At 72.4% G+C, this 57,506-nt stretch carries 44 protein-coding genes (1 of these 44 running past the window's edge); 21 read left to right on the forward strand and 23 right to left on the reverse strand.

The features are described 5' to 3' along the window. Window positions 1–177: 177 nt before the first annotated feature. Together ACWGN5_RS16375 and ACWGN5_RS16380 are read right to left on the reverse strand one after the other, a co-directional pair. Window positions 178–618, reverse strand: a complete 441-nt coding sequence (locus ACWGN5_RS16375) for an SRPBCC family protein (protein WP_453515420.1) — start codon at window positions 616–618, stop codon at window positions 178–180. After that, complete coding sequence (locus ACWGN5_RS16380; RefSeq protein ID WP_453515421.1) at window positions 615–1,442, reverse strand: DeoR/GlpR family DNA-binding transcription regulator; 828 nt, start codon at window positions 1,440–1,442, stop codon at window positions 615–617. The genes ACWGN5_RS16375 and ACWGN5_RS16380 overlap by 4 nt, the downstream gene beginning before the upstream one ends. Before the next feature lie 134 nt (window positions 1,443–1,576). On the opposite strand from ACWGN5_RS16380, the gene ACWGN5_RS16385 reads away from it, so the two are divergent. Then, on the forward strand, window positions 1,577–3,961 hold the full coding sequence (locus ACWGN5_RS16385) for a hypothetical protein (RefSeq protein WP_453515424.1): 2,385 nt from the start codon (window positions 1,577–1,579) through the stop codon (window positions 3,959–3,961). On the opposite strand, the gene ACWGN5_RS16390 is transcribed toward ACWGN5_RS16385, so the two are convergent. The 4 genes from ACWGN5_RS16390 to ACWGN5_RS16405 form a co-directional block, all read right to left on the reverse strand. Beyond that, a complete protein-coding gene (locus ACWGN5_RS16390) occupies window positions 3,931–6,336 on the reverse strand; it encodes a right-handed parallel beta-helix repeat-containing protein (protein WP_453515425.1) in 2,406 nt (801 codons plus the stop codon). The genes ACWGN5_RS16385 and ACWGN5_RS16390 overlap by 31 nt on opposite strands. A gap of 205 nt (window positions 6,337–6,541) precedes the next feature. Continuing rightward, on the reverse strand, window positions 6,542–7,150 hold the full coding sequence (locus tag ACWGN5_RS16395; protein WP_453515426.1) for an Rv1733c family protein: 609 nt from the start codon (window positions 7,148–7,150) through the stop codon (window positions 6,542–6,544). 109 nt (window positions 7,151–7,259) lie between these two features. Then, window positions 7,260–8,084 carry an MOSC domain-containing protein gene (locus ACWGN5_RS16400; protein ID WP_453515427.1) on the reverse strand — a complete coding sequence of 275 codons (825 nt, stop codon included), beginning with the start codon at window positions 8,082–8,084 and terminating at the stop codon, window positions 7,260–7,262. A 53-nt stretch (window positions 8,085–8,137) separates the two neighbouring features. Next, window positions 8,138–8,632 (reverse strand): DUF6643 family protein, encoded by a 495-nt coding sequence (locus ACWGN5_RS16405; RefSeq protein ID WP_369142772.1) that lies wholly within the window; start codon window positions 8,630–8,632, stop codon window positions 8,138–8,140. 460 nt (window positions 8,633–9,092) lie between these two features. Here ACWGN5_RS16405 and ACWGN5_RS16410 point away from each other — a divergent pair, with 460 nt between their 5' ends. Continuing rightward, window positions 9,093–10,760, forward strand: coding sequence for a M4 family metallopeptidase (locus ACWGN5_RS16410; protein WP_453515429.1), 1,668 nt, complete (start codon window positions 9,093–9,095; stop codon window positions 10,758–10,760). A 68-nt stretch (window positions 10,761–10,828) separates the two neighbouring features. On the opposite strand, the gene ACWGN5_RS16415 is transcribed toward ACWGN5_RS16410, so the two are convergent. Beyond that, a complete protein-coding gene (locus ACWGN5_RS16415; protein WP_453515431.1) occupies window positions 10,829–12,280 on the reverse strand; it encodes an MFS transporter in 1,452 nt (483 codons plus the stop codon). A 65-nt stretch (window positions 12,281–12,345) separates the two neighbouring features. Here ACWGN5_RS16415 and ACWGN5_RS16420 point away from each other — a divergent pair, with 65 nt between their 5' ends. Then, entirely contained in the window at window positions 12,346–13,128 is a 783-nt protein-coding gene (locus tag ACWGN5_RS16420) for an ArsR/SmtB family transcription factor (RefSeq protein WP_453515433.1), read from the forward strand. Window positions 13,129–13,143: 15 nt separating this feature from the next. Here ACWGN5_RS16420 and ACWGN5_RS16425 read toward each other — a convergent pair whose 3' ends face one another. The 5 genes from ACWGN5_RS16425 to ACWGN5_RS16445 form a co-directional block, all read right to left on the reverse strand. Next, the gene (locus tag ACWGN5_RS16425; RefSeq protein WP_453515435.1) at window positions 13,144–14,841 is read right to left on the reverse strand and encodes an ABC transporter family substrate-binding protein; all 1,698 of its coding nucleotides are present in this window, start codon (window positions 14,839–14,841) and stop codon (window positions 13,144–13,146) included. 121 nt (window positions 14,842–14,962) lie between these two features. Next, a complete protein-coding gene (locus ACWGN5_RS16430; RefSeq protein ID WP_453515437.1) occupies window positions 14,963–17,068 on the reverse strand; it encodes a dipeptide ABC transporter ATP-binding protein in 2,106 nt (701 codons plus the stop codon). Continuing rightward, window positions 17,065–17,916: an ABC transporter permease gene (locus ACWGN5_RS16435; protein WP_453515440.1), complete on the reverse strand. Its 852-nt coding sequence runs from the start codon at window positions 17,914–17,916 to the stop codon at window positions 17,065–17,067. Before ACWGN5_RS16435 ends, ACWGN5_RS16430 begins: the two co-directional genes overlap by 4 nt. Before the next feature lies 1 nt (window position 17,917). After that, entirely contained in the window at window positions 17,918–18,901 is a 984-nt protein-coding gene (locus ACWGN5_RS16440) for an ABC transporter permease (RefSeq protein WP_453515442.1), read from the reverse strand. A gap of 387 nt (window positions 18,902–19,288) precedes the next feature. Then, on the reverse strand, window positions 19,289–20,074 hold the full coding sequence (locus tag ACWGN5_RS16445) for an IclR family transcriptional regulator (RefSeq protein ID WP_453515445.1): 786 nt from the start codon (window positions 20,072–20,074) through the stop codon (window positions 19,289–19,291). A 150-nt stretch (window positions 20,075–20,224) separates the two neighbouring features. Here ACWGN5_RS16445 and hutH point away from each other — a divergent pair, with 150 nt between their 5' ends. From hutH to ACWGN5_RS16460, 3 genes are all read left to right on the forward strand, one after another. Continuing rightward, window positions 20,225–21,760 (forward strand): histidine ammonia-lyase, encoded by a 1,536-nt coding sequence (gene hutH / locus ACWGN5_RS16450; RefSeq protein WP_453515446.1) that lies wholly within the window; start codon window positions 20,225–20,227, stop codon window positions 21,758–21,760. Between the two features lie 138 nt (window positions 21,761–21,898). Then, window positions 21,899–24,610 carry an aminotransferase class I/II-fold pyridoxal phosphate-dependent enzyme gene (locus ACWGN5_RS16455; protein ID WP_453515448.1) on the forward strand — a complete coding sequence of 904 codons (2,712 nt, stop codon included), beginning with the start codon at window positions 21,899–21,901 and terminating at the stop codon, window positions 24,608–24,610. Window positions 24,611–24,723: 113 nt separating this feature from the next. After that, window positions 24,724–25,293, forward strand: a complete 570-nt coding sequence (locus ACWGN5_RS16460) for a HutD/Ves family protein (protein ID WP_453515451.1) — start codon at window positions 24,724–24,726, stop codon at window positions 25,291–25,293. Window positions 25,294–25,376: 83 nt separating this feature from the next. On the opposite strand, the gene hutG is transcribed toward ACWGN5_RS16460, so the two are convergent. Next, window positions 25,377–26,357, reverse strand: a complete 981-nt coding sequence (gene hutG, locus ACWGN5_RS16465; protein WP_453515454.1) for a formimidoylglutamase — start codon at window positions 26,355–26,357, stop codon at window positions 25,377–25,379. Then, complete coding sequence (hutU, locus tag ACWGN5_RS16470; protein ID WP_453515456.1) at window positions 26,354–28,039, reverse strand: urocanate hydratase; 1,686 nt, start codon at window positions 28,037–28,039, stop codon at window positions 26,354–26,356. Before hutU ends, hutG begins: the two co-directional genes overlap by 4 nt. Before the next feature lie 184 nt (window positions 28,040–28,223). Between hutU and hutC the strand changes: the two genes are divergently transcribed. Beyond that, window positions 28,224–29,000: a histidine utilization repressor gene (gene hutC, locus ACWGN5_RS16475; RefSeq protein ID WP_453515458.1), complete on the forward strand. Its 777-nt coding sequence runs from the start codon at window positions 28,224–28,226 to the stop codon at window positions 28,998–29,000. Window positions 29,001–29,028: 28 nt separating this feature from the next. Here the strand turns inward: hutC and ACWGN5_RS16480 are convergent, their stop codons facing one another. Beyond that, window positions 29,029–29,865, reverse strand: a complete 837-nt coding sequence (locus tag ACWGN5_RS16480; protein WP_453515461.1) for an IclR family transcriptional regulator — start codon at window positions 29,863–29,865, stop codon at window positions 29,029–29,031. A gap of 160 nt (window positions 29,866–30,025) precedes the next feature. On the opposite strand from ACWGN5_RS16480, the gene ACWGN5_RS16485 reads away from it, so the two are divergent. Further along, on the forward strand, window positions 30,026–31,453 hold the full coding sequence (locus ACWGN5_RS16485) for an amino acid permease (RefSeq protein ID WP_453515463.1): 1,428 nt from the start codon (window positions 30,026–30,028) through the stop codon (window positions 31,451–31,453). 31 nt (window positions 31,454–31,484) lie between these two features. Here ACWGN5_RS16485 and ACWGN5_RS16490 read toward each other — a convergent pair whose 3' ends face one another. Beyond that, window positions 31,485–32,663, reverse strand: a complete 1,179-nt coding sequence (locus ACWGN5_RS16490; protein WP_453515465.1) for a glycosyltransferase — start codon at window positions 32,661–32,663, stop codon at window positions 31,485–31,487. Between the two features lie 58 nt (window positions 32,664–32,721). Here ACWGN5_RS16490 and ACWGN5_RS16495 point away from each other — a divergent pair, with 58 nt between their 5' ends. The 7 genes from ACWGN5_RS16495 to ACWGN5_RS16525 all read left to right on the forward strand — a co-directional run bounded on the left by ACWGN5_RS16495 (window position 32,722) and on the right by ACWGN5_RS16525 (window position 39,867). After that, window positions 32,722–33,516: a glutamate racemase gene (locus tag ACWGN5_RS16495; protein WP_453515468.1), complete on the forward strand. Its 795-nt coding sequence runs from the start codon at window positions 32,722–32,724 to the stop codon at window positions 33,514–33,516. Window positions 33,517–33,699: 183 nt separating this feature from the next. After that, on the forward strand, window positions 33,700–34,272 hold the full coding sequence (locus ACWGN5_RS16500; protein WP_453515470.1) for a hypothetical protein: 573 nt from the start codon (window positions 33,700–33,702) through the stop codon (window positions 34,270–34,272). A gap of 100 nt (window positions 34,273–34,372) precedes the next feature. Then, window positions 34,373–35,971: an apolipoprotein N-acyltransferase gene (gene lnt, locus ACWGN5_RS16505; protein ID WP_453515472.1), complete on the forward strand. Its 1,599-nt coding sequence runs from the start codon at window positions 34,373–34,375 to the stop codon at window positions 35,969–35,971. Between the two features lie 57 nt (window positions 35,972–36,028). Then, window positions 36,029–36,511, forward strand: coding sequence for an NUDIX hydrolase (locus ACWGN5_RS16510; protein WP_453515474.1), 483 nt, complete (start codon window positions 36,029–36,031; stop codon window positions 36,509–36,511). A gap of 55 nt (window positions 36,512–36,566) precedes the next feature. Continuing rightward, window positions 36,567–37,406 carry a 3-hydroxybutyrate dehydrogenase gene (locus ACWGN5_RS16515; RefSeq protein ID WP_453515475.1) on the forward strand — a complete coding sequence of 280 codons (840 nt, stop codon included), beginning with the start codon at window positions 36,567–36,569 and terminating at the stop codon, window positions 37,404–37,406. 83 nt (window positions 37,407–37,489) lie between these two features. Continuing rightward, window positions 37,490–39,382 carry a helix-turn-helix domain-containing protein gene (locus ACWGN5_RS16520; RefSeq protein WP_453515477.1) on the forward strand — a complete coding sequence of 631 codons (1,893 nt, stop codon included), beginning with the start codon at window positions 37,490–37,492 and terminating at the stop codon, window positions 39,380–39,382. A gap of 266 nt (window positions 39,383–39,648) precedes the next feature. Further along, window positions 39,649–39,867: a hypothetical protein gene (locus tag ACWGN5_RS16525; protein ID WP_453515479.1), complete on the forward strand. Its 219-nt coding sequence runs from the start codon at window positions 39,649–39,651 to the stop codon at window positions 39,865–39,867. A 7-nt stretch (window positions 39,868–39,874) separates the two neighbouring features. Here the strand turns inward: ACWGN5_RS16525 and ACWGN5_RS16530 are convergent, their stop codons facing one another. The 3 genes from ACWGN5_RS16530 to ACWGN5_RS16540 form a co-directional block, all read right to left on the reverse strand. Beyond that, window positions 39,875–40,204 carry a hypothetical protein gene (locus tag ACWGN5_RS16530; RefSeq protein WP_453515482.1) on the reverse strand — a complete coding sequence of 110 codons (330 nt, stop codon included), beginning with the start codon at window positions 40,202–40,204 and terminating at the stop codon, window positions 39,875–39,877. Window positions 40,205–40,307: 103 nt separating this feature from the next. Next, the gene (locus tag ACWGN5_RS16535) at window positions 40,308–41,675 is read right to left on the reverse strand and encodes an MFS transporter (protein WP_453515485.1); all 1,368 of its coding nucleotides are present in this window, start codon (window positions 41,673–41,675) and stop codon (window positions 40,308–40,310) included. Window positions 41,676–41,846: 171 nt separating this feature from the next. After that, window positions 41,847–42,770 carry an SMP-30/gluconolactonase/LRE family protein gene (locus ACWGN5_RS16540; RefSeq protein WP_453515487.1) on the reverse strand — a complete coding sequence of 308 codons (924 nt, stop codon included), beginning with the start codon at window positions 42,768–42,770 and terminating at the stop codon, window positions 41,847–41,849. A 792-nt stretch (window positions 42,771–43,562) separates the two neighbouring features. Between ACWGN5_RS16540 and ACWGN5_RS16545 the strand changes: the two genes are divergently transcribed. From ACWGN5_RS16545 to ACWGN5_RS16555, 3 genes are all read left to right on the forward strand, one after another. Continuing rightward, the gene (locus ACWGN5_RS16545) at window positions 43,563–44,615 is read left to right on the forward strand and encodes a substrate-binding domain-containing protein (protein WP_453515489.1); all 1,053 of its coding nucleotides are present in this window, start codon (window positions 43,563–43,565) and stop codon (window positions 44,613–44,615) included. Between the two features lie 131 nt (window positions 44,616–44,746). Then, on the forward strand, window positions 44,747–46,351 hold the full coding sequence (locus ACWGN5_RS16550) for a sugar ABC transporter ATP-binding protein (RefSeq protein ID WP_453515491.1): 1,605 nt from the start codon (window positions 44,747–44,749) through the stop codon (window positions 46,349–46,351). Beyond that, window positions 46,348–47,376, forward strand: a complete 1,029-nt coding sequence (locus ACWGN5_RS16555; RefSeq protein ID WP_453515492.1) for an ABC transporter permease — start codon at window positions 46,348–46,350, stop codon at window positions 47,374–47,376. Before ACWGN5_RS16550 ends, ACWGN5_RS16555 begins: the two co-directional genes overlap by 4 nt. Window positions 47,377–47,713: 337 nt before the next feature. Here the strand turns inward: ACWGN5_RS16555 and ACWGN5_RS16560 are convergent, their stop codons facing one another. From ACWGN5_RS16560 to ACWGN5_RS16575, 4 genes are all read right to left on the reverse strand, one after another. Then, entirely contained in the window at window positions 47,714–49,465 is a 1,752-nt protein-coding gene (locus tag ACWGN5_RS16560) for a glycoside hydrolase family 35 protein (protein ID WP_453515495.1), read from the reverse strand. A 148-nt stretch (window positions 49,466–49,613) separates the two neighbouring features. Next, a complete protein-coding gene (locus ACWGN5_RS16565) occupies window positions 49,614–50,954 on the reverse strand; it encodes an ABC transporter substrate-binding protein (RefSeq protein WP_453515498.1) in 1,341 nt (446 codons plus the stop codon). A gap of 121 nt (window positions 50,955–51,075) precedes the next feature. Then, window positions 51,076–52,050 carry a carbohydrate ABC transporter permease gene (locus ACWGN5_RS16570; protein ID WP_453515500.1) on the reverse strand — a complete coding sequence of 325 codons (975 nt, stop codon included), beginning with the start codon at window positions 52,048–52,050 and terminating at the stop codon, window positions 51,076–51,078. Between the two features lie 4 nt (window positions 52,051–52,054). Next, entirely contained in the window at window positions 52,055–52,981 is a 927-nt protein-coding gene (locus ACWGN5_RS16575) for a carbohydrate ABC transporter permease (protein WP_453515502.1), read from the reverse strand. A 276-nt stretch (window positions 52,982–53,257) separates the two neighbouring features. On the opposite strand from ACWGN5_RS16575, the gene ACWGN5_RS16580 reads away from it, so the two are divergent. The 3 genes from ACWGN5_RS16580 to ACWGN5_RS16590 form a co-directional block, all read left to right on the forward strand. After that, window positions 53,258–54,256, forward strand: a complete 999-nt coding sequence (locus ACWGN5_RS16580) for a LacI family DNA-binding transcriptional regulator (protein WP_453515505.1) — start codon at window positions 53,258–53,260, stop codon at window positions 54,254–54,256. A gap of 825 nt (window positions 54,257–55,081) precedes the next feature. Beyond that, window positions 55,082–56,524, forward strand: coding sequence for an RICIN domain-containing protein (locus ACWGN5_RS16585; protein WP_453515508.1), 1,443 nt, complete (start codon window positions 55,082–55,084; stop codon window positions 56,522–56,524). Window positions 56,525–56,698: 174 nt separating this feature from the next. Further along, a protein-coding gene (locus ACWGN5_RS16590; RefSeq protein WP_453515510.1) for an RICIN domain-containing protein crosses the window boundary here: on the forward strand, window positions 56,699–57,506 show its start. It continues 1,574 nt past the right edge of the window; the window shows 808 of its 2,382 coding nt (coding positions 1–808); it begins with the start codon at window positions 56,699–56,701; its stop codon lies off the right edge, out of view.

Here is a 57,506-nt window from a genome sequence, read left to right on the forward strand (position 1 = left end):
GGCACACGGGACGGCGCCCTCTCGCGGCGCCTCCGCGTTCCGCGCCCTGACCCGCACCCCTGTGCGCGGCGCGCATCCGGTGCGGGTCCAGGCTCGGGAGCCTCTGGCGCCGGCAAGGGCGCCGTTCCGTTGTGCCCACCCGTTCCGCCCCAGCGGAACGCATGCCCACAACGGGGGTTACCGGGCTCGGAGTAGGCCCGTCAGGGCTCGGGTGAAGACCAGGCGGTACGCCGGGGCCAGGAGGGCGTCCAGGGTCGCCGGTACGCCCCGTACCGAGAGGTCCTCCGTCCACAGGACCCGGGTGCCGCCCGCCGGCGTCCCCGTCACCTCCACCCGCGCCCACCCCCGTACCACCCGGCCCGACTTCTCCAGCCGGCAGACGCCGGGCCGGTCGCCCGTCGGGGGCGACCACTGGACGACCTCCATCGGGTCGTCGAAGGCGAGGCGGCCGAGGCCCGTGCGGGCGGTGAAGCGCGTGCCCGTCGCGTTCGGCCCCGGCGTCAGGACGATCGTCCGGGTCAGCGGCACCTGGCGCCCGTGCGCCGGCCAGTCCGTGAGCCGGCGCCACACCTCCTCCGGAGGCAGCGGCACCGTCCGCTCGATCCGGAAGAGGGTCACGCGGGCTCCTCGCCCGGCAGCACCAGACCCGGCAGGTGTTCCGCCACCTCCGCCCGTACGCCCTCCGGCAGGCCCCGGTCCGTCACCCAGGTGTCGACCTCGTCGAGGGAGGCGAAGGAACTCAGGCCCACCGTCCCCCACTTGGTGTGGTCCGCGACCACGACGACCCGCCGCGCCGAGCGCATCAGGCAGCTGTTCGTCTCGGCCTCCGCCAGGTTCGGCGTCGACAGGCCCGCCTCCACGGAGATGCCGTGCACGCCGAGGAACAGCAGGTCGAAGTGGAGCGAGCGGATCGCCCGGTCCGCCACGGGGCCGACGAGCGCGTCGGAGGGCGTGCGCACCCCGCCGGTCAGGACGACGGTCGCCGCCCCGCGACGCGCCTCGCCCCCGCCGCCGGTCTGCTGCGCCTCGTGGAAGACGTCGGCGACCCGCACCGAGTTGGTGACGACCGTCAGGTCCGGTACGTCCAGGAGGTGGCGGGCGAGTGCGTAGGTCGTCGTCCCGCCCGAGAGGGCGATGGCCGTGCCCGGTGCGACGAGGGCGGCCGCCGTGCGGGCGATCTCGTCCTTGGCGCTCGGTTCGAGCACCGACTTGGCCTCGAAGCCCGGCTCGTGGGTGCTCGCCTCGACCACCGGAACGGCCCCGCCGTGCACCTTCGCGACCATGCCCTGCCGGGCCAGCGCGTCCAGGTCGCGGCGGATCGTCATGTCCGAGACGTTCAGACGCCGGGTGAGTTCGTTGACCCGTACGCCGCCACGCCGCCGTACCTCGTCGAGGATCAGGGCACGCCGCTGCTCCGCGAGGAGGTTCTGGTTGTCAGTCACCGCCGGGGCCGGTCCTTCCGCAGGAGACAAGGGGATGAGTGTCGGATTCGGTGAGAGTCCGTGCGCGGTCGCACGGCCTTCCGCGATCCTGTTGCCGACGTGGCATCTTCCCACTCCGACAGGAGGTCCCCTCAGTGTCCCCTGCCACACCCGCCCCGGAGAGCGGGGGCGCGGCGCTCGAACTCCTCGTCCACGGAGTCGGCGGAGCCACCCCCGAGTCGATGCTCGACGACCCGCGGACCGTCCGGGTGACCGGCGACCGGACCGCCGCCGTGTTCCGGCGGGGCGAGGACCTCGACGCCGAGGACCATCCCGAGCGGTACGCGGCGCGTCCCGTCCCGGAGGCGTACTGCTGGTCCAATCTGACCTCCGGCGACGGCGCCCGCGCGCTGTGGCTGCTGCTCCTGCCCTTCATGGTGGCCAACCTGGCGCACTGGATGCGGCCGCCCGCCGAGGGCAGGCCGGGCCTGGTGCGGCTCTACGGGGTCCTGGTCCGGCTGGTCGCCCTCACCCTGACCGTCCTCCTCACCGCCGCCGCCTGCGAGGTCGCGCTCGATCTGACGGCCTGGCAGTGCGCCGCCACGCCGGCCTGCACCGACGCGTACTCCTGGCTGGGTTTCCTCTCCGAGGGCCGCGGCGGCTGGTGGTCGCTGCCCGGTCGCCGTCTCGCCCTCGCCGCGCTCGTGCCGACGGCGCTCGTCGGTCTGCTCTGGTACCTCTCCAACCGGACGTGGAGCGCGTACGAGGCGCAGCGCCCGCCCACCGGGTACGACGTCCCCGGCCCCGAGGCCCCGGCCGACACGGAGGCCGCGGACGCCGCCGACCCGGCCGGTCCGGTCGAGCTCCGCCCCGCGCTCGGCCGCCCCGGCTTCTGGTACGGCCGCCGGCTCGTCGCCCGGCTCCGGGCCGCCCACACCGCCGCCGGTTTCCTCACGGTCGCCGCCGCCCTCGTCACGGCCACCGCCCGCGAGGACGCCGACGCCCCCGCCCTCCGCACCGTCCTCGGCTGGGTGCTCCGGGCGGCCGTCGCCGTCCTCGCCGTGGTCGTGGTCTGGGTCGTCTGCCGGCGCGGCCGCAGCGAGCGCCGCCTCGACCTGCGGGTCGAACGGGCCCTCGTCTCCTGGCTTCCCGCCGCCGCCCTCGTCCTCCTCGTGCTCGCCGCCGTGCACGCCGGCTGGTCCCGCCCCCTCCGCCCCTCCTCCGGCACCCTCCCCGGCAACGCCGTCTTCGGCGCCCTCACCCTCGTCCAGGGCGGTCTCGTCGTCGCCCTCGGCGTCGTCGCCCTGCTCCTCCAGCGGCTCCGCAGGGACCCCCGGACCGCCCTGCGCGGACTCGGCGGGCCCGCCGTCGCGATGCTCGCCTGCGCGCTCGCCGGGGTGATGTCCGGGGGAGTGGCCCAGCGCGTCGCCGACTGGCTCGACGGCCCGGCCGGCCACGGCGACGTGCGCATCGGCCCGCCCGTGCTCCTCAGCTGGCAGGCCTCCGTCATCCCCGTCCTGCTCCTGCTGCTCCTCGTCCCCGCCGCGCTGCTCGTCGTACGGACGCTCCTCGACGCCCGGCGCCTGCGCTCCGCCGTCGAGGCCGACTACGACGCCGCCGACGAACGCGACCCGGTCCGTACGGGACAGATCGCGGCCGGCCGGGCCCGCGCCTCGCTCACCGACTCCGCGCCCGTCCTCGTCGGCGTCGTCTCCGGCGCGACCCTGCTCCTCGGGGCCGCTTCCGTGGCCGGCGCCTGGGCCAGCGGCAACGTCCCGGGCAGGGCCTTCGACGGGGCCCACCCCGCGATCGCCTCGCTCGCCTCCGCCACCCAGGCCCTCGGCTCCTGGATGATCGGCCTCGGTTTCCTGCTCTTCGTCACCTGGGGCCGCCGCGCCTACCGGGACGCCTCGGCCCGCCGGACCATCGGCATCCTCTGGGACGTCGGCACCTTCTGGCCCCGCGCCGCCCACCCGTTCGCCCCGCCCTGCTATGCCGAGCGCGCGGTCCCCGACCTGACCTGGCGGATGAGCTCCTGGACCGGCGGCACGGGCGGCCGGCTCGTCATCTCCGGGCACTCCCAGGGCAGCGTCCTCGCCGCGGCCGCCGTCTGGCAGCTGCAGCCCGTCACCCGCCGCCGGGTCGCCCTGCTCACCTACGGCTCACCCCTGGAGCGGCTCTACGGCCGCTGGTTCCCCGCCTACTTCGGCCCCGAGGCGCTGCGCGCCCTGAACCGTACGGTGCACTGCTGGAGCAACCTCCACCGCGCCACCGACCCCATCGGCGGCCCGGTCCGGGTGCCCGCCGAGGACGGCCGGCCGGCCGTCGACAGTGAGGTGCTGCTCGACCCCGTCGCGTACGGCCGCACCCGCGCGCATCCGCTGCCCGAACCGATCCTGGGCCACTCCGACTACCAGGCCGACCCGGCGTTCGCCCGCCACCGCTCGGAACTCCTCGACCGGCTCCCGCCCGCCCTGCCGCACCAGCGCGTGGCGAACGAGGCCGCCGATCAGGGCAGTTCGGGCAGGTCCTCCGGGTAGAGCAGGGTCAGGTCGTCCGTGCTCGCCTCGGTGAGCGCGGCGACCCGGCCCGCGTGCCGCTCCACCATCGACTCGAAGGTCTGCCGCGCCGTCCGGCCGTTGCCGAACGCCGGGCCCTTGGGGAGCTTCTCGAAGTACGTGAGCAGAGCCTCGTCCGTCCCCGGGGAGAGCCGGTACTCGTGCTCGTCCGCCTGCTGGCCGACGATCCGAAGCAGCTCCTCGGGCTCGTAGTCGCCGAAGGTGATGATCCGTGAGAAACGGGAGGCCACGCCCGGGTTGACGGTGAGGAAGCGCTCCATCTCCGCCGTGTACCCGGCGACGATGACCACCACCGCGTCCCGGTGGTCCTCCATCAGTTTCACCAGGGTGTCGATCGCCTCGCGGCCGAAGTCCCGCCCGGAGTCCTCCGGCGACAGCGCGTACGCCTCGTCGACGAAGAGGACCCCGCCGCGCGCCCGGTCGAAGGCCTCCTGCGTACGGATCGCGGTCGAGCCGATGTGCTCGCCGACCAGGTCCACGCGGGAGACCTCCACTAGGTGCCCGCGCTCCAGGACGCCCAGCGAGGCGAGGATCTCGCCGTACAGCCGGGCGACCGTCGTCTTGCCCGTGCCCGGGTTCCCGGTGAAGACGAGGTGGCGGCGGACCGAGGCCGCCTTGAGTCCGGCCTCCTGGCGCCTGCGCCCCACCTCGATCATGTTGGTGAGGGTCCGCACCTCCAGTTTGACGCTCTCCAGGCCCACCAGGGCGTCCAGTTCGCCGAGCACGTCCTGCGAGGAGCGGGTCTCCGGCGCGGGCTCGGGCGCGGCGGCCGGGGCCGCCGGGACGCGCGGCGCGGGCACCGTACCGAGCAGGCCCGCCGACTGCGTGGCCGTCAGGACCGTACCGCCGTCGGGTACGGAGGAGCGGACGGCGCTCTCGTCGCTGGTGCAGTCCTCCGCGCTCGCGCCCTCCTCCGGGAACTCGTAACCGCCGCGCGCGCACCGCTCGGTACGGCACTTGCGCAGGGTCGTGCGGCAGCCGTCCGTGACGTGGAAGCCGTATCCGCCGCTGCCGGTCACCCGGCAGCCGTGGAAGGAGCCGCGGCCCTCCGCCGACACGTAGAAGCCTGCCTCGGCGGGCGAGGTGACCGTGCACCGGTCGATCGTGGGGTCGGCGCCCTTGGTGACGATGACCCCGGTCTGCACGGAGTCGATCGTGCAGCCGCCGAGGGTGCCGCCGCTGCCGTGGTCGCGGAACCAGGCGCCGGTGGAGGCCTCCCGGATCCGGCAGTCGTCGAGCTGGGCCGTGGCCCCGTCGCTCACCGACACCGCCGTGTTCCGCACCTGCGTCAGATCGCTGTCGACGACGTCGACGCGCGAGCCCCGGTCGAGGACGAACAGCGCGTCCGGCACGTCGTGCACCCGGCAGGCGTCGAGGACGGCGGTCGCCCCGTCGCTGACCCACACGGCCGGGTAGTCGCCCGTACTGTCGTGGATCTCGCACTGGTTGGCGTCCACCCGCGTCCCCGGGTCCCACACCGAGAGGCCGTTGCGCCCGAAGCGGCGGACGGTGGACCGGGTCAGGGTGAGGACCGAGCGCGAGCGCAGGTCGACCGCGTTCTCCGGGACGTCGTGGATGTCGCAGTCGGAGAGCGTGAGCACCGCGTCCGTGTCGAGGGTGATGCCGTCGGCCGAGGTGCGGTGCACCGAGGAGTCGGTGAGGTGCGCGGCGGCGCGGGCGGCGATCTGCAGACCGGCGCCCTTGATCTCGTACACCTCGCAGCCGACGCCCTCCAGGCCGCTGCCCTCGCCGGTCACGGCGATCCCGGCGCCGGAGGCGTGGTGCACCCGGCAGCGCTCGAGCCGCGGATGGGCCCCGCCGCGCACCGAGACGCCCGCCTGCCCGGCGGAGACCACCTCGCACTCCTCGAACACGCCGCCCGCGCCGTCGAGCACGGCGATGCCGACCCCGGCGGGATTGTCGACCGTGCAGCGGCGGACCGTGGGCCGGGCGGCGCCCCGTACCTCGATCCCGGCGGCGGAGCGGGTCATGATCCGCAGGTCGAGCAGTTCGGGCGTGCCGTCCTCGACGAGCAGCGCGGGCGCGGCGACGTCCTGCCCCTCGATGTGCAGGTCCTGCACGGTGACGGAGGCGCGGAGGGTCAGCGGCACCCCGTCCGGGGGCGCGATCCGCACCGAGCCGATCCCGCCCTCGGGGCCGCGCAGGGTGACGGCCCGCCGGACCACGAGGTTCTCCCGGTAGGTGCCGGGCGCGACGGTGAGCACGTCCCCGTCTCCGGCGGCCTCCAGGGCGGCGGCGAGAGAGGGGTACTCACCCGTGCGGCGCCGCCACCGCGATGTGCCGGTGTGCGTCACCTGGACCGTGCCCTGTGCCATGGGTGTGTCCTGCCCCCGCCTCATGCCTCGCCGCTGATCCGATGCCCCACCGTAGCGCGCGCGGCGCCGCCGGGTTGACGGGTCGCCGACCCGTGCCCCCACAGACGCCCGACGGCCCTCGGGCACGTGTCACCGCCGGTCCGGGGCGGTCGGGTTCGGTCGCCGAGTGATCGAACCCGAACCCGGGCGGGGGTCGGTGCGGGGCTCAGCTTCCCGTGCCCGTACGGCCCCAGTCGGGGCCCGCCGCCGCCCACGCGCGGTCGAGGCGGGCGTACCGCCCCAGCTCCAGTCTGCGGACCGCGAGGCGGCGGACGAGCTCCACCAGGAGACCGCTGAGGAGCGCGGCCGTCAGGCCGGCGATGATCGCGTGCGCACGCGCCGTCCCGGTCTGCATCGGCGGCTGCACGGGGTGTCCGTCCGGGTCCGTCCAGAGCCGGAAGGCGGCGCCGGGCGCGGAGTGCTGCCGGGCCGTCGACACCGTCCCCGTACGGATCGAGCCGTCCGGCGCCGTCCAGCGGGCCACGACGGAGCGCCGCAGCCGCTCCTCCCCGGCGGTCTCGACGGACCGGGGGCCGCTGACGGGTCCGTCGGCGAGCCGCACCACCCGGGCCGTCGTCGGCAGCCGCTGCTCCTGCTGCGTGCGGACCGCGCGCGACAGCGAGCCGTAGGCGGAGGTGCCGGCCGCCCAGCCGGTCAGCGGCACCGCGAGACAGAGCAGCACGGCCGCCGCGAAGGCGACCCACGCCTCGACGAGATCAGTGGTCCGGCGCAGGGGATTGTGCCGCCAGCGCCAGAGTCCGGTGGCTGCACGCACGTGTGGACCCCCTCGTTGTTCACCGCTCTTCCAACGAGTGTGCCCCGGTGCCTGGTTCCCCGCCTGTCGGACGGGGAAAGGTGAGGCGAACCCCCCGGCGCCGCCGTCCTCAGTCCAGGATCTTCACGGCGTCGCCGACCCGGACGGTTCCGGTGTGCTCGGGGACGAGGTTCTGGCCGAAGATGAGGCGGCCGTCGTTCTTGCGGTGCCGGCCGAGGGTCCGCAGGGGCTCCTTGCCGCGCTCGCCGGTGAGCTGGTCGGTCGTGGTGACGACGCAGCGCCCGCAGGGCCGCGGGACCCGGAAGGTGACCTCTCCGACGGCGAGCCGCGTCCAGCCGTCCTCCGCCCAGGGCGCGGTGCCCTCGATGACCAGGTTCGGCCGGAACCGGTTCATCGGAAGGGGGCCCTCGTCGGCGTGGTCGCCCTGGGCGATCAGGGAGTTGAGGGCGTCGAGCGAGGAGACGGTGGTGACGAGCAGCGGATAGCCGTCCGCGAAGCTCACCGTCTCGCCGGGCAGCGCGTAGTCGGGGTCGACCGGCCGCCGGTGCTCGGGCGCGTCCATGTGCACGAGCCGTACGTCGCTCTCCAGGTACGCGGAGAACCAGGCGGCGGCGGCGTCGCCGGCCGGGACCGCCTCCACGTGGTCGCCGAAGATCTCGACCGTGATGGTGGTCGAGGGGTGCGGGACCTCGACCTCCAGCGTCGGCCGGCCCGGGGCGGACAGGGAGATCCCGCCGCCCGGCAGCGGTTCCGCCGTGGCCAACGCCATCCGGGGGTGACGGCGTTGGGTCACGACCTCGTTCGTGGCGTCGACGACGGTCCACCGGCGGTCCGCGGCGAGCCCCCAGGGCTGCACCTCGGCCTCCGTGCGGGTCAGCGCGCGCATGGCCTTCACCGGGTGGATGTGGACGGAGCGGAGCACAGGAGTCTGCATGGCTTCATCCTGCCAGCCGTACCGGCCCCGGCGGAGGCTGGGTGCGAGGCCGGTCAGTAACCCCCGCCCTGGTAGGGGCGGTTGTACGGGTCGTCGTACGGCGCGGGGGCGGGGACCGGCGCGGGCCGCGGGGCAGCCGGGCGCATCGCCTCGTAGCCGGCGGCGGCCGGGCGGGGCTGCTGCGGGTACTGGCCGCCCGGGTAGCCGCGCGGCGCCACCGGCTGCTGCGGGATGTACGGGGCCGGGGCGGCCTGCAGCGGGACGGGGGCCATCTGCGGTGCGGGCTGCGGGTAGCCGTACCCGCCGCCGTAGGCGGGGGCGGGCTGCGGGCTGGGCGCCGCCGGGAGGGCGGGCAGTGCCGCGGGGAGCGCCGGCAGGTAGGAGCCGCTCGCGGGGAAGCTGCTGCCCGTGTCGTAGGCGGCGGGCACTCGGATCGGGGCGATCTGAGGCGTGCCCCGCTCCGCGACCAGGGAGTCGTAGATCGGGGTGTCCGGGAAGGACGGCGCGGTGTGGAAACCGCCTCCATAGGTGGAGCGGGGGGAGGTCATGGCACATAAGTTAAGCCCACGATGTGCTGGTTGGGGAGCCCCCATCTTCGGGTCATCCGTTTTACGCTGTTTTTCACGCCCTGACCTGCCAAAACATTGTTAAAGACTGCGTTAACGGAGGGGGCTTTTTCCTCCGGTCGAGGGACATCTGTCAACGCCGACGCAGGTGGCGGACTTTCGATCTTGAGCGTCTGAAACTCAGGATTATCGAGCTATTACCGACCGTAACTGCGCTCCGGTGTGTTGCGGATTCCTGTGGTCGTCATGTCGGCGCGTATCGAGACCTTGTCCTTCTTGTGAAACCGCGGGCGGCAAATCAGGCATCAGGGGGCGAACCCGCTTTTGTGTCACGTGACATGTGCGCGACGGGCTGAGAGCGTCCGTGCCCATCAAGGCAGTCCTCCTTGAACGGGTGGGCGGCGATCCCGTCCAACTCCCCATGACTCTCCGGAGAAACCACATGTCCTCGCTCTCCCCCCTCGGCGGCCGAGCACGCCGTCTCGCCCTCACGTCCGGCGCCGCCGTCCTCACCGGCACCCTGATCGCCGCCGGGGCCACCACCGCTTCGGCGGGCGCCGCACCGGAGCACACCGACGCCACCTCCGTCGCGGCCACCGCCTCCGCGCTCGGCCTCGGCGTGAAGGAGAAGCTGGTCGTCAAGGACGTCGTCGAGGACGCCGACGGCACTGTCCACACCCGCTACGAGCGCACCTACGCCGGTCTGCCCGTCCTCGGCGGCGACCTCGTCGTCCACCGCGCCGCCGACGGCGCCGTCAAGGACGTCACCAAGGCCGTCAAGGCGGCCATCCAGGTCGCCTCGCTCACCCCGAAGCAGACCCCGACCACCGCCAAGTCCGCGGCGGTCAAGGCCGCCAAGGCCGCGCGGACCACGGGCGCCGCGGCCGGCGACGCTCCCCGCAAGGTGATCTGGGCCGCCGACGGCAAGGCCGTCCTCGCCTACGAGACCCTCGTCAGCGGCACCCAGGACGACGGCGTCACCCCGAGCCTGCTGCGCGTCGTCACCGACGCCGACACCGGCAGGAAGCTGTACGAGCAGCAGCTGATCGACGACATAGCCGGCGGCATCACCGCCCAGGGCGGCTCCGCGGCCGCCAGGCCGGGCAGCCCCCAGGCCGGCGCGACCGGCACCGGCGTCAGCCAGTACAGCGGCACCGTCGGCCTCAACACCACCACGTCGTCGAAGGGCTTCGACCTCGTCGACAGCGAGCGCGGCGGATCCAGCACCGTCGACCTCCAGCACCGCACGGGCGGCAAGGGCGTCCTCTTCACCGACGCCGACAACGCATGGGGCGACGGCACCCCCGGCCACAACCAGACGGCCGCCGTGGACGCCGCCTACGGCGCCGCCAAGACCTGGGACTTCTACAAGGACGTCCTGCACCGCAACGGCATCAAGAACGACGGCCGCGCCCCGGTCTCCCGTGTCCACTACGGCAACGCCTACCAGAACGCCTTCTGGGACGACCGGTCCTTCGCCATCACGTACGGGGACGGCGCGAACAACCAGCACCCGCTGACCCAGCTCGACGTCGCCGGCCACGAGTTCAGCCACGGCGTCACCTCCGCCACCGCGAACCTGCAGTACTCCGGCGAGTCCGGCGGCCTCAACGAGGCCACCTCGGACATCTTCGGCACCGCCGTCGAGTGGAACGCGAACAACGCCCAGGACCCGGGCGACTACCTGCTCGGCGAGAAGATCGACATCTTCGGCAACGGCAAGCCGCTGCGCTACCAGGACCAGCCCAGCAAGGACGGCCGCGGTTCGGCCGACTACTGGAGCGCCGGCGTCGGCAGCCTCAACGTGCACTACTCCTCGGGCGTCGCCAACCACTTCTTCTACCTGCTGTCCGAGGGCAGTGGCGCGAAGGACATCAACGGCGTGCACTACGACAGCCCGACCGTCGACGGCTCCACGGTCACCGGCATCGGCCGCGACAAGGCGGTACAGGTCTGGTACAAGGCGCTGACCGCGTACTTCACCTCGACCACCGACTACCACGGCGCCCGCGAGGGCACCCTGAAGGCGGCCATCGACCTCTACGGCGCGGGCAGCGCCGAGGTGCGGGCCGTGGACGCCGCCTGGGCGGCGGTGAACGTCAAGGCCTGACCCGTACGGCAGTGAACGAGGGTACGCACGGGGCGGTGTCCGCGGTGCCGGGCACCGCCCCCGCGTGCTCACCGGGCACGGGCGACGCCGGTGTGGCGCCCGGCGAGCACCGCGAGCGCCGACGCCAGTAGGAAGGCCACCGCCGCGACGACCGCCGACACGTGCAGCCCGCCGACCGGGCCGCCCGTCGCGCCGGTGAGCGTGCCGAAGAGCGCCACGCCCATCGCGCTGCCCACCTGGCGCGACACGTGGAACACCGCCGACGCCGTACCGGCCTTGTCCGCGGGGCTCGCCTCCATGACGGTCACGGTGGCCGCCACCACCGTGACCGGAGTCGCGAGACCCGTCGCCATGAGCGCGAACAGCAGCACCGGGTAGGGGGTGTCGGGGCCGGCCGCCAGCCAGCCCAGGAAACCGGCGCTCCCGAGGAGCAGCGCCCCGGCCATCGGCACGTACGGACCGCTCCGGGCGGTCAGACGGCTCGACAGCGGCGCCGCGAGGAAACCCATGCAGACCGAAGGCAGCAGGGCGAACCCGGTGCCCAGCGCGCCGAGTTGACGCTCCTCCTGGAAGTACAGGGTGACGACGAACAGCAGCCCGTAGTAGCCGAAGCTCAGCAGCAGACCGATGAGGTTCGTCGCCGTGAGCGCGGCCTCGCGGAAGAGCGACGGTGGCAGCAGCGGTCGCCTGCCCTCCGGCCGTACCGCCGCCCGCTTCTCCAGGCGCAGTTCGACGGCGACGAAGGCGGCCAGGCACACCACGCCGCCCGCGCACGGCAGCAGCACCTCGGGGGAGGACCAGCCCGCGGACCCCGCCTCGTTGAGCGCACCGGCCACGCCGAGCAGCCCGAGCACGCCGAGCAGCAGACCGGCCGGATCCGACCGGCCCGGCCGGGCCCGCGGACCCGGGGCGGGGACGTGGCGCAGGGTCAGCAGCACCGCCGCCGCGGCCACGGGAAGGTTCACCCAGAACACCGCACGCCAGCCGAAGCCAGCGACCAGCAGCCCGCCGACCGCGGGCCCGGCACCGAAGGCGACCGCCGAGACCAGCCCCCAGAGGCCGACCGCACGGGCACGCCGGTCCCGGTCGGGGTAGGCCGCCCGCAGCAGGGCGAGGGACGCGGGAACCAGCAGCGCGGCCCCCGCGCCCTGGACCAGCCGGGCCGCGATCAGGACCGCCGCCGAGGGGGCGAGGGCGCAACCCGCCGACGCCGCCGCGAAGATGCCGAGCCCGGTGAGGAACACCGCCCTGTGCCCGAAGCGGTCACCGAGTCCACCGCCGACCAGCAGCAGTCCCGCGAAGAAGGCGCTGTAACCGTCGACGATCCACTGCAGGTCCGACGGGCCGGCGTCGAGCGAACGCCGCACGGCGGGCACGGCCACGTTCACGACCGTGACGTCGAGCATGACGAGGAAGTATCCGAGGCTCAACGCGACGAGCGGCGGCAGCGACAGGGAAGGACGGCCCGACGGTGGGCCGGAGGTCGCGGCGGGGGAGAGCGAGGGGTCGGTGGACGTCATGCGAGCCAGTCTCACGGCGCAACACTTCGCTGCCCGTCGAAGTGTCCCCGGCCTAAGCTCGGCGCATGGCAAGGACGACGACCGGCAGGCGCCCGGACCAGGTACACCACCAGCCCGACATCGCCCGGGCCGCGCAGCTGATCGCCGATCCCTCCCGCGCCCGGATGCTGAAGGCGCTCGGCGACGGCCGCGCCCTGGCCGCCGGCCTGCTCGCCGCCGAGGCGGGGGTGAGCGCCGCGACCGCGAGCGCCCATCTGGGCAAGCTCGTCGAGGCGCGCCTTGTCACCATGGAGAGCTCGGGCCGGTGCCGCTACTACCGCCTGGCCCACCCCGACGTCAGCCTCGCCCTGGAGGCGCTGGCCGTCATCGCGCCGCCCCTCCCGGTCACCTCGCTGCGCGCGAGCAGCACCGCCGGCGCCCTGCGCCGCTCCCGTACCTGCTACGACCATCTCGCCGGCCGGCTCGGCGTGGACCTCCTCGACTCCCTGGTGAAGGGCGGCCTGCTCGCCGGACACGACGGCAGCCACCGCCCCGAGGAGTCGGTGCGCGACGGCGCGTCCGGATACGGACACGACGTCGACTACCGCCTGACCGGCACGGGCCGGGAATCGCTGGCCCGGTTCGGCGTCGCCCTGGACCGGCTGCCGGCCCGCCGCCCCCTCGTCCGCTACTGCGTCGACTGGAGCGAGCAGCGGCACCACCTCGCGGGCGCGGTGGGCGCGGCGCTCACCGCGCGGCTCTTCGAACTGCGCTGGCTGCGGTACGGCTCCAGCCCCCGGGTCGTCCACGTGACCGAGGCCGGCACCGAGGGCCTGGCCGGCACCTTCGGCCTGCGGCCGGTGGACTGACCCGGGGTCACCGGGCTACTTCCGCCAGCCCACGGTCTCCGGCAGGGGCGTGGCGAAGATGGTGGCGCCGACGTTGGCCAGGCCGTTCCTGACACCGTAGATGGACGGGCCGCTGAACAGGGGCAGGTAGCCGTACTGCGCCAGGGCCTTGCGCTCGACGGCGTTGGCCTCGGCCGTCTGCCGGGCGGGGTCGGCGATCTCCGAGACGGCGTGGATCTCCTTGTCGAGCGCGGGACTTCCGATGCTCACGAGGTTGGAGGCGCTGTCGGTGCAGTAGAACTCGCACAGGTACCGGGTGCCGAACGGGTCGGGGGCCCGGTTGCCGACGAGGAAGAGGTCGAAGCTGCGGTCGGTGAGGATCTTGGCGAAGTCGGCCTCGGTGGAGTTCTTGAGGCCGACCTGGATGCCGACCGGCTTGAGCATCTGCACGAGGGCGCCCGCGGTGGCCTTCTCCAGCGGGTCGTCGCCGCGCAGGGTGTAGGTGACGGCGAGCTTCTTGCCGTCCTTCTCGCGGATGCCGTCGGCGCCGGGCTTCCAGCCCGCGGCTTCCAGCGTCTTCTTCGCGCTCTCCGGGTCGTGCTTGATCACGGCGCCGACGTTGTCGGAGTAGCCCTTCTGGAAGCTGAAGAGCAGCAGGGAGCCGGGCAGGGGCTCGCTGTAGTCGCCCAGGCCCTGGAACTGGATCTTGGCGATCTGGGTCCGGTCGATGCTCTCCAGGAGCGCCTTGCGCACCTGGACGTCCTGCAGGTTGGGCGACTTGGCGTTGACGTAGAAGGAGTACGCGAACGGGCTGCCGCCCTGGCGGATCTCGGTGCCCTGGACGCCGGAGAGGCGCTTCAGGCCCTCGGCGTCGCCGGCGGAGGAGTAGTCGATCTGGCCGTTCTTGAAGGCGTTGGCCGCGGCGTCCGACTCCAGGTTGACGTAGACGCGCCGGTCGAGCCTGCCCTTCTTGCCCCACCACTTGGGGTTGCGTACGAAGGTGAGGTCGCCGCCCTCGGGGTCGAACGTGCCGACGGTGTACGGGCCGGCGCCCCACTCGGGGTGGACCTTCTTGACGTAGGCGTCGTTGAAGCCGGCCAGGGTGGCGGCCTTGGGGTGCAGGAACGTGGTGAACAGGCTCGACCACCAGGGGGCGGCGCCCTTGAAGTCGATGACCGCCTGCTTGTCGTCCTTGCCGCGCGTGACCGAGGTGATGTGGCTGTAGCCCTCGGTGTCGGTGGCGTTGTACTTCTTGTCCGCGCCGTTGTTGGCCTGCCAGGTCGCCTTGACGGCCGTCCAGTCGATGGGGGTGCCGTCGTTGTAGGTGGCCTTGGGGTTGAGGGTGAGGACCACCCGCTGGTTCCCGCCGTCGGCGCTGACCTTCACGTCGCTGAGGTAGTCCGGGTTGTACTGCGCCTCACCGGTGGGGGAGTACGTGATGACGTCCGGGTTGTACCAGAACCAGACGCGCTTGGCGGTGAGCGTGGCGTTGGCGTTGAAGGGGTTGCCCTGGTCGTCGATGGTGCCGGCGGTGGTGTAGGTGCCGCCGTCCTTGAGGTTTTCGTAGGGCTGGGGGTTGTAGTCGACCTGGGCCGAGGCCGCGGCGGGGGTCGCGCCCTTCCCGGAGGCCTCGCCGGCGCCCGGTGTGCCGGGGCCGGAGGCGCTGCAGGCCGCGACGGCGAGAGCGAGGGCCGCGGTGACGGCGGCTGCGGGGACGGCGATTCTCGATCGCATGGCGGAGTGGATCCTCATTCCTTCATGGGGTGCGGCGGCACCAGGGGGTGCGGTGCCGGCGTGTGGGGCCCGACGTCTGCGGGTGGGGCCGGGGCTCGTGGCCCGGAGCCCGGGATCGGGGTCAGCGGGCGTGACAGGCGTGGCGGTGGCCGGTGCCGGGTGCCGCCGGGCCCAGGGCGGGCCGCTGCGTACGGCATCGCTCCCGCAGTCCCTCGTCGCCGAGCGACCGGTACAGCGGGCAGCGGTCGACGAAGACGCAGCCCCGCGGGAGGTCCGTCGCGCTCGGCTGTTCGCCTTCGAGCACGATCCGCTCGCGGGAGCGCTCGTGCCGGGGGTCGGGTACCGGGATCGCCGAGAGGAGGGCCTCGGTGTACGGGTGCCGGGGGTTCTCGAAGATCGCCTCGGTGCTGCCGGTCTCGACGAGGTGACCGAGGTACATGACCGCGATGCGGTCGGCGAAGTGGCGCATCACGGCCAGGTCGTGCGCGACGACCAGGTACGCGAGGCCGAGTTCGCGCTTGAGCCGGGCGAGCAGGTTGACGACGCCCGCCTGCACGGACACGTCGAGGGCCGAGACCGGCTCGTCCAGGACGACGATCCGGGGCTGGGTCGCCAGGGCGCGGGCGATGCCGACGCGCTGGCGCTGCCCTCCGGAGAGCGCCCCGGGGAAACGGTCCGCCACCGAGGCGTCGAGGCCGACCATGCCGAGGAGTTCCGTCACCCGGGCCCGGATCGCCGGCCCGTCGACACCGACCGCCCGCAGGGGTTCGGCGAGCAGCCGGGAGACGGGGAGCCGCGGGTCGAGGGAGCCCATCGGGTCCTGCATGACGATCTGCACCGCGCCGCGGAGCTCCCGCAGCCGCTCGGCGGCGGCGGAGCCGGAGCCGAGGCCCGCGACGTCCGTGCCGGCGACCTCGATCCGGCCGCTCTCCGGCGGCCTGAGCCGCAGGATCTCGAGGAGCGTGGTGGTCTTGCCGCTGCCGGACTCGCCCACCAGGCCCAGGGTCTCGCCGGCCCGCAGGTCGAATCCGACGTCACTGACCGCGTGGAGGGTGCCGACGCGGCGCCTGAGGAACGCGCCCTTCGTGACGGGGAAGGTCTTGCCCAGCCCCGACACCCGCAGCACCACCTCGCCCGGGCCGGTGCCCTCCGGGGCCTCCGGCCCCCGCGGTGCCGGGAAGAGCGCGTCCACCGCGAGCCGGCCGTCGGCGATCTCGTCGGCGCGCAGGCAGGCGACCTCCCCGTGCCCGGCGACGGGCACCGCCTCGGGCTCCTCCGTACGGCAGCGGTCGAGCACGGCGGGGCACCGGTCCGCGAAGGGGCATCCGGCGGGCAGCGACACCAGGGACGGGGGTTCGCCCCCGATCGGCACCAGGGGGCGGTCCTTCGGGGCGTCGGGGCGGGGCACCGCGCCGAGCAGGCCGATCGTGTACGGCATGGTGGGCCGCCGGAACAGCGCCTCGGCGCCCGCCTGTTCGACGATCCGCCCGGCGTACATCACGGCGACGTCATCGGCGTACCCGGCGACGACACCGAGGTCGTGCGTGATCAGCACGACCGCCGCGCCGGTCTCGGTCTGCGCGGTCCGCAGCACGTCCAGGATCTGGGCCTGGACGGTCACGTCGAGGGCGGTGGTGGGCTCGTCGGCCACGATGACCGACGGTGAGTTCGCCATGGCCAGGGCGATGACGACGCGCTGACGCATGCCTCCGGAGAACTCGTGCGGGAACGACCGTGCCCTGCGCCGCGGTTCGGGGATGCCGACCAGGTCGAGGAGTTCGACCGCGCGGTTCCACGCCGTCTGCTTCGTGAGGTCCTGGTGCACGCGCAGCGCGTCGGAGAGCAGCCGGCCGACCGAGTGGATCGGGGTCAGCGCGGACAGCGGGTCCTGGAAGACCATGCCGATGTCCTTGCCCCGTATCCGGGACAGTTGCCTGTCGTCCAGGCCGACCAGGTCGCGGCCGCCGAGCAGCACCTGGCCCGACACGCGTGCGGTGGGCGGCAGCAGCCCCATGACGCCCATCGCGGTCGCGGACTTGCCCGACCCGGACTCGCCGACGATGCCCAGGGTCCGGCCCGGCAGCAGGTCGAAGTCGACCCCGCGCACCGCCTCGACGGGTCCCGCCTCGGACGGGAAGGAGATCCGCAGGTCCCGCACGGACAGGACGGGGGCCGGCCCGGCGCCGCACGAGGGCGACTGGGGAACGGGCAGGAGGGTGAACGTCATCGTGCGCCTCCCGAGGCCGCCGATACCGAGGTGGGGTCGAGGGCGTCGCGCAGCCCGTCGCCGACGAGCGTCATCGACACGGTGAGCAGGACGACGAGGCCGGCCGGGAACGCGAACAGCCACGGGGCGCTGGTGATGGTGCCGGAGCCGTCGGCGAGCATGGTGCCCAGCGACACGTCGGGGGTCTGGACGCCGAAGCCGAGGAACGACAGGGCCGTCTCGCTGAGCACGGTGGCGACGATCCCGAGGGTCAGGTTGACCACGAGCAGGGAGCCCAGGTTGGGGATGATGTGCCGCAGCACGATCCGCCACGGCCGTACGCCCATGAACTCGGCGGCGAGGACGTAGTCGCGTTCGCGCAGCGACGTGGACAGTGACCAGACGACGCGGGCGGTGGTCATCCAGCCGAAGACGGTGAGCACGAGGATCAGCGCCTGCCAGTCGCCGGCGAGACGGTGCGAGACCAGGGCGAGGATCAGGAACGACGGGATCACGAGCAGGAAGTGGATGACCGCCAGGGTCAGCTTCTCCACCCTGCCGCCGAGGTACGCGGCGCCCGCGCCGATCACCGCGGCGAGCGCGATCGTCAGGACCGACACGCTGACCGCGATGACCAGCGAACGCCGCAGGCCGTGCACCGCCTCGGCGTACACGTCGTTCCCGCCCTGATTGGTACCGAACCAGTGGGCCGCGCTCGGCGGCTGGGTGAGCGCGGTGAAGTCCGCGTCGGTGTACGCGAAGGGCGAGAGCAGCCCGCCGAGGACACCGAACAGCACCAGGAGCACGAAGAGCGCCACGCCGAGCAGGGCCCCGCGATTCCGGCCGAAGCGCCGCAGGTACAGCGTCATGTCAGCTCACCCGCACCCGTGGGTCGAGGAGGACGACGGCGATGTCGGCGAGGATCGCGCCGATCGCGGTCATGGCGGCGCCGAACGCCGCGACCGCGACGGTGCCGTGCACGTCGTTCTTGCCGATGGTCTGGATGAAGTACTGGCCCATGCCGTTCCAGCCGAAGACGGTCTCCGTGATGACCGCGCCCGTGAAGACGGCGGGGATGCCGAAGGCCACGGAGGTGGCGGTCGGGATCAGCGAGGCGCGCAGCGCGTGGCGGCGGATCGCCTGGGCGCGGGTCAGTCCGGTGGCGCGCGCGGTGCGCACGTAGTCCGAGCCGATGGCGTCGAGCAGCAGGGTGCGCTGGGTCAGGTGATGGCCCACATAGCCCAGGAGGGTCAGGCTCACCGTCGGCAGGACGAGGTGCTGCACCCGGTCCACCACCGTCGGCAGGAGGCCCTCGACGGCCGGGGACTTCTCCCCGGCGACGTACAGGAAGCGCATTCCCAGGCTCTGGTTGAGCCAGATCCCGACGAGGACCACGGCCAGCGCGGCGACGGCGGTGGGGATGTTGAACAGGAAGACCGACAGCAGCTGGGTGATCCGGTCCCACCAGCCGTACTGCCGGGACGCCGTGGACACGCTCAGCGCGACACCGAGGAGCACCGACAGGAGCGTGGCGGTGGTGACCAGCTGGGCGCTGACCAGCACCCGGAAGCCGATCTCGCCGTTCACCGAGGCCCCGACGGGGGACCTCCCCCAGTCGAAGTGGAGCACCACGTCGCCGAACCAGTGCCACCACCGCTCCACCAGCGGCACCCGTGGGTCGAGGTTGTAGGGCGCCAGGGCCTGGTCGATCTGCGCCTCGGTGCGGACCGGGCGGGTGTCCTTGTACGTGGACCTCGGGTCGAGGAACCAGGCGGCCAGCACGTACGTGACGTTGGTGGCGACCACGATCATGGCGAGCCAGCCGGCCGTCTTGCGCATCAGGTGGCGGAGCATGACCCCGCCTTCCCGTGCGCCGCTGCGAGGGACGCGGAACGAGGTGCGGCGGGGTGGGCCGTACGCAGGGCCGGCGGGGGTGTGCCGGTTATGGACATGCGGGACGTGCTTTCTGAGGGGCGGAAACGCGCAGCCGGTCAGGCGATGCTGTGCTCGCGATGCGGTGCCGGGGTCCACCTGCCTCCGAATCAGAGGGAGTGGGACCTAGCGACGAGTCATTCTGTGGTCATGATCCGCACCACTGGAAGCATTCGCAGGTGGCTGACATGTGATTGCAAGGCGCGCTTCACAAACGCCCGATGGGCGTGGGGGAGGACCCCGGCCGGTACCCCGGAGGCTCACGCGGACGGGGCCCCCGGAGGGTTACGCGGACGGGGCCCCGGAGGGTTACGCGGACGGGGCCCCCGGGGCGGGCGTCGCGCCGCCGACGCGGCGGGTCAGGTCCCGGGCCGTCTGCGCCACGTGCCCCGCGATCCGCCGCCGCTCCTCCTCGTCGACGGCCGCGTCGGAGAAGGTGACCGAGACCCCGGCGATCGGATGCGCGTGATGGTCGAGGACCGGCGCGGCGATCGAGGAGAGGCCCGGCGTCACCTCGCCCTCCTCCGTCGCGTACCCGCGCCGCCGCGCCTGGGTCAGCAGCGCGCGCAGCGCCGTCAGCGTCGCGGGACCGGCGCCGTGCCGCTGCACGAACGCCGACCGGTCGGGGAAGATCGCCCGCACCTGCGCGGGCGGCAGCAGGGCGAGCACGGCCCGGCCGCTCGCCGTCAGATGGGCCGGCAGCCGGACCCCGACCTCGCTGACCAGCGGCGGGCGGCCCGGGGCGCGTTCCTCGATGACGTAGATGACCTCACGGCCGTGCAGGACCGCGAGGTTCGCGTTGTGCCCGGTGCGGTCCACGAGCGAGGCGAGCGGGGCCCGCGCGAGCCGCTGGAACGGCGCCTGGCGCTCGTACCCGGAGGCCAGCTCGAAGGCGCTGACGCCGAGCCCGTAACGCCTCTCCTCCGGCAGATGGACCACGAAGCCGTCCGCCGCCAGGGTGTCGAGCAGGTGGTACGTCGTCGAGCGCGGCAGCCCCACGTCACGGCTGATGGCGGCCGCCGGGACGGGCGCGGCCTGACGGGACAGATAGCGCAGGACGGCCAGCACCTGCGCGGCGGCAGGGACGATGCTCATGGGGCCGAGAGTAGACCAGACGGACCCCGGACCCTCTGTCTGGGATCCCAGACCCAATGTCTGGGATCCCAGACCCGATGTCTTGGATCCCAGACAAGAGCTGCGCCACATGGCTCGCGGACCCCTTCCCGCCTGCGGCTTCATAGGGGCATGAACGTTGTTGTTGGTGTCGGTGCCCTCTCCGCCGACGAAGTCGTGTCCGTTGCCCGCCTCGGCGCCCAGGTGTCCCTCGCGCCCGAGGCGCTCCAGGAGATCGCCCGCAGTCGCGAGGTCGTCAAGGCCCTCGCCGACGACGCCAAGCCCCACTACGGCGTCTCCACCGGCTTCGGCGCCCTGGCCACCCGCCACATCCCCACCGAGCTGCGCGCCCAGCTCCAGCGCAGCCTCGTACGCTCGCACGCCGCGGGCTCGGGCCCCGAGGTCGAGCGCGAGGTCGTCCGCGCCCTGATGCTGCTGCGCCTGTCCACCCTCGCCACCGGCCGCACCGGCGTCCGCACCGAGACCGCCGAGGCGTACGCCGCCCTCCTGAACGCCGGCATCACCCCGGTCGTCCACGAGTACGGCTCGCTCGGCTGCTCCGGCGACCTCGCCCCCCTCGCGCACTGCGCGCTCGCCGTCATGGGCGAAGGCGTCGTCCGCACCGCCGACGGCGAGCGCAAGCCCGCCGCCGAGGCCCTCGCCGAGGCCGGCATCACCCCGGTCGTCCTGGAGGAGAAGGAGGGCCTCGCCCTCATCAACGGCACGGACGGCATGCTGGGCATGCTCGTCCTCGCCGCCCACGACCTGCGCCGCCTGCTGCGCACCGCCGACATCGCCGCCGCCATGAGCGTCGAGGGCCAGCTCGGCACCGACGCGGTCTTCGCCGCCGACCTGCAGGCCATGCGCCCGCACCCCGGCCAGGGCGACAGCGCGGGCAACCTGCGCTCCCTGCTCGCCGACTCGGCGATCATCGCCAGCCACGCGGGCCCGGACTGCACCTACGTCCAGGACGCCTACTCGCTGCGCTGCACGCCGCAGGTCCACGGCACCGCCCGCGACACCCTCGGCCACGCCGAGCTCGTCGCCTCCCGCGAGCTCGCCAGCGCCGTCGACAACCCGGTCGTCACCCTCGACGGCCGCGTCGAGAGCAACGGCAACTTCCACGGCGCCCCCGTCGCCGCCGTGCTCGACTTCCTCGCCATCACCGTCGCCGACGTCGCCTCGATCTCCGAGCGCCGCACCGACCGGTTCCTCGACCCGGCCCGCAACCGCGGTCTGAACGCCTTCCTCGCCGACGACCCGGGCGTCGACTCCGGCCACATGATCGCCCAGTACACGCAGGCCGCGATCGTCTCCGAGCTCAAGCGGCTCGCCACCCCGGCCTCCGTCGACTCGATCCCCTCCAGCGCCATGCAGGAGGACCACGTGTCCATGGGCTGGGCGGCCGCCCGCAAGCTGCGCCGCGCCATCGACGGCCTCGGCCGCGTCCTCGCCGTCGAGCTCTACACCGCCGCCCGCGCCCTCGACCTGCGCGCCCCGCTGACCCCCGCCCCGGCCACCGCCGCGGTGCGCGACGGCCTGCGCGCGACCGTCGAAGGCCCCGGCACCGACCGCTGGCTCGCCCCCGAGATCGAGGAGGCCGTCCAGTACGTGGCCTCCGGCCGCGCCCTGGCCGCCGCCGAGTCCGTGACCGGCGCCCTGGTCTGACCGGGACGCAGTCCCCGACACCTTCCGGGTCCCGCGGGACCCGGAAGGTGCGGCAGGCCGCTGCCGCGCTCGACCCGCCACCCCCGCCCTCCCCGTCCGCGGCGGGCCGGGCAGCCCCCAGAAGGAGCCGTTCCCCCGGTGAATGACCTGCCGACCGCCACGGTGCACAACAGCGTCGGGCAACTGCGCGCCGACGCCTGGAGCTCACTGACGGACCTCACCCACCGCCTCGCCGCACAGGGCGCGGACGGCCGCCCGGGCCCGGGCCCCACCGCGCGCATCGAGGAACTCCTCCGCCTCCTGGCGCCCGTCGAGCGCTGCTGGGCCTTCCCCGGCACGGCCGGACTGACGGAACTCCGCGGGCTGTACGCGCAGCGGGACCATCGGCAACTCGCCCGGCGCACCGAGGAGTTCTACCGCGACCTGGCAGGACACCGGCACCACGGCACCGCCCCGCACACCGCCGCCGCTCCCGACGACACGACGGCCGGCGTGCACCTCCCGCCCGCAGCCTCCACCCCGTACTTCGAGGTCCTCGTCGTCGGCGACCTGGACGCCGCCGAGGAACAGGAGCTGCGCGGCGAACTGCGCCGACTGCGCCGCCCCGAGGACGAGTTCGCGTACGAGATCGTCGTCGCCCCCAGCTTCGAGGACGCGGTCATCACGTCCCTCGTCAACTCCGGGCTCCAGGCCGTCGTCATCCGCGACCGGTTCACCGACCGCTCCCGCCACGACCTCAGCGTCGTCCGCCGCTTCTTCGACGAGACCGCCGACCACTCCGGCACCCCCGGGGACAGTGGCGAACGGATCCGCGCCCTCGGCGACCGACTCCTCGCCCTGCGCCCCGAACTCGACCTCTACCTCGTGTCCGAACGGGCCGTCGAGTCCACGGCGGGCCGCATCGGCCGCCGCTTCCGGCGCGTCTTCCACGCCCGCGAAGGCCTCCTCGAACTGCACCTGTCGATCCTGAACGGCATCACCGAACGCCACCGCGCCCCGTTCTTCACCGCGCTGCGCGCCCACAGCCGCAAGCCCACCGGCGTCTTCCACGCCCTGCCCGTCTCCCGCGGCGCCTCGGTGCTCAACTCGCCCTGGATCCCGGAGATCGCCGACTTCTACGGGCTGAACATCTTCCTCGCCGAGACCTCCGCCACCTCCGGCGGCCTGGACTCCCTGCTCGCCCCCACCGGCCCGCTGCGCGAGGCCCAGGACCTGGCCGCGGAGGCCTTCGGCGCCCGCCGGACGTACTTCGTCACCAACGGCACGTCCACCGCCAACAAGATCGTCGTGCAGGCGCTCGTACGCCCCGGCGACATCGTGCTGGTGGACCGCAACTGCCACAAGTCCCACCACTACGGCCTCGTCCTCGCCGGCGCCCATGTCGTCTACCTCGACGCCTATCCCCTCGACGAGTACGGCATGTACGGGGCCGTGCCGGTGGAGGAGATCAAGCGGAAGCTGCTGATGCTCAAGCACGAGGGCGTCCTGCACCGCGTCAAGCTCCTCATGCTCACCAACTGCACCTTCGACGGCATCGTCTACAACCCGTCGCGCGTCATGGAGGAGTGCCTGGCCCTCAAGCCGGACCTGGCGTTCCTGTGGGACGAGGCCTGGTTCGCCTTCGCCCGCTTCCACCCCGTCTACCGCCGGCGCACCGCCATGGCCGCGGCCCGCGCCCTCACCGAGCGCTACCGCGACCCCGAGTACGCCGACACGTACGCGGCCCACCGCGCGGGCCTCGGCGACGACCCCGACGACGAGACCCTCGCCACCACCCGGCTGATGCCCGATCCGGAGAAGGTCCGCGTCCGCGTCTACGCCACGCAGTCCACGCACAAGACGCTCACGTCGATGCGCCAGGGCTCCATGGTCCACGTCTTCGACCAGGACTTCCGCCACAAGGTCGCCGAGGTGTTCCACGAGGCGTACATGACGCACACCTCGACCTCGCCCAACTACCAGATACTCGCCTCGATGGACCTCGGCCGCCGGCAGGCCGTCTTCGAGGGCTTCGCCCTCGTGCAGAAGCAGCTCGAACAGGCCGGTGTGCTCCGCGACGCGGTCGCCCAGCACCCGCTGCTCAACCGCTACCTGCGCATCCTCACCACGCCGGAACTCATCCCGCACCGCTTCCGCCCCTCCGGCATCGAACAGCCCCTGCGCACCGGCCTCGCCCGGATGGAACGGGCCTGGGAGGAGGACGAGTTCGTCCTCGACCCGACCCGCGCCACCCTGCACATCGGGCTCACCGGCATCGACGGGGACACGTTCAAGCACGATCTCCTGATGGACCGGCACGGCATCCAGGTCAACAAGACGACCCGCAACACGCTGCTGTTCATGACGAACATCGGCACCACCCGGAGCTCCGTCGCCTACCTGATCGAGGTACTCGTCCGGATCGCCGAGGACCTGGAGGAACGCATCGGCGAGATGAGCCCGCACGACCGGGCCGCCCACGACAGCGCCGCCACCGGACTCGGCGCAGGCTCCGCCGCCCTGCCGGACTTCAGCGCGTTCCACCCGGCGTTCCGGCCGAGCCCGCGCACCCCCGAGGGCGACATGCGCGCGGCGTTCTTCCTCGCCTACGACGACACCGAGTGCGAGCACCTCTCGATGGACGCCCTCAACGACGCCATGGCGCAGGGCCGCACGGTCGTCTCGGCCACGTTCGTCACCCCGTACCCGCCCGGCTTCCCCGTGCTCGTCCCGGGTCAGGTCGTCAGCAAGGACGTCCTGACCTACATGGCGGCTCTCGACACCCGCGAGATCCACGGATACGACCCCGCCGTCGGGTACCGGGTCTTCACCGAGAGCGCCCTGGAGACACGCCACACCGCCGAGCGCTAGCCGGCCCGACCCACGCCACCTCCTCCCCGCCCGCGGCCCGGGCGGCGGGGGAGGATGTCGTGTTTTCCGACCGACCCACGTTTCGACCAGATCCAGAAGGAAGAGCACCCCTCATGGCACCTCAGATCCTGCGCGCACAGGACCGTACCCCCGCCCCGTGGAAGAACGGCGGCGGCATCACCACCGAGGTCATGGCCCATCCCCGGGGCGCAGGCACCGACGACTTCGCGTGGCGGATCAGCGTCGCCGACGTCGCGAGCAGCGGCCCCTTCTCCGCGTTCGAGGGCGTCGACCGGATCATCACCGTCGTCGACGGGCCGGGCATGGCCCTCACCGTCGACGGCACGGAGCACGTCGTGGACACCCGCTACGCGCCCTTCGCCTTCTCCGGCGACGCCACGACCGACTGCCGGCTGCTCGACGGCCCGATCGTCGACTTCAACGTGATGGTCCGGCGCGGCGCGACGCGGGCCGACGTGTCCGTCGAACGCCGCTCCACGGTCCTGCGCCCCGCCCCCGGGACCCGCGTCCTCGCGATCGTCCTCGACGGCACCGCGGCCCTGGACCGGGAGCCCGTCCGCCTCGGCCGGCTCGACGCGGTCCTGCTCCACGACGACGAGGACCCCGTCGACATCACCGTCGACGGGGTCCTCGCGATCGTCGCCCTCACGGACGTCCGCTGAGCGGACGAGGCCGGAACAGCCGCGGCCGCCAGGCCGCGGCTCTCACCTGCCGGGCGACCTGGCGACCTGTTCGGGGGAGGGCGTCACGCCCAGGTGGTGACCGTCCGGTGCACCAGACGGGCGCCGGCCCGCGCCGTGCGCTGGTCGACGTCGAACTCCGGATTGAGCTCGGCGACATCGACGACCACGAGCTTGCCGCTGCGCGCGACCCGGGTGCAGACCCGCTCGACGACCTCCATCGGCACGCCGTACGCGGCGGGCGCGCTGACTCCGGGGGCGACGGCCGCCGGCAGCACGTCCAGATCGATCGTCAGATGCACGAGGTCGCAGCTCGCGAGGAACGCGTCGACGAACGACTCGACCCGCTCCAGGTCGAGCAGCCCGCACTCGGTGTCCGCCAGGTAGCGCACCCCGAGCGACTCCGCGGTGCGGAACAGGGTCTCGGTGTTCGCGGCCTGGCTGATGCCCAGCGCCCAGTAGTTGAGCTCGCGGCCGTGCCGCCGCTCGTTCCGCGCCATCTGCAGGAACGGCGTGCCCGAGCTGGGCCGCACGTCGTCGCGGAGATCGAAGTGCGCGTCGAGGTTCAGCACGCCGAGCCGCCGGCCGGCCGTCAGCGCCCGCGTACGCTCCAGACCGCTGTACGTCCCGAACGCGACCTCGTGGCCGCCGCCGAGGACCACCACCGGGTGGCCCGCGTCGACGAGGTGCGCGACCGCGCGCCCCAGCCGTTCCTGACCGGCCTCCAGGGCGTCGTCCGCGTCGCCGACGACCTCCACGTCACCGGAGTCGAGGGCCCGCAGCGGCTTCGGCAGCGCCATCGAGGCGAGGGCCCGCCGCAGGGCGCCGGGGCCCTGCGCGGCGCCCTGCCGGCCCTTGTTGCGGCGCACGCCCTCGTCGCTCGCGAATCCGACGAACGCCACGTCGCCCGGCTCGGTCAGCTCCGGATCGAGCTCGACGGCGTGGTGCCACCGCAGGTGCTCCGGGCCGGGCCCGTCGTCCCGGCCCGTCCAGGGGCCGGCGGGGACGTCCGTGAGCGGGGGAGCGGTCTCCTGGAAGGTCCTCACGCGGCGCCGTCCGCGGACTCGGTCATCGGGATGCGCACGCCGCGCTCCTCGGCGACCGAGGCGGCGTACTCGTAACCGGCGTCGACGTGCCGGATGACACCCATGCCGGGGTCGTTCGTCAGGACGCGCTCCAGCTTGCGGGCCGCGAGCTCGGTGCCGTCGGCGATGCAGACCTGGCCGGCGTGGAGGGAGCGGCCCATGCCGACGCCGCCGCCGTGGTGGATGGAGACCCAGGAGGCACCCGAGGAGGTGTTCACCAGGGCGTTGAGCAGCGGCCAGTCGGCGATGGCGTCGGAGCCGTCGAGCATCGACTCGGTCTCGCGGTACGGGGAGGCCACCGAACCCGAGTCGAGGTGGTCGCGGCCGATGGCGACCGGCGCGGACAGCTCGCCGTTGGCGACCATCTCGTTGAACTTGAGGCCGGCCAGGTGGCGTTCGCCGTAGCCGAGCCAGCAGATGCGCGCGGGCAGGCCCTCGAAGGCGACGCGCTCACCGGCCATGTCGAGCCAGCGGTGCAGGTGCTTGTTCTCGGGGAACAGCTCCTTGATCGCCTTGTCGGTGGCCTCGATGTCCTTCGGGTCGCCGGACAGCGCGGCCCAGCGGAACGGGCCGAGGCCCTCCTCGAACAGCGGGCGGATGTGCGCCGGCACGAAGCCGGGGAAGTCGAAGGCGCGGTCGTAACCGGCCTTGCGGGCCTCGTCGCGGATGGAGTTGCCGTAGTCGAAGACCTCGGCGCCCTTGTCCAGGAAGCCGACCATGGCCTCGACGTGCAGGGCCATCGACGCGCGCGAGCGCTCGGTGAAGCCGGCCGGGTCGGCCTCGCGCTCCTTGTGCCAGTCCTCGACCGCGATGCCGACGGGCAGGTAGGCCAGCGGGTCGTGGGCGGAGGTCTGGTCGGTGACGATGTCGATCGGGGCGCCGCGGCGCAGCAGCTCCGGGAAGATCTCGGCGGCGTTGCCGACGACGCCGATGGACAGGCCGCGGCGCTCGTCGCGGGCCCGGACGGCCAGTTCGAGGGCGTGGTCCAGGTGGTCGGCCTTCACGTCCAGGTAGCGGGTGCCGATGCGGCGGTCGATGCGCGTCTCGTCGACGTCGACACAGATCGCGACGCCGTCGTTCATCGTCACGGCCAGCGGCTGGGCGCCACCCATGCCGCCCATGCCGGCGGTGAGCGTGATCGTGCCGGCCAGCGTGCCGTCGAACTTCTTGCGGGCGACGGCGCCGAAGGTCTCGTACGTGCCCTGCAGGATGCCCTGGCTGCCGATGTAGATCCACGAACCGGCCGTCATCTGGCCGTACATGGTCAGGCCCTCGGCCTCCAGCTTGCGGAACTCCTCCCAGTTGGCCCAGTCGCCCACCAGGTTGGAGTTGGCGAGCAGCACGCGCGGCGCCCACTCGTTCGTGCGCATCACGCCGACCGGCTTGCCGGACTGCACGAGGAGGGTCTCGTCGTCCTTGAGCGTCTTGAGCGTGCGGACGATGGCGTCGTACGCCTCGTGGTTGCGGGCGGCCTTCCCCGTACCGCCGTAGACGACGAGGTCCTCGGGGTGCTCGGCGACCTCGGGGTCGAGGTTGTTCATGAGCATCCGCAGGGCGCCTTCCTGCTGCCAGCCGAGGCAGTTCAGTGCGGTGCCGCGGGGGGCCCGGACGACGCCCGGCGCTTCGTGGGAAGGGCTGGTCATGTGTGCTCCTCAGGGGGATCGAGCCGTTGTGCGCCTTCATGACACGCGAGCGGCGGAGCCGGGACCAGCGGCGGCGCCCGGGTCTCTCGGATCCGAGACACTTCCCCGGGGAGGGGACCGTCGGCCCGACCGCCGACGGCGCCGCTCGCCTAGGATCGTCGCAGGCAGGAGGCAGGGGGAGCGGATGGCGAGGACGGTGGGCGGCGTGGTCGTGGACCCGGCGGAGCTGGCCCGGTGGTACGCGCAGGGCGGGGGCGGTTCCGTGCCCGCGTACCAGCGCGTCAAGGAGCTCGTCCGGCGGCAGATCGGCGACGGCCACTGGCAGGAGGACGACGCCCTGCCCTCGGAGAGCCAGTTCGTCGACGCCCTCGGCCTGTCCCGCATGACCGTCAACCGCGCCCTGCGCGAGCTGGCCGCCGAGGGCGTCATCCGGCGCGTCATGGGCGTCGGCAGCTTCGTCGCCCAGCGCAAGGCGAGCTCGGCGCTCCTGGAGGTCCACAACATCGCCGCCGAGGTGGAGCACCGCGGCCACCGCTACACCGCCCGCGTGCTGTCCCTGGGCGAGGAGAAGGCCGACGACAGGACCGGCGCGCACCTCGGTCTCGGCACCGGGCAGCCGGTCTTCCGTTCGCGGGTGGTGCACTACGAGGACGGGGTGCCGCTCCAGCTGGAGGACCGCCACGTCAACCCGGCCTTCGCCCCCGGCTATCTGGACCAGGACTTCACGTTGCAGACGCCGTACGCGTTCCTGTCGAAGGTCGCGCCGCTCGGCCGGGGCGAGCACATCGTGGAGGCGGTCCTGGCGTCGCCCGAGGAATGCGCGGTCCTCGACATCGGGCCGGCCGAGCCGTGCCTGCTGATCGAACGCCGCACCTGGTCGCGGGACGCGCTCGTGAGCATCGCGCGCCTGCTCCACCCGGGCTCCCGGTACCGCCTCGAAGGCGCGTTCGCCACGCACTGAGACGGCGCTGAACCGGCGCTGAGACGGATCAGGCGGCGGTCTGCGCCCCCGCGCCCGTCGGCGCGTGCCCCGAGACCGCCGCGGTCAGCCGCGCCGCACCCTGCGCCAGGGCCTCGCGCACCTCCTCGGTGTCGTGGCGGGCGTGGTGGCGGCGCCAGGTGGTGCTGATCGCGGCGACCGGCCGCTCGTTGTGGTCGAACGCGGCCACCCCCATCGAGCAGAAGCCCTGGGACACCAGCTCCACCTCCTGCGACCAGCCGCGCTCCCGCTCCCGGGCCAGCTCACCGGCCAGTTCCGGCAGGGAGCGCGGACCGCGGCCGGTGCGAGTGGTCAGATCGCCGGGCCGGGAGAACAGCGCCCGCAGCTGCGCCTCCGAGGTGTGGGCCAGGATGGCGCGGCCGTTGGCCGTCAGATGGGCCGGCAGCCGAACGCCGACGTCCGTCACGAGTGCGATGTCGATGTCCCCCGCCCGGGCCGGGGGCCGCTCCTTGAGCAGGTAGACCGTCTCCGCCCCGTGCAGGATGCCGAGGTGCACGGTCTGGCCCAGGCGGCTCGCGGCCGCGCGCAGGATCGGCCGGGCGAGCCGCTCCAGGGGTTCGTGGCGCAGATAGGCCGAGCCCACCTCGAAGGAGGCGACGCCGAGCCCGTACGCCTGCTCCGACGGGACGTAGGTGACGAAGCCGCGGTCGGTCAGCACGGTGAGGATGTGGTACGCGGACGAGCGCGGAATGCCCAGGTCACGGGCGAGCGTGGCGGCCTGTACGAGGCCGGGCCGGCCGGCGAGGTACACGAGCATGTCCAGGGCGCGCGCGACGGCCGGGGAAGCGCTGGAGGCCGGACCGGGCGTCTGACTGCGTTCACTCATCGGATCACCTCTTGACGCACCTGTATAGACAGGAATATACAGGCTGGCGTTCGCCGTCGAAAGCTCGGACGACAGGCCGGTGCCGCGAGGCACACCGCTCCGCCAGGTCCTCCGGCTCGCTCCGCGGCACCCCGCCCCCCCCCAAGAGGGAGACACTCGTTTGCGTACCGAAAACGCCGGTCTGAGCCGCGGGCTCACCTCACGGCACATCCGCTTCATCGCCCTCGGCTCCGCGATCGGCACCGGGCTCTTCTACGGCTCCTCCGCGTCCATCGAGGCGGCCGGCCCCGCGGTCCTGCTCGCCTACCTGATCGGCGGCGCCGCCGTCTTCCTCGTCCTGAGGTCCCTCGGCGAGATGGCCGTGGCGTCCCCCTGCGCCGGCTCCTTCGGCGAGTACGCGAACCGGCACCTCGGGCCGCTCGCCGGCTTCGTCACCGGCTGGACGTACGCCTTCGAGATGGTCATCGTCGCCGTCGCCGACGTCACCGCCATCGGTGTCTACATGGGCTTCTGGTTCCCGGAAGTCCCGCGCTGGATATGGGTCCTGGCCGCCGTCCTCGTCGTCGGCGCGCTCAACCTCGTCAGCGTCAAGGTCTTCGGTGAGCTGGAGTTCTGGCTCTCCCTCGTGAAGATCGTCGCCATCGTCGCGATGATCGTCGTCGGAATCGCGGTGATCGCCTTCGGCCTCGGCGGCGGCCACGTCCACGTCGGCATCGACAACCTCTGGGCCGACGGAGGATTCTTCGCCGGAGGCGTCGACGGCTTCGTGATCTCGTTCGCCATCGTCATGTTCGCCTTCGGCGGCACCGAGATCATCGGCGTCACGGCGGGCGAGGCGGAGTCCCCGGAGAAGACCATCCCGGGCGCGGTGAACGCCATCCCGCTGCGGATCATCCTCTTCTACGTGCTGACCCTCGCCGTGATCATGTCGATCACCCCCTGGCAGCAGATCAGCGACTCGGGCAGCCCCTTCGTGCAGATCTTCGCCGGCGTCGGCCTCAAGTCCGCGGCCGCCGTCCTCAACGTCGTGGTCCTCACGGCTGCCCTGTCCGCCATCAACAGCGACATCTTCGCCGCGGGCCGCACCATGTACGGCCTCGCCGAGCGCGGCCACGGCCCCTCCGCCATGCGTCGCACGACGCCCAACGGCGTGCCCTGGGTGACCACCCTCGTCATGATCGGCGCCCTGCTCCTCGGCGTGGTCCTGAACGCGCTCGTCCCCGGCGAGATCTTCCTGATCATCTCCTCCGTCGCCACGTTCGCCACGGTCTTCGTCTGGGTGATGATCCTGCTCACCCACATCAAGGCCCGGCGCGCGATGACCGCCGAGGAGTCCGCGGCCCTGAAGTTCCCGGCCCCGTTCTGGCCCTACGGCCAGATCGTCGCCCTCGTCTTCATGGCGGCGGTGCTGGTCCTGCTCGGCGTCCACGAGAGCACCCGCGTGGCGCTCGAGGTCGGCGTGGTCTGGCTGGCCCTGCTCACGGTGGTCCACCTCCTCGCCGTCCGCCGCGGGCGGCCCCGGCCCGCGGTCGGCGCCGCGCCCGCCGACACCCCCGCGGCGGCGGATCAGCCCGCCCGGATCGGCTGACCCGCGGCCGGGCGAGGGCGGCCCGGGCCGTTCACCGGTCCGGCGCCGCCTCCGGGCGGGCATACGTCCGGCCCTTCCACGCGGCGCCCTGGCCCCGGTAGTGACGGACCGCCGAGTCCACCGTCATCAGGAGATAGAGGAACGCGGTGAACGGCAGCAGCGGAGCGAGCCACAGCGACTGCCGGTAGTAGCGGAGCATCGGCACGTACGTCCCCGCCATCACCGCCCAGGCGAGCCCGCCCGCCCAGGCCGTCACCGCGTCCCCGGTCCACACCCCCGCCACCAGTGCCGCCGGCGGCACCAGATAGACGAGGGCGAGACCCGCCACCGTCCCCGCGAGCAGCAGCGGGTTGTGCCGCAGTTGCGCGTACGCGCTCCGCGCGATCATCCGCCACAGCTCGCCCAGGCCCGGATACGGGCGGACGCTGTCGACCCGCTCCGCGAGGCCCAGCCAGATCCGGCCCCCGGCCCGCCGCACCGCCCGCGCGAGCGACACGTCGTCGATCACGGCCTGCCGGATCACCTCCGGCACGTTCGCCGCCACCGCCGCCTCCGTCCGCAGCAGCACGCAGCCGCCCGCCGCGGCCGTCGCCAGCGGCCGCGGCCGGTTGATCCAGCGGAACGGGTAGAGCTGGGCGAAGAAGTAGACGAACGCCGGCACCACCAGGCGCTCCCAGAAGCTCGCGACCCGCAGCCGCGCCATCTGCGACACCAGGTCCAGATCGTGCTCCACGGCCGCCGCGACGAGCCGCCGCAGACTGTCCGGCTCGTGCGCGATGTCCGCGTCCGTCAGGAGGAGGTACTCCGGCCCACGCGCGCGTGCCCGTGCCATGCCGTGCCGCAGCGCCCACAGCTTCCCCGTCCAGCCCGGCTCCGGCTCTCCCGGCGACACGACCGTCAGCGGCAGCCCGCCGTACCGCTCGGACAGCTCCACGGCGAGCTTCCCCGTACCGTCCGTGCTCCCGTCGTCGACGAGGAACACCTCCGCGGCCCCCGGATAGTCCTGTACGAGGAGCGAGGGCAGGCTCATCGGCAGCACCTCGGCCTCGTCCCGCGCCGGCACCACGACGGCCACCCGCGGCCACCCGCCGGCTCGGGGCCCGCGCGCCGGCGGCAGCCGCTGATCCGTGCGCCAGAAGAAGCCCTGGCCGAGCAGCAGCCAGACCCAGGCGGCCAGGGAGACGATCGAGAACCAGGCGAAGGTGCTCATTCGCGGCAGTCTGCCCCAGATCGCGGGCCGCGCGAGGCTCATCGGCTAGGGTGACCGGGTGAAGATCGCGCTCATGGACTCCGGAATCGGCCTCCTCCCCGCGGCCGCCGCGGTGCGGCGGCTCCGGCCGGACGCGGATCTCCTCCTCTCCAACGACCCCGACGGCATGCCGTGGGGCCCCCGCACCCCCGAGGACCTCACGGGGCGCGGCCTCGACGTCGCCCTCGCCGCCGCCGCGCACCGGCCCCAGGCACTCATCGTGGCCTGCAACACCGCCACCGTGCACGCCCTCCCGGCCCTCCGCGCCGCCCTCGAACCCGAGATCCCCGTCATCGGCACGGTGCCCGCGATCAAGCCGGCCGCCGCGGCCGGCGGCAAGGTCGCCATCTGGGCCACCCCCGCCACCACCGGCAGCGCCTACCAGCGCGGACTCATCCGCGACTTCGCCGACGGCGCCGAGGTCACCGAGGTGCCCTGCCCGGGTCTCGCCGACGCCGTGGAGCACGCCGACACGGACGCCGTGGACGCCGCCGTCGCCGCGGCCGCCGCGCTCACCCCGACCGACGTCCGCGCCGTCGTCCTCGGCTGCACCCACTACGAACTCGTCGAGCAGCGGATCCTCGCCGCCCTGCAGGACCGCCGCCTGGCGGGGCTGCCGCCGATCGTCTTCCACGGCTCCGCCGAGGCCGTCGCCGCCCAGGCCCTGCGCCGGATCGGCGCCGAGCCCGCGCCCGAAGCGGACCCCACCGGCACCCTCTCCGTCCTGCTCAGCGGACGGCCCGGCGAGCTCCCCGCCACCGCCCTGACCTACGCCGAGGGCCGCGCCCTCGCCGCCACGGCCGCCGTGCGCTGAGCACCCCCCGGACCGCTCACCGAGCATCCGGCGGCGCACACCGACGCCTCGCCAAGCATCCCGGCGCCGCACACCGACGCCTCACCGAGCATCCCGGCGCCGCACGTCAGCACCCTCACCGAGCGTCACCAGAAGACCGCGCTCCGGCGCGCTGCTTCTTCCGATCCTGGGTACTCTCCCCTTATGAGGGAGCACTCCCGGGACTCGAACCCGCGCGCCGACGAGCCGGCACCCGCCGTCTGGACCGGCCGCGCCACCAACCGCTTCCAGTGGGTCGCGGCCGTCGCCGGCGCCGCCTGCATGGCCCTGGGCATCACCCTCGCGGTCGAGTCCGCGTGGACCTCCGGCATCGCCGCCCTCCTGATGGCCGTCATCGGCTGCGTCGCCGCCGGGCTGCTCGTCCTCTTCGGCACCCTCGCCTTCGTGCACGTCGCCGTGAAGGTCGACGACCGCGCCATGGAGGTCCGCTGCGGCCACATCGGCGTGCCGCGCCGCCGCATCCCGCTCAACCAGGTCGTCGGCGCCGACTTCGCGCCCAGCGTCACCCCGCGCCAGTGGGGCGGCTGGGGCTATCGCTGGCGGCCCGAGAAGGGCACGGCCGTGGTCGTCCGGCGCGGCGAGGGTCTGGTCCTGCGCCTCGGCGACGGCCTGACCTTCACGGTGACCGTCGACGACGCCGAATCCGCGGTCCGTGTCATCCGCGCCCGCCTCCGCCACCCGGCGCCGCCGGTCCCGCCCGCCGCGACCGGTGTCTGACCGGGCCGACGAGACACCCCCGTACACCCCCCGGAGGACCCTCCGCGGCCGGGCCGCACCGCCCTCCTCGCGGCTGCGGAGGACACGTAGACTCCGCAAGGTGAGCGCCACCATCACCCCCGTCGACGCGTCCGGACCCGACACCGCAGCCACGCCGGCCTCCCGGCTCCGGCGGCTCGTGCGGCCCGGGGCGGCTCTGCTGTCCGGGATCCTGCTCTACCTGAGCTTCCCGCCGCGCCCCCTGTGGTGGCTCGCGCTGCCCGCCTTCGCCCTGCTCGGCTGGACCCTCCGGGGCCGCCGTCCCCGTGCCGGGTTCGGCCTCGGCTACCTCGCCGGACTCGGCTTCCTGCTGCCGCTCCTCGTGTGGACCGGCGAGGAGGTCGGCGCCGGTCCGTGGCTCGCGCTCGCCGCCGTCGAGGCGCTGTTCGTGGCCGCGGCGGGACTCGGCATCGCGGCCGTCTCCCGGCTCCCCTGGTGGCCCTTCTTCGCCGCCGGGGTGTGGATCCTCGCGGAGGGGGCACGCGCCCGCGTGCCCTTCGGCGGCTTCCCCTGGGGCAAGGTCGCCTTCGGGCAGGCCGACGGCCTCTTCCTGCCGCTCGCCGCCGTCGGCGGCACCCCCGTGCTCGGCTTCGCCGTCGCCCTCTGCGGCTTCGGCCTGTACGAGGCGGTCCGGCGGTTCCGCGCGTACAAGGCCACCGGCACCGTCCCGCGCGGCCCGCTCGCCGCCGCCGCGCTCTCCGTCTTCCTCCCGGTCACCGGCGCCCTCGCCGCGCTGCCCCTCGTCGACGACTCCGCCGAGGACGGCACCGCCACCGTCGCCGCCGTCCAGGGCAACGTGCCGCGCCTCGGCCTCGACTTCAACGCCCAGCGCCGGGCCGTCCTCGACAACCACGTGGCCCGCACCCGCGAGCTCGCCCAGGCCGTCAAGGAGGGCCGCGAGCCGCAGCCCGACTTCGTCCTGTGGCCGGAGAACTCCTCCGACATCGACCCGTACGCCAACGCCGACGCGGCCGACGTCATCGACGGCGCCGTCAGGGAGATCGGCGTGCCGACGGTGATCGGCGCCGTCGTCACCCCCGAGACCGGCAAGCTCCGCAACACCCTCATCGAGTGGGACCCCGAGCGCGGTCCCGTGGCCACGTACGACAAGCGGCACGTCCAGCCCTTCGGCGAGTACATCCCGATGCGGTCCTTCGTACGGATCTTCAACAGCAACGTCGACCGGGTGGCCCGCGACTTCGGCGCCGGTACGAAGGTCGGCGTCTTCGACCTCGCCGGTACGAAGGTCGGCCTCGCGACCTGCTACGAGGCGGCCTTCGACTGGGCCGTGCGCGACACCGTCACCCACGGCGCCCAGCTGATCACCGTCCCCAGCAACAACGCCACCTTCGGCCGCAGCGAGATGACCTACCAGCAGCTCGCGATGAGCCGGGTGCGCGCGGTCGAGCACAGCCGGTCGGTCGTCGTGCCCGTCACCAGCGGCGTCAGCGCGGTCATCCGCCCCGACGGGGAGATCGTCGCGCAGACGAAGATGTTCACCCCCGACGTCCTCGTCGAGAAGGTGCCGCTGCGCTCCTCGCAGACCCCCGCGACCCGCCTGGGCACCCTGCCCGAGGCCCTGCTCGCCGTGCTCGCGGCGGCCGGACTCGGCTGGGCCGCCGCCCGCGCGGTCCGCGCCCGGCGCACCCCGGCGGCCTGAGCCCCGGGGGCCCGCCGTGACCCCGGCCCCGATCCGTGGATGATCTAGGGTCGGGGCATGGCTACTCCTGACTTCATCCTCGAACTGCGCAAGACGGCCGGCCACCAGCTGCTCTTCCTGCCGGGCGTCAGCGCCGTCGTCTTCGACGACCGGGGCCGGGTCCTGCTCGGCAAGCGTGCCGACAACGGTCTCTGGGCGGTCGTCGGCGGCATCGTCGACCCGGGGGAGCAGCCCGCCGACGCCGTGGTCCGCGAGGTGTACGAGGAGACCGCCGTGCGCTGCGTGCCCGAGCGGATCCTCCTGGTGGAGACCCTGCGCAAGCCCGTCGTCTACCCCAACGGCGACACCTGCCAGTACATGGACGTCGCCTTCCGCTGCCGGGCCGTCGGCGGCGAGGCGCGGGTCAACGACGACGAGTCGACCGAGGTCGGCTGGTTCGAGGTGGACCGGCTGCCGGAGATGAAGCGCTTCTCGTACCTGCGGATCGAGAAGGCGCTCGCCGATGAACCCACATGGTTCCGCACCACAGCAACCAGCTGAACTATGGGCCCGGCGCACATCGGTGGGGGAGGGGCCCGTTCATAGGGTGCGGAGCATGAGCGCACCCATCACCGTCCCCGGCACCGAAGCCGGTGCGGACGTCGCCTCGCCCCTGCCCCGCGCCGCGGGCCTTGCCCTCGACCTCACCGGCCGCACCGCGCTCGTCACCGGCGCGGCCGGCGGCATCGGGCGCGCCTGCGCCCTGCGGCTCGCCGCCGCCGGGGCCCGGGTCAGAGCCGTCGACCGGGCCGCCGAGGGCCTGGAGACCCTGGCCGAGGAGGCCGACGCGCTCCCCGGCACCCTCGAACCCCACCTCCTCGACCTCACCGACCTGGACGCCGCGGAGGCCACGGCCGCCGGCACCGACATCCTCGTCAACAACGCCGGAATCCAGCTGGTCCGCCCCATCGAGGAGTTCCCGCCGGACGTCTTCCACACCGTCCTCACGGTGATGCTGGAGGCGCCCTTCCGGCTCATCAGGGGCGCCCTGCCCCATATGTACGGCCAGGGCTGGGGGCGGATCGTGAACCTCTCCTCCGTCCACGGACTGCGCGCCTCCGCCTTCAAGTCCGCCTACGTGGCCGCCAAACACGGTCTGGAGGGCCTCTCCAAGACCGCCGCCCTCGAAGGCGCGCCGCACGGGGTCACCTCCAACTGCGTCAACCCCGGCTATGTCCGCACCCCGCTCGTCGAACGGCAGATCGCCGACCAGGCCGCCGCCCACGGCATCCCGCCCGAGCGCGTCCTCGCCGAGGTCCTCCTCAAGGACTCGGCGCTCAAGCGGCTCATCGAACCGGAGGAGGTCGCCGAGGCCGTCCTCTACCTCTGCACCCCCCAGGCCTCGTTCATCACCGGCAGCTCCCTCACCCTCGACGGCGGTTGGACCGCCCACTGAGGCAGCCCCCTGTGCGGCGTGTCCACAGGGGGCTGGTCCACAGGGGTGGTGGGACCACACGTACGGCAGGTATCCCTGTGTCCATGTCCCACGAACACCTCTCGTACCTGGAACTCCTCGCCCGGGGCGCGGCGACGGATGCCTACGACCGGCCCGTCCTGCTCGCCCGCGCGAGCGGCGCGGGCCCCGAGGCACTGGCCGAACTCGAGGAGGCCAAGCAGCTCGCGCTGCGGGTCCGGGCCGAGCTGGAGGGGCGGCGGCGCCGCGAGGCGGAACTCTCCGCCCTCTTCGCCACCGCCCACGACCTCGCCGGACTCCGCGATCTCGACGCGGTGCTGCGCGCCATCGTGCAGCGCGCCCGCTCGCTCCTCGGCACCGAGGTCGCCTACCTCAGCCTCAACGACCCGACGGCCGGCGACACGTACATGCGGGTCACCGAGGGCTCCGTCTCCGCCCGGTTCCAGCAGGTCCGGCTCGGCATGGGCGAGGGGCTCGGTGGCCTCGTCGCCCAGACCGCCCGGCCCTACGTCACCGAGGACTACTTCGCCGACCCGCGCTTCCAGCACACCCGCGCCATCGACGCGGCCGTACGGGACGAGGGCCTCGTCGCGATCCTCGGCGTGCCGCTCAGCCTCGGCAGCCAGGTCATCGGCGTGCTGTTCGCCGCCGACCGCAGGGCCAGGGTCTTCGAGCGCGAGCAGGTCGCGCTCCTCGGCTCCTTCGCCGCGCACGCCGCCGTCGCCATCGACACCGCCAACCTGCTCGCCGAGACCCGCTCGGCCCTCGCCGAGCTGGAGCGGGCCAACGACATCATCCGCGAGCACAGCGCCGTCATCGAGCGGGCCTCCGAGGTCCACGACCGGCTCTCCGAGCTGGTCCTGCACGGCGGCGGCGTCCACGACGTGGCCCACGCCGTCTCCGAGGTCCTCGGCGGCACCGTCGAGTTCACCGAGGCGGGCGCCGGCACCGCCCGCCGCGCCGGGGGCCACGCGGTCCGCGAGGGCGACGACTGGGTGGCCGCCGTCTCCGCGGGCGGCGAGACGCTGGGCGCGCTCGTCCTCCACGGGCAGCCCGAGCTCGACCCCGTCGACCAGCGCACCCTGGAGCGGGCCGCCCTCGTGACCTCCCTGCTGCTGCTCGCCCGGCGCTCGGCGGGCGAGGCCGAACAGCGGGTACGGGGCGAGCTCCTGGACGACCTCCTCGACGCCCCCGACCGGGACCGCCGCCTGCTGCGCGAGCGCGCCGCCCGCCTCCGTACCGACAGCGAGGCCCCACACGTCGTGCTCGCCGCCCGCGTCGACCGGGCCGCCGAGGACGCCGGCGACTCCGAGGCCGGGCGCCGGGAGAGCGCCGACCGGCGGCGCCTGTGGTCGGCCGCCTCGCACCTGGCCGCCACCCGCCACGGACTCGCCTCGGCCCGCGACGGCGGTACGGTCCTGCTGCTGCCGCTCGGGCCGGGGGAGAGCGCCGCCGAGCTCGCCCGCCAGACCGCCCGTGGCCTGGGCGGCACCCTGCGCGAGCCGGTCACCGTCGGCGCCTCCGCTCCGGTACGGGGGGTCCTCGACCGCCCGGACCAGGTGGCCGTCGCGTACGAGGAGGCCCGCCGCTGCCTGGACGCGCTCGTCCTGCTGCACCGCAAGGGCCAGGGCGCGGCCGCCGAGGACCTCGGCTTCCTCGGCCTCCTCCTCGCCGACGGCCGGGACATCGACGGCTTCGTGGGCCGGACGATCGGCCAGGTCGTCGACTACGACCGGCGCCGCGGCACCGACCTGGTCCGCACCCTGGACGCCTACTTCGCCAGCGGCATGAGCCCGGCCCGTACCAAGGACGAACTCCACGTCCACGTCAACACGGTGGCTCAGCGCCTGGAACGCGTCGCCCGTCTCCTCGGCCCCGACTGGCAGTCCCCGGCCCGCGCCCTGGAGATCCAACTGGCCCTGCGCCTGCACGCGATGTCGGCGGCCGTCGCCCGCTGAGCGGCGGGCAGGCGCCGCGTCGGTGAGATCAAGCCAATGAGATGGCGGCTCAACTGCGCTCGCCGGCCGCAGAATTGACGAGCAGTTGGCCTGGCGGCAGAAAGTGATATGCTTGTTCGGAGGTCGCATTGACTGCCTCGCTCGGAGCGTGGCCCCGGCCGGCCGGCTTATGCCGGACCCGCTGACCGGTCCACCCCATGAAGCACGCCCCACCTGGGTGGGGTGTGCCCTGCCCGAGCGAAGAACAAGTCAATGGAGGCACCCTCGTGTCGGCTCATGCCACCCAGTCGAACATCTGCAGGCACCCCGGACGCGACGTGGCGATCGTCGCCCTGTCCGCCGTCGTGGTCGCCCTCGTCGCCGTTGTCGTCGTCATGGCGGTGAACGGCGGCCCCCTGGCCATCCTGGGAGCGGGCGGCACCAGCCTGGCCGCGAGCTTCACCGTGGGGATGGGCGTCCTCCAACACCTCAGGCCCGGCAGCTAGTGCCGTCTCAGTCGGCGTCCGCCCTGCCGACCGCGGCGCTCAGGCGCCGGTCGTCGGCAGGGCGGCGTGCGGCCGATCTCGACGTTGCCCGCAACTCGGCGAGCCACGCCCGCACCTGTGCGTCGTCGTGCAGGTGACCACCGCTCCCGCCCGCGGGGAGATCGATTCCGTGGAGAAGGTTCAGCGCCCACCAGGAGAGCTCGTCCCAGACGAGCCCGTCCGCGAGCACCCACCTCGCTGCCCAGCGATCGGCCTCGTCCCGGGACAGCCGGCCCGCGACGAGCTCGACGAAGCGCTCCTCGATCTGGTCAAGAGTCGGCTGGTCACTGTCATCCATGCCCTGAGCGTAGCGGCGGGGCGAAGGTCGCTCGACGACACCGAGAGGCCCCCGCCGCCCCGTGGGCGGAGAGGGCCTCTCGGTGTCCGGGTCGGGGCTCCGGTCAGGCGTCGGCGCGGACGCGGGCGTTCTCGGTGCTCCGGTCGGTGATCTCGCCGAGGTCGCGTTCGCGGGTCTCGCGGGCGCAGGCGAGGGCGACGACGGTGAGCAGCGCGGCGGCGATCACGTACAGGGCGATCGGCGTCGAGGTGCCGTAGTCCTGGAGGAGCGCGGTCGCGATGAGCGGCGCCGGGGCTCCGGCGGCCACGGAGGAGAACTGGGCGCCGATGGACGCGCCGGAGTAGCGCATCCGGGTCGCGAACATCTCGGAGAAGAAGGCCGCCTGCGGCGCGTACATCGCCCCGTGCAGGACCAGACCGACCGTGACGGCGAGGAGCAGGGAGCCGAAGCTGCCGTGGTCGATGAGCAGGAAGAACGGGAACATCCACGCCCCGACGCCGACCGCGCCGATCAGATAGACCGGGCGGCGGCCGATCCGGTCGGACAGCGCGCCCCAGGCGGGGATGACGGCGAAGTGGACGGCGGAGGCGATGAGGACGGCGTTGAGGGCGGTCTGCTTGGTCAGGCCGACCTGCGTGGTCGCGTACACGAGGATGAACGCGGTGATCACGTAGTACGAGATGTTCTCCGCCATCCGGGCGCCCATCGCGACCAGCACGTCCCGCCAGTGGTGCTTCAGCACGGCGACCAGCGGCATCTTCTCGACCTGCCCGGCGGCCGCCTTGCGCTCCTCGGCGGCGGCGAGCGCCGCCTTGAAGACGGGCGACTCGTCGACGGAGAGCCGGATCCACAGGCCGACGATCACCAGGACGCCGGAGAGCAGGAAGGGAACGCGCCAGCCCCAGGAGGCGAAGGCGGCGTCGGAGAGCAGCGCGGTGAGCGCGGACAGCACACCGGTCGCGAGCAACTGCCCGGCCGGCGCCCCGGTCTGCGGCCAGGACGCCCAGAACCCGCGCCGTTTCGCGTCGCCGTGCTCGGACACCAGCAGGACGGCCCCGCCCCACTCGCCGCCGAGCGCGAAGCCCTGGACCAGGCGCAGCGCCGTGAGCAGCACCGGAGCGGCGGAGCCGACGGTGGCGTGCGTCGGCAGCAGCCCGATCGCGAAGGTCGCCCCACCCATCAGAAGCAGGCTCAGGACCAGCAGCTTCTTCCGCCCGAGCCGGTCCCCGTAGTGCCCGAAGACGAGCGCGCCGAGCGGCCGCGCGGCGAACCCGACGGCGTACGTCAGGAACGACAGCAGCGTCCCGACCAGCGGGTCGGACTCGGGGAAGAACAGCTTGTTGAAGACCAGCGCGGCGGCGGACCCGTACAGGAAGAAGTCGTACCACTCGATGGTCGTGCCGATGAGACTGGCGGCGACGATGCGCTTGAGGGAACCGGGGGGTGTGGGAGCGGTTGTTGCGGCGGCCATGTGCACCACTTCCAGGCGTTCGTGCGGGGACGTTTCGGTGTCGCCACACCGTAGGAAGCCGCAGGTCGGCCGCGTATGTGCTGGGGCACCATAGTTCGACCTCCCCGCATGCGCCCCGCCGCCATGACTCTCCTTCGCGGCCTCACACGGGAGGAGTTGCTCGCAGGGCGGTCATGCCGCGCCCTGGAGGACGCGATCGTCGAACGGCACGGCCGGAAGCCCGGCGATGCCCGGACGGCAGACGAACAGCCGTCCGGCGTGGCGTTCTTCGTCCAGCTGGTGCCGGGTCAGTCCCTCGGTCGCCGTCGTGATCACGAGGGTGTCGAGGGCGGGGCCCGCGAAGACGGCACTGGACACCTGCGAGGCGCCGACGTGTACGACGGTGTGGCAGGTGCCGTCGGGTGCGAAGGCGCGCACCTGCCCCCCGCCCCGGACCGCGACCCAGACATCGCCGTCCCGGTCGACGGTCAGGCCGTCCGGCACACCGCCGTCGATCGCGGCGAACGGCCGTCGGCCGCTGGGAGTTCCGGTGGCGACGTCGTAGTCGAACACGTCGACACGGCCGGTCGCGCCGTCGGCGTAGTACATCAGGGAGCCGTCGGGGCTCCAGCCGAGCCCGTTGGAAACGGTCACGGAGTCGAGCAGCACCCGTACGCCGTCCGGGCCGAGTTGGTACAGAGAACCGGCTCCGTCGGTCGTGTCGTACGGCATGGTGCCGGCGAGGAGGCGTCCCCGCGGGTCGCACGCGGCGTCGTTGAACCGTCGCCGCACGCCGTCCGGGAAGGGCGGCAGGGAGGCGAGCTCCTCGGACCGGCCGCTGGCGTCGATCCTCACGACGGACGTGGCCACCGCCGCGATCAGCGCGCCGCTGCGGCTCGGCAGGACGGCGCCGACCGGGCCGCCGGGGGCGAGCGTGACGCGAGGCAGTACGTCGGGCAGATCGCTGCCGTCCGCGAACGGAACCAGGCTGCCGCGGTGGACGAGGCCGGCGGTGATGTCGACCCACAGCAGCTCCTGCGCGGCGGGATCCCATAGGGGGCCCTCGCAGAGCGTGCCGGGATCCGGGCTGCAGGGACGGGCCCTCAGGTGGCGCATATGAAGTCTCCTTGCTCGGTGTTAACGTAACCATTCGGCTAACCCCTGTAAATAGTCCCCTTCAAGATCTTCGAGGCGCGGGCCTGCCGGGGCTGTGGGTGGCCTCGTCGCGGCGTCCCCGTGGGGCGGCCTCGCGGGCCGCGTGACGTGATGCATTCGGGACTGTCGGGTTCGGCGGGGGCGATGTACTTTTGCGCAAACACCGAGAGGCGGTCGTCCTTCGTCCCCCTCCGAGGACCGCCTCATGTGGTCGTGGCCGCCGGGGAAGCCGCCGGCGCACCGACCGTCCCCAGCCCCTCTGCACCTCAGAGGTAGCCATGTACCTGAGTGTCAGTACCTCCCGCTCCGACGATCCGCGCGCGCCCCTGACCCTGCTCGGCGAGCTGACGCGCTGACGGGCTCGGCCGCCCTTCCCTCGTCGACTCCCGAAGCAAGTCGAACAGAATTCAACATCCTCAGGGGTGGCTGCGGTGATCGCCCGCGCAGTAAGCGATTGCCACGTCAGGCCCCCAGGTTGAGTCTCGGTAACGGCGACATATCGAACCGAAACCTGCTGGACGCTCTGTTGACTTTTGATCGAAACAGCGATTTTCTGTGGGACGTCGAGCTGATTGACGACTGACTGTGGTGACTTCGACACCCCACAGAAGTGCCTAGTCGCCCCCCTCGCGCCGTCGTCGGACGGGACCGGAACCGTCGTTCCCTCGCCCTCACCACGACCCTCCGCGAGCCCACCTGTTTCTGCACCTCACCGGTCGGCCGTGTGCTGCCCGTCCGAGCAAGGGGAATGACATGTTCACTGACCACCACCGGCGGCCGATGGCAGCAGCCGTTCTGGGCCTGGCCTCCGTCCTCGCGCTGACCTCCTGTTCCAGCGGCCAGCAGGCGGCCGGCTCGGGGGGCGCGGACGTGGCCAAGGTCGACGGCAAGATCACCCTGACCTACCTCCAGAAGCAGGGCGACCAGGAGTACTTCGTCGGTGAGGCGGCCGGCGCCAAGGCCAAGGCGGACGAGCTCGGCATCGACCTGAAGGTCGTCAACCTCGGCAACGACGCCAACAAGACCGTCAGCGAGGCCCAGTCGGCGATCTCGCAGAAGAGCAACGGCCTGATCGTCGTCGTCCCCGACCCGGCCGTCGGGCCCCAGGTCGCCCAGATCGCCAAGGACGCCAAGGTGGCCCTGCTCACCTCCGACGACCAGATCTGCACGACCGGACCGGACCCGTCCTCCTGTGCCCCCGATGCCCTGGTGCCCCGGATCGGCTTCAGCGGTGCCCAGATGGGCGGTGAGGTCGGCAAGCGCGCCGCCGCCGAGTTCAAGAAGGCCGGCTGGAACCCCGCGGAGACCCGCACCATCTCCGCCTGGAAGCAGGACGTGACCGTCTGCACCGACCGCGTCAAGGCGTCCAAGGAAGCCTTCGCCGCGGCCTCCGGCGCCAAGGTGCAGAACATCGACGTCCCCACCGACAACAGCCCCACCGGTGCACAGGACAAGATCGCGGCCACCATCACGGCGAACCCGAGCGTCAAGCACTGGGTCGTCTGGGGCTGCAACGACGAGAACGTCCAGGGCGGAGTGACCGCACTGGAGAACGCCGGCTTCAAGGCCGACGACGTCATCGGCGTGGGCCTCGGCGCCTACCTGGCCTGCAAGAACTGGAGCTCCGGCAAGCCGTCCGGCATGAAGGCCGCGCTGTTCATCAACGGCAAGGACGTCGGCGCCCTGGCCGTCCAGACGATGTACGACAAGCTCAAGAACGGCAAGGCCTTCCCGAAGGAAGCCTTCGCCCCGACCACCATGGTCGACGCCTCCACCTGGAAGTCCGCCGGAGTCACCTGCGGCTGAGCCGCGGCCCCCGGGGCCTGTCCGAAAACTCCCGACAGGCCCCAGCGCCGGTGCGGCGACACGCCCGCTCGCCGCACCGGCTTCCCACCCCCCGGCGCTTCCTCCCCGTCCCTCCAGCCCGTGAGGCCAGCATGACCACACCAGGCACCCGACCCCCCACGCCGGCGGCCCCAGGCGCCGGTGCCGCCGTAGAGAACATCACCAAGCGCTTCGGCGCCGTCCAGGCCCTGGGCGGCGTCACCCTGACCTTCCTCCCGGGGCAGGTCACCGCCCTCATGGGGGAGAACGGCGCGGGCAAGTCCACGCTGCTGAAGATCCTCACCGGCGACCACCAGCCCACCGAAGGCCGCATCCTCCTCGACGGCACTCCGGTCTCGTTCGGCTCACCGCAGGACGCGCGCAAGGCCGGGATCCGTATCATCCCGCAGGAGCCGGAGATCATCCCGCACGTCTCCGTCGCGGAGAACGTCTACGCCGGATCCCTGCCCCGCAAGGCCGGCCGACGCCTCGACCGCGCCGAACTGCGCCACAGGATCACGACCGACCTGGCACGGCTCGGCTTCGAGAAGGTCATCGACCCCGATCAACTCGGCTCCGAACTGACGCCCGCACAGCGCCAGTTGGTGGAGATCCTGCGCGCCCTCACCGGCGAGGCCAAGGTCATCGCCTTCGACGAGCCGACCTCCTCGCTCGCGGAGAACGAGGCCGAGGCCCTGTTCGCCCTGATCGACCGGCTGCGCGCCCAGGGCATCGCGATCATCTACGTCTCCCACCGCATGAAGGAGATCTTCCGCCTCGCGGACCGGATCGCGGTGCTCCGCGACGGCGCCTCCGCCGGCGTCCTCGACGCCGCGCAGACCACCGAGAGCGAAGTCGTACGGATGATGGTCGGCCGCGACCTCTCCTCGCTGTTCGTACGCCAGGACGTCGCCCGGGACGAAGTCGTCCTGGAACTCGACGGCGTCACCACCGACGACGTCACCGACATCAGCCTCCGCATCAGGGCCGGAGAAGTCGTCGCCCTCGCCGGACTCATGGGCGCCGGGCGTTCGGAACTGGGCCTCGCGCTCGCCGGCGACCGCCCCCTGCGCTCGGGGCGGATCACCCTGAACGGCCGGCCCCTGCGGCTGCGCAGCCCCAAGGACGCCATCCGGGCAGGCATCGGCCTGGCCCCGGAGGAGCGCAAGGCCCAGGCCCTCTTCCTGCAGCGGTCCATCCGTGACAACACCTCCCTGGTCAGCCTGGAGCGGCTGCGCCGGATGCGCTTCGTCCGCAGCGGCCAGGAGAAGGCCGTCGCCCAGGAGTTCTCCGACCGGCTCAGGGTCCGCACCCCCTCCATCGAGCACGAGGTGCGCAAGCTGTCCGGCGGCAACCAGCAGAAGGTCGTCCTCGCCCGGTGGCTGCTGCGACGGCCGAAGGTCCTGATCCTCGACGAGCCCACCCGCGGCATCGACATCGGCGCCAAGGCGGAGATCTACCGGATCATCGCCGACCTGGCACGGGACGGCGTCGCCCTGCTCGTGATCTCCTCCGAACTCCCCGAGGTGCTCGGACTCGCCGACCGCGTCGTGGTGATGCAGAACGGCCGCATCACCGGCGAACTCGGCCGGGCCGAGGCGACCGAGGAATCCATCCTCAACCTCGCCATGGCCGACGACCTCGCTTCCCCGGACGCCGCTCCCACCCCGGCCGTTCCCCGGCCCCGTACCGACTCCGCCCATGGAGGCCCCCGATGACCACCGCGACCACCTCCCCGGCCGAGACCGAGAAGGCCCCGGCAACGGCCCGCAAGCGTTCGCCGCTGGCCGCCCTCGGCGGGCAGAACCTCAGCCTCATCGGTGCGCTCGTCGTGGTCCTCGGGCTGTTCGGCGCCCTCAACGAGAACTACCTGAGCTGGTCCAACATCCAGGTCATCGGCGAAGCCGTGACGATCACCGGCCTCCTCGCCATCGTCCAGACCGTCGTCATCATCTGCGGCGGCCTCGACATCTCCGTCGGCTCGCAGGCGGGCCTGGCCTCCGTGGTCAGCGCGATGGCCTTCACCTCGGCCGGCTCCAACCCGTACCTCGGCATGGGTGCCGCACTCGTCGTCGGAGTGCTCGTCGGCATCGTGAACGGCGTGGCGATCGTCTACGGACGGGTCAACCCGACCATCGCCACCCTCGCCGGCCTCGCCGCGTACAAGGGCATCGCCCAACTGGTCTCCGACGGCCGCGCGCAGGGATACGTCCTCAACGACCCGGTCTTCGTGTTCCTCGGCCGCGGAAAGATCGCCGGCCTGCCGGTGATGATCTGGATCCTCATCGTCGTCGCGATCGCCGTGCACGTGATGCTCAAGTACACGGACATCGGCCGCAACCTCTACGCGATCGGCGGCAACGACACCGCCGCCCGCCTCGCCGGCATCAACATCAACAAGTACCTCGTCGCCGTCTACGCCCTCATCGGCGTCGTCGCCGCCGTCGCCGGCATCCTGCTCACCGCCCGTACCGGCTCCGGCCAGCCCGTCTCCGGCAGTGAGGGCCTGGAACTCAAGGCCATCACCGCCGCCGCCCTCGGCGGCTGCGCTCTCAAGGGCGGCAAGGGAGGCGTCGGCGGCACACTCCTCGCCGTCGCCCTCCTGGGCGCTCTGGAGAACGGCCTCACGGTCCAGGGCATCAACACCTTCTGGCAGAACGTCGCCCAGGGCGCCCTGCTCGTGGCCGCCGTGGTGATCCAGCAGCGCCGCAACGGTGAACGAGCGGTCGGACTTCCGCACTGACCCGACACACCGACACACCGACGAGGCCCGCCCCCGAGGGGAGCGGGCCTCTCGGCGTTCCGGCGACCGCGCCCGTCCCCCAGTGGTGGACGGTACGGGAGTACGGAGGCGAGTCGCCCCGGCGCGCCGCCCTCCAGCCGACCACGCCGGAGTGCCGCCCCCAGCGCACGGCCTTCACAGCCCGCCGGGCTCGACGTACCCGTCCGCACGTACGCGCGGGGACGGCAAAGCCCTCCCAGGGATGGGAGGGCGGGGCAGGTGCGGCGCCGAACGCGCGGCGACGCCGGGCCCGGGTGCGCAGGGGGCGCGCCCGAACCCGGCGTCGCCGGGGGTGTTCCTACTCCTCGGTGGGGCCGAGGTCGGGGGCGTCGAGGAAGTCGACGGTACGGCCCCGGGGGCCCGCGTGGAGTTCCAGGACGACGATCTCGTTCGTACCGGCGCGCAGGACCGGAGCCGGGACGTACAGCGACTTCTGCGGGCCGCGGGACCAGTAACGGCCGAGCGCGAAGCCGTTGACCCAGGCGTTCCCCTTGGTCCAGCCGTCGAGGTGCAGGAAGGTGTCGGCCGCCTCGGTGACCTCGAAGGTGCCCCGGTGGAGGGTCGGGCCCACGGGAGTCGTCGTGGTGGTCGCGAAGGGCACGTCGTCCAGTGCGGTGAGCGGGAGCGGTCGGTTCGTCCAGGCCGTCGGCTCGACGCCGTCCAGGAGGACCTTTCCGAGCAGGCCCTTGCGGTCGTGGATGCCCTGGCCGTAGTTCACCCGGCCCTGGTTCTCCACCAGGATCGAGAGCACGCCGCCGGCCCGGGGAACCGTGAAGGCGAGGGCGTGCTCGTGGTTCTCCCGCTCCAGGACGCCCACCGGCTGGCCGTCGACGAAGACCTGAGCCCGGTCGCGGACGTGCTCGATCTCCAGCAGGGCGGGGCCGCGCAGGGGCAGCGTCGTCTCGTAGAGGACGAAGCCGAAGTCCTGCTCCAGCTCCTCCATGGTCAGCGGACGCCGGGAGTCGATCCCAGGTGTCAGCGTGGCCGCGCTCGGCAGCAGGCCGGCGCTCTCCGTCAGCGCGACCGCGGGGACCGCCAGTTTGGCCCCCGGGGCGGGGACGGGCTCGCTGGGCACCGGCGCGTACTTGGCGATGACGTCGCGGAAGGCGCGGTACTTCTCCGTCGGGTCGCCGGCCTCGTCGAGCGGTGCGTCGTAGTCGTACGAGGTGACGGTGGGCCGGTAGGTTTGCTTGTCGTTGGCGCCGTTGGTGAAGCCGAAGTTCGTACCGCCGTGGAACATGTAGAAGTTGACCGAGGCGCCGGTGGCGAGGACTTCGTCGAGCTCGCGGGCGGCGTCTTCGGGGTCGCGGACCACATGGCGGGCGCCCCAGCGGTCGAACCAGCCGATCCAGAACTCCGTCGTCATCAGCGGCCCCTCGGGGCGCCACGCGCGCAGCGCGGACAGATGGTCGGCCGAGCGGCTGCCGAAGTTGGCGGTGGCGAGGACGCCGGGCAGGGCGCCCCGCTCCAGGTCCACCGGCTGGTCGCAGGTGAAGAGGGGAACGTCGACGCCGCAGGCGCGCAGCGAGCCGGCGATGTGCTCCAGATAGGCGCTGTCGTCGCCGTAGGCCCCGTACTCGTTCTCCACCTGCACGGCCAGGATCGGACCGCCCTGTGAGGCGAGGTACGGCCGGAGCGGGGTGAGCAGGCGCTCGAAGAAGTCGTCCACCGCCGCCAGGAACCGGGGGTCGCGGGTGCGCAGCTGGATGTCCGGCTCGGTGAGCAGCCACGAGGGCAGACCGCCGCCCTCCCACTCGGCGCATATGTACGGGCCGGGCCGCAGCAGGACGTGCAGTCCCTCGGCCGCGGCGAGGTCGAGGAAGCGGGGGAGGTCGAGCCCGCCGTCCCTCACGAAGCGGTCGGGGCGCGGCTGGTGCAGGTTCCAGGGGACGTAGGTCTCGACGGTGTTGAGGCCCATGAGCCGGGCCTTGCGGAGTCGGTCCTGCCACTGCTCGGGGTGGACCCGGAAGTAGTGCAGCCCGCCGGACAGGAAGCGGAAGGGCTGGCCGTCGAGGAGGAATCCGGCCTTGTCTGTCTGGAGATCGGGCATGCGCTGTGTGCTCCTGTAGGTGAGGGGTCGTGCGGGGCCAAGACGCCACGCCTCCATGTTTACGCAAAACACGAGAGGCGTGGCAAGCCCTTTCCACAGGCGAACGGGGGCGAAGTCGCGATGCGGCTGCGCCCCCGTGTCGCCCGGGTCACTTGTTGACGGTGAAGCCCTGGTCCTTGCCGTACTTGACGCTGGCGTCCTGCCAGGTCTTCAGGCCGTCGGTGAGCTTGGTCGAGGAGACGTAGGCCTTGCCGACGGTGTCGTTGAAGATGGAGTTCGCGTACACCTGGAAGGGCAGGTAGGACCAGTCGGCGCCGACGTTGCGGGCGGATTCGGCGAAGATCTGGTTGGCCTGCTGCCCGCCGAAGTAGGGGAACTTGGTGTCGAGGAACGCCTTGGACTCCAGGTCGGCGCGGGTCGCGGGGAACGAGCCCTGCGCGACGCGGGCGCTGGCTCCGGCGCCGGTGGTGGCGAACTCGGTGAAGGCGTAGGCGAGTTCCTTGTTCTTCGCGGCCTTCGGGACGGCGAGGGAGCTGCCGCCGTTCTCGGCGCTGACCTTCTCGCCCTTCGTCCACTGCGGGAGCGGGGCGACCCGCCAGTCGCCGGAGCCGGAGGCGACGCCGGAGGTGAGGTTGGCGGGCATCCAGGCGCCGATGGAGAGGGTGGCGATGGAGCCGTCGGCCAGGCCCTTGTACCAGGCGTCGCTCCAGGAGGTGATCGGCGCGACGAGCTTCTCGTCGAGGAGCTTCTGCCAGGTGGCGGCGTACTTCTGGGTGCCCTCGTCGCCGAAGTCGATGGTGACGTTCGTGCCGTCGGTCTGGTAAGGACGCCCGCCGGCCTGCCAGATGAGGCTGGTGGTGGCACCGGCGTCGCCGGCGTCGTTGGTGATGAAGAGCTTGGGGTCGGCCTTGTGCAGGGCGCGGGCGGCCTCCACGTACTCGTCCCAGGTGGCCGGCACCTTGATGTGGTGCTTGTCGAAGACCTTCTTGTTGTAGAAGAACGCCATCGGGCCGGAGTCCATCGGCAGGGCGTAGATGGACTTGTCCTCGGTGACCGCGTTCCACGGGCCGGAGGTGAAGCTCGTGCCGTACCTCTGGGCGCCGTAGGAGGAGAGGTCCTCGACGGACTTGGCGATGGTGAACTGGCCGAGCGCGTAGTACTCGACCTGGGCCACGTCCGGGGCGCCGGAGCCGGCCGCTATCGCGTTCTGCAGGGCGGTGTACTGCTTGTCGCCGGTGCCGGCGTTGACCAGTTCGATGTCGACCTTCGGGTACTTCTTCTCGAAGTCCTCCGCCGCCTTCTTCAACGTGGGCTCCCAGGCCCACACCGTGACCTTTCCGCCCTTCTCCAGCGCGGCGTTGATGTCCTTCGGACCGCTGTCGCCGGCCCCCGTGTCCGAGCCGTCGGAGCCGCAGGCCGTGGCGGTCAGCGTGAGGGTGGCGATGACGGAGAGTGCGCCGAGCAGTCTGCGGGTGGTGTGGGTACGCATGGGAGGTGCTCCTGGTCGAGGGTGCGGGTGCGGGTGTGAGGAAACTTCCGGGAGGGGGCGGATCGGGAGGAGGCGGATCGGGAAGGGACGGATCGGGAAGGGGCGGATCGGGAAGGGCTGGTCATTCCTTGACGCTGCCGGCGGCCAGGCCGGACTGCCAGTACCGCTGGAGCAGCAGGAAGACGGCCACGATCGGGACGATCGTGAGCAGGGAGCCGGTGATGATGAGGTCGAAGACGGCCTCGCCGCCGGCGGTCTGGGCCTGGGCGTTCCAGGCGTTGAGCCCGAGGGTCAGCGGGTACCAGTCGGGGTCCTTGATCATGATCAGCGGCAGGAAGTAGTTGTTCCAGGTCGCGACCATGGAGAACAGCAGGACGGTGACGGTGCCCGGCACCAGGAGCGGCATCGCGATGGTGAAGAAGGTGCGCAGTTCCCCGGAGCCGTCGATGCGCGCGGCTTCCAGGAGTTCGGTGGGGACGGCCTCGGCGGCGAAGACCCACATGAGGTAGAGGCCGAAGGGGGAGACCAGGGAGGGGATGATGACGGCCCAGGGGGTGTTGGTCAGTCCCATGTTGCTGAACATCAGGAAGGTGGGGACGGCCAGGGCGGTGCCGGGGACGGCCACGGCGCCGATGACCACCGCGAAGACCGCCTTGCGGCCGGGGAAGTCGTACTTGGCCAGGGCGTAGCCGCCCAGGACGGCGAGGATCGTGGCGCCGCCCGCGCCGGCGGCGACGTACAGCAGGGTGTTGAGCAGCCAGCGGACGAAGACGCCGTCGTCGTACGTGAGGGTGCGGGAGATGTTGTCCCAGAAGTGGGTGTCCTCGGCGAACCACAAACCGAAGGAGTCGAGCAGTCCCTTCTGGTCCTTGGTGGCGTTGATGAGCAGCCAGGCCAGCGGCAGGAGGGTGTAGAGGAGGAGCATGCCGGTGACGAGTGTCAGCGGGATGCTGGGGCGCGGGTTGAGCGGGGTGTGCGGACGCCGCTTGCGGCGGGTCGGTGCGGCGGGCCGGGCGCCGTGCGAGGTGCCGGCGGCCGGCGGCCCCGCGGGGGAGGGGCTGGGCTCGGCGGACGCGGTGGTCATGGAGGTGGTCATCGGCTCAGCCCTTCCGCATGCCGCGCAGCTGGACCGCGTAGGCGATGATCGCGGTGAGGATGCCCATCACGATCGCCACGGTCGCCGCGTAGTTGTGCTGCTGGCCCGAGAAGGACAGCGAGTAGGTGTAGAGGTTGGGGGTGAAGTCGCTGGTGATCGCGTTCGGAGCGAGCTTCTGCAGGATGCTGGGCTCGTTGAAGAGCTGGAAGCTGCCGATGATCGAGAAGATCGTGGCGATGACGAGCGCGCTGCGGATGGCCGGGAGCTTGACCGAGCGCACCACCCGCCACTCGCCGGCGCCGTCGATGGCGGCCGCCTCGTAGAGCGAGCGCGGTACGACCTTGAGCGCGGAGTAGAAGATCAGCATGTTGTAGCCGACGAACTCCCAGGTCACGATGTTGCCGATGGAGGCCAGGACCAGGGACGGCGAGAGCGGGTCGGGCAGTGAGACGCCGAACGCGTCGTTGACGTTGCCGACCAGGCCGAACTGCGTGCCGTACATGAAGCCCCAGATCAGACCTGCGACGACGGCGGGCACGGCGTACGGCAGGAAGATCGCGACCCGGAAGAAGGTCTTGCCGTACAGACGTCCGCTGTCGATCGCGAGCGCGGCGAGGAGCGCGATCCCGAGCATGATGGGTACCTGTACCAACAGGAAGAGCCCGACGCGGACCAGCCCGTCCCAGAAGCGGGGGTCGGTGAGCGCCTCGCCGTAGTTGTCGAGGCCGACGAAGGAGGTGCCGCCGATGAGCCGGTCCTGGAACAGGCTCAGGTACAGGGCGTAACCGATGGGTGCCATGAACACGAGACCGAAGACCGCCACGAACGGGCCGGCGAAGCCCCAGCCCACCCAAGCCTCCTTGCGGAGGCGGAAACGGGCTTGTCTGCGGGGCGGAGGAGCCGCCTGTGCTGACGTCGACAGGAGCGTCATGGCTTGGGTCCTAGCGTCGGTGACCGAGCGGTCCGGAGACGGGGAGCGAAGTGGTGGGGCCTGAGGCCGAAAGGCGTCTCTGCGGGAATTGATAACCGATACGTAATGTTTACGCAATCATCGGTAAGGTGATGGTGACATTCCCGCTGGGGGGCGTCAAGCACGAACTGGCAGCGAATGAGAGGGAATCGGGTGACCGAGCAGAACGCGACCGGCCGGTCGGTGGCCGTGAACGAAGGCCGGCGGGGGGCGCGTGCCAGGCCGCGCCGTGTTTCCATGGCGGACGTCGCCCAGCGGGCGGGCGTCTCCTCGCAGACGGTGTCCCGCGTCTCCAACGGTGACGCGGCCGTCGTCGCGGCGACCCGCGAGAAGGTCCTCGCCGCGATGAAGGAGCTGGGATACCGTCCCAACAGCGCGGCCCGAGCCCTCAAGCGGGGTGACTTTCGAGCCATAGGCGTCATCATCAGGGGCCTCACCACCACGGGCAATGTCAAGACCCTGGACGCCGTCACCAGCTCGGCCTCCCGCGCGGGCTACGCCGTCACCCTGATCCCGCTCGACGCGCCCACCCAGGAGAACGTCAAGGGGGCGTTCACCCGTCTCGACGAGCTGGCTGTCGACGCCGTGGTGCTGATCATGGAGGTGCACCTGCTCGACACCGCCGCCCTCACCCTGCCGCCGCACGTCAAGGTGGTCGTGGTGGACTCGGACGCCACAGGGCGCTTCCCGGTGGTGGACACGGACCAGCGACAGGGCGCCCGCTCGGCGGTGCGGCATCTGCTCGACCTCGGCCACGGCACGGTGTGGCATGTCGCGGGACCGGAGGAGTCCTTCGCCGCGGGCCGCCGTGCCGAGGCGTGGGAGGCGGCACTGCGCGAGGAAGGGCGCACGGTGCCTCCCGTACTGCGTGGGGACTGGACCCCCGAGTCGGGATACGAGGCAGGACTGAGGCTCGCCGACGAGAAGTCCTGCACGGCGGTGTTCGTGGCCAACGACCAGATGGCCCTCGGTGTGCTGCGGGCCTTCCACGAGCGCGGGGTGCGCGTCCCCGAGGACGTCAGCGTCGTCGGATTCGACGACATCCCGGAGGCGGCCTCCTTCATCCCGCCCCTGACCACGGTTCGCCAGGACTTCGCCCAGGTCGGAGCGCTGTGTGTCGACGCCGTCCTGCAGGAGCTCGCGGGGGAGACGGTGACGGGGGTACGGCTCGTGGCGACCAACCTGGTGGAGCGGAACAGCACGGCGTCCCCCGGCAAGCGCGGACGGAAGCGCTGAGACGGACGTACTGAGGCGTGCCCGGGTAGGTGGGCGGACGGTACGGGAGTCCTGCCGGCCGGGCGCGAGGGAACGGGGCTGACGGGGGCTTTCGTCGGCCCGGTGAGGCGCGCTCGAATGGCGGAGAAGGGGGCGCGGGCTTCAGCTCGTGATGCCGGGCCGTGGCGGAGCCGTGCCCGGAACACACGATGAGGGCGGGTGCCAGGGCCCCGCGCCGCGGTCCGCCCGCGCGGCTTTCGTCGTGTCGCGCGCCAGCCCCGCGCGGTGCGCTGACCGGCAGCCCGTCGCGGTGCGTCTACCGGTAGCCCGGCGCGGTGCGCTGACCGGCAACCCCGCCCGGTGCGCCTACCAGCAATCCCGCGCGGTGTGCCTCCCGGCACCTCTGTCGCTCCGAAGCCGCCGCCGGCCAGGGCCGGCCGGCGGGCAACCTGTCGTGCGACGCCGTGCGGGCGACCCGCCGCCGGAAGGCGCGGAAGGCCGCCCGCGCGGACGGGACCACCTGCGGCATGTTGGCGTAAACATCGCCGAGGAGTCAACTATGGCGAGTCTTGTCCGAATCCTTGACAGCCCCCACGGCCCTCTCCACACTCTCGTCCCAAGCGCTCAAGTTAACGCGAACATGGCGAGGCGACACCTCGGTGTAACAGGGTCGTCACCTTTCGTCGGCGACGCCGGACCCCACCCGGCGGTCACCTTCCGGCCGGCACGCGATGTCGCCGGTGCACCCCGTATGCGCAGGCCCCCTGCGCCGGAGGTGCGCTCACGCCTGCCCCAACCGTCACGCCAGACACTTCCCCTCCCCCTCAGACCGCGAGGTACGCGATCATGCGACGCACATCCTCGGGGACGGCCACCGTGCTCACCGCACTCTGTGCCGTTCTCCTGTCCCTCTTCGGTGCCATGGGCACGGCTCGTGCCGCGTCGGTGACCATCGACAACGCCACCCAGTTCACGGACCCGGCGGGCAACCCCGTCCACGCCCATGGCGGCGGGGTCGTGAAGGTGGGGGCGTACTACTACTGGTTCGGTGAGGACCGCAATGCCGACAACAGCTTCCGGTACGTGTCGGCCTACCGTTCCACCGATCTGAAGACGTGGGAGTTCCGCAACCACGTACTGAGCGAGGCGACGGATCCGGAGCTGCAGGGCGCGAACATCGAGCGGCCGAAGGTGATGTACAACGCCTCGACCGGGCAGTTCGTGATGTGGATGCACAAGGAGGGGAGCGCCACGGACTACTCCGAGGCGCGTGCGGCGGTGGCGGTCTCCTCGACCGTCGACGGTGACTACTCCTGGCGCGGCAGCTTCCGTCCGCTGGGTCACATGTCCCGTGACATCACCACGTTCGTCGACACCGACGGCGCGGGGTACATGATCTCCGCGGCCAACGAGAACGCCGACCTGCACGTCTACCGGCTGACCGCCGATTACACGGGCATCGCCGCGCAGGTGCAGAAGCTGTGGGCGGGACAGTCGCGGGAGGCCCCCGCGCTGTTCAAGCGCAGCGGCGTGTACTTCCTGCTGACCTCCGGTGCCAAGGGCTGGGCGCCCAACCAGCAGATGTACGGCACCGCCACGAGCATCACCGGCACCTGGAGCGGCCTGAAGAACGTCGGTGACTGGATCACCTACGGCTCGCAGACGGCCTACGTCCTTCCGGTGCAGGGCACGTCCGGCACGTCGTACCTCTACATGGGCGACCGGTGGGGCAACTCCATGGGCGGCATGGTGCAGGACTCCCAGTACGTCTGGCTGCCGCTGAAGTTCCCCACCAAGACCACCATGACCATGGACTACTACCCGCAGATCACCGTGGACACGGCCACCGGGTCGGTGCAGGGTCTCGGGACGTGGGAGACGCTGACCGCCTCGCACAGCGGCAAGTGCGCCGACGTGGCCGACCGCTCCACCGCCGACGGCGCCGCCCTCATCCAGTGGACCTGCGGCACCCGCAGCGTCAACCAGGAGTTCTGGCTGAAGTCCGCCGGCAACGGCCGTGTGCAGATCGTGGCCCGGTACAGCGGCAAGTGCCTCTCCGCGCAGGACGGTTCGACCGCCGACGGCGCCGCGATCGTCCAGTACCCCTGTGACGGAACGGCCGCCCAGCAGTGGAGCGTGATCGGCTCCGGCAGCACCGTGCAGCTGGCCGCCGTGCAGAGCGGCAAGTGCCTCGACGTCATGAACACTTCCACGAGCGACGGCACGCCGCTCATCCAGTGGACCTGCAACACCGGCCTCAACCAGAAGTGGCTCCGCACGGCTGTCTGACCGCCGCCCGGACCGCACCGGGCAGGCCCCGGCCCCCGTCGGGGCCTGCCCCACCCATGACCACTCGTCCCGCACCATCAGCCGGACCGCCCGCGGCGCTCCCGGCGATCGACGACCGACTCAGGGAGACCGACCTTGCGCTCCACCCGTGTACGCCCCCCGACGCCTGTGCGCATGAGCGCGGTCCTGGGCGCCGCCGCCGTTGCCGCCCTCCTCACGACCGGCCTCACGCCCCTGACCTCGGTGGCGGCGGCCGAGGGCACCGAGCAGGCGGTGACCGTCCGCCCCGATCCCAGCTACCAGCAGCAGCCGTTCCAGGGGTGGGGCACCGCCCTCGCCTGGTTCGCCAACGTGACCGGCGGCTGGCCGGACGCCCAGCGCAACGCGCTCGCGGACGCCCTCTACGGTGCCGACGGCCTCGGCTTCACCATCGCCCGCTACAACATCGGCGGCGGCGACAGCCCCGAGACCACCCCCTACATGAGGGCCGGCGCGGCCGTCCCCGGCTACTGGAACCGGCCCGGGCCCGAGTCCCCCGACTGGTGGGACCCGAACAACCCGACCCACTGGAACCCGAACGCCGACGCCAACCAGCGCTGGTGGCTCACCGCCGCCAAGGCGCGCGGCGCCGACACCTTCGAGGCCTTCTCCAACTCCGCCCCGTACTTCATGACGAACAGCGGCCTGGTCTCCGGGGCGACCAACGGCTGGCAGGACAACCTCCGCTCCGACCAGTACGACCGGTTCGCCGCGTACCTCTCCGGCGCCCTCAAGCGCGCGCAGAGCGCCACCGGGGTCACCTTCGACTCGCTGTCCCCTGTCAACGAACCGGGCACCGACTACTGGCACGCCGGCGGGCGGCAGGAAGGCTCCCACTGGGACCCCGCCTCCCAGGCACGCATGATCACCACCATGCGCGCCCGGCTGAACGCCGACGGCCTCACCACCCCCATCGCCGCCATGGACGAGACCAACCCCGACG

The organism is Streptomyces sp. NPDC055815 (genome assembly GCF_053616475.1).

Excerpts from the sequence above, each read along its gene's own strand:
- ACWGN5_RS16390 (WP_453515425.1), bottom strand. The coding sequence starts at position 6,336 with ATGGCACAGGGCACGGTCCAGGTGACGCACACCGGCACATCGCGGTGG.
- ACWGN5_RS16400 (WP_453515427.1), bottom strand. The coding sequence starts at position 8,084 with ATGCAGACTCCTGTGCTCCGCTCCGTCCACATCCACCCGGTGAAGGCC.
- ACWGN5_RS16405 (WP_369142772.1), bottom strand. The coding sequence starts at position 8,632 with ATGACCTCCCCCCGCTCCACCTATGGAGGCGGTTTCCACACCGCGCCG.
- ACWGN5_RS16410 (WP_453515429.1), top strand. The coding sequence starts at position 9,093 with ATGTCCTCGCTCTCCCCCCTCGGCGGCCGAGCACGCCGTCTCGCCCTC.
- ACWGN5_RS16415 (WP_453515431.1), bottom strand. The coding sequence starts at position 12,280 with ATGACGTCCACCGACCCCTCGCTCTCCCCCGCCGCGACCTCCGGCCCA.
- ACWGN5_RS16420 (WP_453515433.1), top strand. The coding sequence starts at position 12,346 with ATGGCAAGGACGACGACCGGCAGGCGCCCGGACCAGGTACACCACCAG.
- ACWGN5_RS16425 (WP_453515435.1), bottom strand. The coding sequence starts at position 14,841 with ATGCGATCGAGAATCGCCGTCCCCGCAGCCGCCGTCACCGCGGCCCTC.
- ACWGN5_RS16430 (WP_453515437.1), bottom strand. The coding sequence starts at position 17,068 with ATGACGTTCACCCTCCTGCCCGTTCCCCAGTCGCCCTCGTGCGGCGCC.
- ACWGN5_RS16435 (WP_453515440.1), bottom strand. The coding sequence starts at position 17,916 with ATGACGCTGTACCTGCGGCGCTTCGGCCGGAATCGCGGGGCCCTGCTC.
- ACWGN5_RS16440 (WP_453515442.1), bottom strand. The coding sequence starts at position 18,901 with ATGCTCCGCCACCTGATGCGCAAGACGGCCGGCTGGCTCGCCATGATC.
- ACWGN5_RS16445 (WP_453515445.1), bottom strand. The coding sequence starts at position 20,074 with ATGAGCATCGTCCCTGCCGCCGCGCAGGTGCTGGCCGTCCTGCGCTAT.
- hutH (WP_453515446.1), top strand. The coding sequence starts at position 20,225 with ATGAACGTTGTTGTTGGTGTCGGTGCCCTCTCCGCCGACGAAGTCGTG.
- ACWGN5_RS16460 (WP_453515451.1), top strand. The coding sequence starts at position 24,724 with ATGGCACCTCAGATCCTGCGCGCACAGGACCGTACCCCCGCCCCGTGG.
- hutU (WP_453515456.1), bottom strand. The coding sequence starts at position 28,039 with ATGACCAGCCCTTCCCACGAAGCGCCGGGCGTCGTCCGGGCCCCCCGC.
- hutC (WP_453515458.1), top strand. The coding sequence starts at position 28,224 with ATGGCGAGGACGGTGGGCGGCGTGGTCGTGGACCCGGCGGAGCTGGCC.
- ACWGN5_RS16480 (WP_453515461.1), bottom strand. The coding sequence starts at position 29,865 with ATGAGTGAACGCAGTCAGACGCCCGGTCCGGCCTCCAGCGCTTCCCCG.
- ACWGN5_RS16490 (WP_453515465.1), bottom strand. The coding sequence starts at position 32,663 with ATGAGCACCTTCGCCTGGTTCTCGATCGTCTCCCTGGCCGCCTGGGTC.
- ACWGN5_RS16500 (WP_453515470.1), top strand. The coding sequence starts at position 33,700 with ATGAGGGAGCACTCCCGGGACTCGAACCCGCGCGCCGACGAGCCGGCA.
- ACWGN5_RS16510 (WP_453515474.1), top strand. The coding sequence starts at position 36,029 with ATGGCTACTCCTGACTTCATCCTCGAACTGCGCAAGACGGCCGGCCAC.
- ACWGN5_RS16515 (WP_453515475.1), top strand. The coding sequence starts at position 36,567 with ATGAGCGCACCCATCACCGTCCCCGGCACCGAAGCCGGTGCGGACGTC.
- ACWGN5_RS16520 (WP_453515477.1), top strand. The coding sequence starts at position 37,490 with ATGTCCCACGAACACCTCTCGTACCTGGAACTCCTCGCCCGGGGCGCG.
- ACWGN5_RS16530 (WP_453515482.1), bottom strand. The coding sequence starts at position 40,204 with ATGGATGACAGTGACCAGCCGACTCTTGACCAGATCGAGGAGCGCTTC.
- ACWGN5_RS16535 (WP_453515485.1), bottom strand. The coding sequence starts at position 41,675 with ATGGCCGCCGCAACAACCGCTCCCACACCCCCCGGTTCCCTCAAGCGC.
- ACWGN5_RS16540 (WP_453515487.1), bottom strand. The coding sequence starts at position 42,770 with ATGCGCCACCTGAGGGCCCGTCCCTGCAGCCCGGATCCCGGCACGCTC.
- ACWGN5_RS16545 (WP_453515489.1), top strand. The coding sequence starts at position 43,563 with ATGTTCACTGACCACCACCGGCGGCCGATGGCAGCAGCCGTTCTGGGC.
- ACWGN5_RS16550 (WP_453515491.1), top strand. The coding sequence starts at position 44,747 with ATGACCACACCAGGCACCCGACCCCCCACGCCGGCGGCCCCAGGCGCC.
- ACWGN5_RS16555 (WP_453515492.1), top strand. The coding sequence starts at position 46,348 with ATGACCACCGCGACCACCTCCCCGGCCGAGACCGAGAAGGCCCCGGCA.
- ACWGN5_RS16560 (WP_453515495.1), bottom strand. The coding sequence starts at position 49,465 with ATGCCCGATCTCCAGACAGACAAGGCCGGATTCCTCCTCGACGGCCAG.
- ACWGN5_RS16565 (WP_453515498.1), bottom strand. The coding sequence starts at position 50,954 with ATGCGTACCCACACCACCCGCAGACTGCTCGGCGCACTCTCCGTCATC.
- ACWGN5_RS16570 (WP_453515500.1), bottom strand. The coding sequence starts at position 52,050 with ATGACCACCTCCATGACCACCGCGTCCGCCGAGCCCAGCCCCTCCCCC.
- ACWGN5_RS16575 (WP_453515502.1), bottom strand. The coding sequence starts at position 52,981 with ATGACGCTCCTGTCGACGTCAGCACAGGCGGCTCCTCCGCCCCGCAGA.
- ACWGN5_RS16580 (WP_453515505.1), top strand. The coding sequence starts at position 53,258 with ATGGCGGACGTCGCCCAGCGGGCGGGCGTCTCCTCGCAGACGGTGTCC.
- ACWGN5_RS16585 (WP_453515508.1), top strand. The coding sequence starts at position 55,082 with ATGCGACGCACATCCTCGGGGACGGCCACCGTGCTCACCGCACTCTGT.